General features: G+C 41.2%; 54 protein-coding genes and 1 pseudogene (1 of these 55 running past the window's edge). 46 read left to right on the top strand and 9 right to left on the bottom strand.

Features of this window, described 5'->3' with window-relative positions; all coding sequences use genetic code 11:
- Nucleotides 1-313: the 5' portion of a hypothetical protein gene (locus B4V02_RS21065; RefSeq protein WP_094157059.1), read on the bottom strand. 119 nt of this gene lie to the left of the window's left edge; the window shows 313 of its 432 coding nt (coding positions 1-313); it begins with the start codon at nucleotides 311-313; the stop codon falls past the left edge of the window.
- Nucleotides 314-508: 195 nt separating this feature from the next.
- Here B4V02_RS21065 and B4V02_RS21060 point away from each other — a divergent pair, with 195 nt between their 5' ends.
- The 3 genes from B4V02_RS21060 (at nucleotide 509) to B4V02_RS21050 (ending at nucleotide 2761) form a co-directional block, all read left to right on the top strand.
- Nucleotides 509-808 carry a hypothetical protein gene (locus B4V02_RS21060; RefSeq protein ID WP_007428873.1) on the top strand — a complete coding sequence of 100 codons (300 nt, stop codon included), beginning with the start codon at nucleotides 509-511 and terminating at the stop codon, nucleotides 806-808.
- 251 nt (nucleotides 809-1059) lie between these two features.
- The gene (locus B4V02_RS21055) at nucleotides 1060-1884 is read left to right on the top strand and encodes an alpha/beta hydrolase (protein WP_094157058.1); all 825 of its coding nucleotides are present in this window, start codon (nucleotides 1060-1062) and stop codon (nucleotides 1882-1884) included.
- Nucleotides 1885-1975: 91 nt separating this feature from the next.
- A complete protein-coding gene (locus tag B4V02_RS21050; protein ID WP_094156277.1) occupies nucleotides 1976-2761 on the top strand; it encodes a dioxygenase family protein in 786 nt (261 codons plus the stop codon).
- A 76-nt stretch (nucleotides 2762-2837) separates the two neighbouring features.
- On the opposite strand, the gene B4V02_RS21045 is transcribed toward B4V02_RS21050, so the two are convergent.
- Nucleotides 2838-3764: a hypothetical protein gene (locus B4V02_RS21045; RefSeq protein ID WP_244188377.1), complete on the bottom strand. Its 927-nt coding sequence runs from the start codon at nucleotides 3762-3764 to the stop codon at nucleotides 2838-2840.
- A gap of 247 nt (nucleotides 3765-4011) precedes the next feature.
- Nucleotides 4012-4524: a DoxX family membrane protein gene (locus B4V02_RS21040; protein ID WP_094156275.1), complete on the bottom strand. Its 513-nt coding sequence runs from the start codon at nucleotides 4522-4524 to the stop codon at nucleotides 4012-4014.
- Between the two features lie 248 nt (nucleotides 4525-4772).
- Here B4V02_RS21040 and B4V02_RS21035 point away from each other — a divergent pair, with 248 nt between their 5' ends.
- From B4V02_RS21035 to corA, 6 genes are all read left to right on the top strand, one after another.
- Nucleotides 4773-5864 carry a DUF3048 domain-containing protein gene (locus B4V02_RS21035; RefSeq protein WP_094156274.1) on the top strand — a complete coding sequence of 364 codons (1092 nt, stop codon included), beginning with the start codon at nucleotides 4773-4775 and terminating at the stop codon, nucleotides 5862-5864.
- Between the two features lie 187 nt (nucleotides 5865-6051).
- A complete protein-coding gene (locus tag B4V02_RS21030) occupies nucleotides 6052-6666 on the top strand; it encodes a DUF47 domain-containing protein (RefSeq protein WP_007428879.1) in 615 nt (204 codons plus the stop codon).
- Between the two features lie 14 nt (nucleotides 6667-6680).
- A complete protein-coding gene (locus B4V02_RS21025; RefSeq protein WP_094156273.1) occupies nucleotides 6681-7670 on the top strand; it encodes an inorganic phosphate transporter in 990 nt (329 codons plus the stop codon).
- 241 nt (nucleotides 7671-7911) lie between these two features.
- Nucleotides 7912-9360: an amino acid ABC transporter substrate-binding protein/permease gene (locus B4V02_RS21020; protein ID WP_094156272.1), complete on the top strand. Its 1449-nt coding sequence runs from the start codon at nucleotides 7912-7914 to the stop codon at nucleotides 9358-9360.
- Nucleotides 9353-10081, top strand: coding sequence for an amino acid ABC transporter ATP-binding protein (locus tag B4V02_RS21015; protein ID WP_007428882.1), 729 nt, complete (start codon nucleotides 9353-9355; stop codon nucleotides 10079-10081). Before B4V02_RS21020 ends, B4V02_RS21015 begins: the two co-directional genes overlap by 8 nt.
- Before the next feature lie 586 nt (nucleotides 10082-10667).
- Nucleotides 10668-11627: a magnesium/cobalt transporter CorA gene (corA, locus tag B4V02_RS21010; protein ID WP_007428883.1), complete on the top strand. Its 960-nt coding sequence runs from the start codon at nucleotides 10668-10670 to the stop codon at nucleotides 11625-11627.
- Between the two features lie 6 nt (nucleotides 11628-11633).
- Here corA and B4V02_RS21005 read toward each other — a convergent pair whose 3' ends face one another.
- On the bottom strand, nucleotides 11634-12158 hold the full coding sequence (locus tag B4V02_RS21005; protein ID WP_007428884.1) for a hypothetical protein: 525 nt from the start codon (nucleotides 12156-12158) through the stop codon (nucleotides 11634-11636).
- A 227-nt stretch (nucleotides 12159-12385) separates the two neighbouring features.
- On the opposite strand from B4V02_RS21005, the gene B4V02_RS21000 reads away from it, so the two are divergent.
- The 8 genes and pseudogenes from B4V02_RS21000 to B4V02_RS20970 all read left to right on the top strand — a co-directional run bounded on the left by B4V02_RS21000 (nucleotide 12386) and on the right by B4V02_RS20970 (nucleotide 20255).
- Nucleotides 12386-12676, top strand: a complete 291-nt coding sequence (locus tag B4V02_RS21000; RefSeq protein WP_007428885.1) for a YerC/YecD family TrpR-related protein — start codon at nucleotides 12386-12388, stop codon at nucleotides 12674-12676.
- On the top strand, nucleotides 12676-13443 hold the full coding sequence (locus tag B4V02_RS20995) for a sirohydrochlorin chelatase (RefSeq protein ID WP_094156271.1): 768 nt from the start codon (nucleotides 12676-12678) through the stop codon (nucleotides 13441-13443). Before B4V02_RS21000 ends, B4V02_RS20995 begins: the two co-directional genes overlap by 1 nt.
- Nucleotides 13444-13666: 223 nt before the next feature.
- On the top strand, nucleotides 13667-14548 hold the full coding sequence (locus tag B4V02_RS20990; RefSeq protein WP_007428887.1) for a diacylglycerol kinase: 882 nt from the start codon (nucleotides 13667-13669) through the stop codon (nucleotides 14546-14548).
- A gap of 404 nt (nucleotides 14549-14952) precedes the next feature.
- Nucleotides 14953-16845, top strand: a complete 1893-nt coding sequence (gene rlmD, locus B4V02_RS20985) for a 23S rRNA (uracil(1939)-C(5))-methyltransferase RlmD (RefSeq protein WP_094156270.1) — start codon at nucleotides 14953-14955, stop codon at nucleotides 16843-16845.
- Between the two features lie 177 nt (nucleotides 16846-17022).
- Nucleotides 17023-17315 (top strand): annotated as a pseudogene (locus B4V02_RS25985) (transposase); the annotation flags it as partial.
- Between the two features lie 332 nt (nucleotides 17316-17647).
- Entirely contained in the window at nucleotides 17648-18766 is a 1119-nt protein-coding gene (locus tag B4V02_RS20980) for a hypothetical protein (protein WP_094156269.1), read from the top strand.
- A gap of 23 nt (nucleotides 18767-18789) precedes the next feature.
- Complete coding sequence (locus B4V02_RS20975; protein ID WP_094156268.1) at nucleotides 18790-18969, top strand: hypothetical protein; 180 nt, start codon at nucleotides 18790-18792, stop codon at nucleotides 18967-18969.
- 536 nt (nucleotides 18970-19505) lie between these two features.
- The gene (locus tag B4V02_RS20970; protein WP_244188376.1) at nucleotides 19506-20255 is read left to right on the top strand and encodes a DNA-3-methyladenine glycosylase family protein; all 750 of its coding nucleotides are present in this window, start codon (nucleotides 19506-19508) and stop codon (nucleotides 20253-20255) included.
- A 17-nt stretch (nucleotides 20256-20272) separates the two neighbouring features.
- Here B4V02_RS20970 and B4V02_RS20965 read toward each other — a convergent pair whose 3' ends face one another.
- Entirely contained in the window at nucleotides 20273-21370 is a 1098-nt protein-coding gene (locus tag B4V02_RS20965; protein ID WP_157739762.1) for a restriction endonuclease, SacI family, read from the bottom strand.
- Between the two features lie 119 nt (nucleotides 21371-21489).
- On the opposite strand from B4V02_RS20965, the gene B4V02_RS20960 reads away from it, so the two are divergent.
- The 21 genes from B4V02_RS20960 to B4V02_RS20870 all read left to right on the top strand — a co-directional run bounded on the left by B4V02_RS20960 (nucleotide 21490) and on the right by B4V02_RS20870 (nucleotide 44665).
- The gene (locus B4V02_RS20960; protein ID WP_094156265.1) at nucleotides 21490-22629 is read left to right on the top strand and encodes a DNA cytosine methyltransferase; all 1140 of its coding nucleotides are present in this window, start codon (nucleotides 21490-21492) and stop codon (nucleotides 22627-22629) included.
- A 631-nt stretch (nucleotides 22630-23260) separates the two neighbouring features.
- A complete protein-coding gene (locus tag B4V02_RS20955) occupies nucleotides 23261-26644 on the top strand; it encodes an RNA dependent RNA polymerase (RefSeq protein WP_094156264.1) in 3384 nt (1127 codons plus the stop codon).
- A 104-nt stretch (nucleotides 26645-26748) separates the two neighbouring features.
- Complete coding sequence (locus B4V02_RS20950; protein WP_094156263.1) at nucleotides 26749-27894, top strand: ParB/RepB/Spo0J family partition protein; 1146 nt, start codon at nucleotides 26749-26751, stop codon at nucleotides 27892-27894.
- 96 nt (nucleotides 27895-27990) lie between these two features.
- Entirely contained in the window at nucleotides 27991-28161 is a 171-nt protein-coding gene (locus tag B4V02_RS26190; protein WP_167383774.1) for a hypothetical protein, read from the top strand.
- A gap of 14 nt (nucleotides 28162-28175) precedes the next feature.
- Nucleotides 28176-30230: a hypothetical protein gene (locus B4V02_RS20945; RefSeq protein ID WP_094156262.1), complete on the top strand. Its 2055-nt coding sequence runs from the start codon at nucleotides 28176-28178 to the stop codon at nucleotides 30228-30230.
- A 464-nt stretch (nucleotides 30231-30694) separates the two neighbouring features.
- Complete coding sequence (locus tag B4V02_RS20940) at nucleotides 30695-31960, top strand: DNA modification methylase (RefSeq protein ID WP_094156261.1); 1266 nt, start codon at nucleotides 30695-30697, stop codon at nucleotides 31958-31960.
- An 18-nt stretch (nucleotides 31961-31978) separates the two neighbouring features.
- Nucleotides 31979-32140 carry a hypothetical protein gene (locus B4V02_RS26185; RefSeq protein WP_167383772.1) on the top strand — a complete coding sequence of 54 codons (162 nt, stop codon included), beginning with the start codon at nucleotides 31979-31981 and terminating at the stop codon, nucleotides 32138-32140.
- Nucleotides 32141-32207: 67 nt separating this feature from the next.
- Nucleotides 32208-32945 (top strand): transposase, encoded by a 738-nt coding sequence (locus B4V02_RS20935; protein ID WP_094156260.1) that lies wholly within the window; start codon nucleotides 32208-32210, stop codon nucleotides 32943-32945.
- A 165-nt stretch (nucleotides 32946-33110) separates the two neighbouring features.
- Nucleotides 33111-33956 (top strand): tyrosine-type recombinase/integrase, encoded by an 846-nt coding sequence (locus B4V02_RS20930; protein WP_094156259.1) that lies wholly within the window; start codon nucleotides 33111-33113, stop codon nucleotides 33954-33956.
- Nucleotides 33957-34132: 176 nt separating this feature from the next.
- Entirely contained in the window at nucleotides 34133-35683 is a 1551-nt protein-coding gene (gene terL, locus B4V02_RS20925) for a phage terminase large subunit (protein WP_094156258.1), read from the top strand.
- A gap of 145 nt (nucleotides 35684-35828) precedes the next feature.
- Nucleotides 35829-36677 (top strand): copper amine oxidase N-terminal domain-containing protein, encoded by an 849-nt coding sequence (locus B4V02_RS20920; protein ID WP_094156257.1) that lies wholly within the window; start codon nucleotides 35829-35831, stop codon nucleotides 36675-36677.
- A 45-nt stretch (nucleotides 36678-36722) separates the two neighbouring features.
- Entirely contained in the window at nucleotides 36723-37010 is a 288-nt protein-coding gene (locus B4V02_RS20915) for a hypothetical protein (protein WP_179031572.1), read from the top strand.
- A gap of 135 nt (nucleotides 37011-37145) precedes the next feature.
- Nucleotides 37146-38453 (top strand): phage portal protein, encoded by a 1308-nt coding sequence (locus B4V02_RS20910; RefSeq protein ID WP_094156256.1) that lies wholly within the window; start codon nucleotides 37146-37148, stop codon nucleotides 38451-38453.
- A 777-nt stretch (nucleotides 38454-39230) separates the two neighbouring features.
- Entirely contained in the window at nucleotides 39231-39848 is a 618-nt protein-coding gene (locus B4V02_RS20900; RefSeq protein ID WP_094156254.1) for a DUF4355 domain-containing protein, read from the top strand.
- A 27-nt stretch (nucleotides 39849-39875) separates the two neighbouring features.
- The gene (locus B4V02_RS20895) at nucleotides 39876-40706 is read left to right on the top strand and encodes a phage major capsid protein (protein ID WP_094156253.1); all 831 of its coding nucleotides are present in this window, start codon (nucleotides 39876-39878) and stop codon (nucleotides 40704-40706) included.
- Between the two features lie 97 nt (nucleotides 40707-40803).
- Nucleotides 40804-41022: a hypothetical protein gene (locus B4V02_RS20890; RefSeq protein ID WP_094156252.1), complete on the top strand. Its 219-nt coding sequence runs from the start codon at nucleotides 40804-40806 to the stop codon at nucleotides 41020-41022.
- Nucleotides 41015-41326 carry a phage head-tail connector protein gene (locus B4V02_RS20885; RefSeq protein WP_094156251.1) on the top strand — a complete coding sequence of 104 codons (312 nt, stop codon included), beginning with the start codon at nucleotides 41015-41017 and terminating at the stop codon, nucleotides 41324-41326. The genes B4V02_RS20890 and B4V02_RS20885 overlap by 8 nt, the downstream gene beginning before the upstream one ends.
- Nucleotides 41326-41616: a hypothetical protein gene (locus B4V02_RS20880; RefSeq protein ID WP_094156250.1), complete on the top strand. Its 291-nt coding sequence runs from the start codon at nucleotides 41326-41328 to the stop codon at nucleotides 41614-41616. Before B4V02_RS20885 ends, B4V02_RS20880 begins: the two co-directional genes overlap by 1 nt.
- A 17-nt stretch (nucleotides 41617-41633) precedes the next feature.
- Nucleotides 41634-42764 carry a hypothetical protein gene (locus tag B4V02_RS20875; RefSeq protein ID WP_244188375.1) on the top strand — a complete coding sequence of 377 codons (1131 nt, stop codon included), beginning with the start codon at nucleotides 41634-41636 and terminating at the stop codon, nucleotides 42762-42764.
- A gap of 62 nt (nucleotides 42765-42826) precedes the next feature.
- Nucleotides 42827-42958 carry an SHOCT domain-containing protein gene (locus tag B4V02_RS27125; protein WP_341071083.1) on the top strand — a complete coding sequence of 44 codons (132 nt, stop codon included), beginning with the start codon at nucleotides 42827-42829 and terminating at the stop codon, nucleotides 42956-42958.
- Between the two features lie 84 nt (nucleotides 42959-43042).
- Nucleotides 43043-44665, top strand: coding sequence for a recombinase family protein (locus B4V02_RS20870; protein WP_094156248.1), 1623 nt, complete (start codon nucleotides 43043-43045; stop codon nucleotides 44663-44665).
- Nucleotides 44666-44694: 29 nt separating this feature from the next.
- Here the strand turns inward: B4V02_RS20870 and B4V02_RS26180 are convergent, their stop codons facing one another.
- The 4 genes from B4V02_RS26180 to B4V02_RS20850 all read right to left on the bottom strand — a co-directional run bounded on the left by B4V02_RS26180 (nucleotide 44695) and on the right by B4V02_RS20850 (nucleotide 50974).
- Entirely contained in the window at nucleotides 44695-44982 is a 288-nt protein-coding gene (locus B4V02_RS26180) for a hypothetical protein (protein WP_094156247.1), read from the bottom strand.
- A 434-nt stretch (nucleotides 44983-45416) separates the two neighbouring features.
- A complete protein-coding gene (locus B4V02_RS20860) occupies nucleotides 45417-46046 on the bottom strand; it encodes a hypothetical protein (RefSeq protein WP_094156246.1) in 630 nt (209 codons plus the stop codon).
- The gene (locus B4V02_RS20855) at nucleotides 46047-49064 is read right to left on the bottom strand and encodes a contractile injection system protein, VgrG/Pvc8 family (RefSeq protein ID WP_244188374.1); all 3018 of its coding nucleotides are present in this window, start codon (nucleotides 49062-49064) and stop codon (nucleotides 46047-46049) included.
- A gap of 1124 nt (nucleotides 49065-50188) precedes the next feature.
- A complete protein-coding gene (locus B4V02_RS20850) occupies nucleotides 50189-50974 on the bottom strand; it encodes a hypothetical protein (protein ID WP_094156245.1) in 786 nt (261 codons plus the stop codon).
- A gap of 365 nt (nucleotides 50975-51339) precedes the next feature.
- Between B4V02_RS20850 and B4V02_RS25975 the strand changes: the two genes are divergently transcribed.
- From B4V02_RS25975 to B4V02_RS20805, 8 genes are all read left to right on the top strand, one after another.
- Nucleotides 51340-51501 (top strand): hypothetical protein, encoded by a 162-nt coding sequence (locus B4V02_RS25975; protein ID WP_167383771.1) that lies wholly within the window; start codon nucleotides 51340-51342, stop codon nucleotides 51499-51501.
- 145 nt (nucleotides 51502-51646) lie between these two features.
- Complete coding sequence (locus tag B4V02_RS20845; RefSeq protein WP_094156244.1) at nucleotides 51647-52519, top strand: AraC family transcriptional regulator; 873 nt, start codon at nucleotides 51647-51649, stop codon at nucleotides 52517-52519.
- 4 nt (nucleotides 52520-52523) lie between these two features.
- On the top strand, nucleotides 52524-52832 hold the full coding sequence (locus B4V02_RS20840) for a hypothetical protein (RefSeq protein WP_244188373.1): 309 nt from the start codon (nucleotides 52524-52526) through the stop codon (nucleotides 52830-52832).
- A 381-nt stretch (nucleotides 52833-53213) separates the two neighbouring features.
- The gene (locus tag B4V02_RS20830; protein ID WP_094156243.1) at nucleotides 53214-54332 is read left to right on the top strand and encodes a serine hydrolase; all 1119 of its coding nucleotides are present in this window, start codon (nucleotides 53214-53216) and stop codon (nucleotides 54330-54332) included.
- Between the two features lie 412 nt (nucleotides 54333-54744).
- Nucleotides 54745-55053: a M23 family metallopeptidase gene (locus tag B4V02_RS26780; RefSeq protein WP_244188372.1), complete on the top strand. Its 309-nt coding sequence runs from the start codon at nucleotides 54745-54747 to the stop codon at nucleotides 55051-55053.
- Between the two features lie 780 nt (nucleotides 55054-55833).
- Complete coding sequence (locus B4V02_RS20815) at nucleotides 55834-56367, top strand: cupin domain-containing protein (RefSeq protein ID WP_094156242.1); 534 nt, start codon at nucleotides 55834-55836, stop codon at nucleotides 56365-56367.
- A 235-nt stretch (nucleotides 56368-56602) separates the two neighbouring features.
- Nucleotides 56603-56899: a hypothetical protein gene (locus B4V02_RS20810; RefSeq protein WP_094156241.1), complete on the top strand. Its 297-nt coding sequence runs from the start codon at nucleotides 56603-56605 to the stop codon at nucleotides 56897-56899.
- A gap of 254 nt (nucleotides 56900-57153) precedes the next feature.
- Entirely contained in the window at nucleotides 57154-57522 is a 369-nt protein-coding gene (locus B4V02_RS20805) for a copper amine oxidase N-terminal domain-containing protein (RefSeq protein WP_341865686.1), read from the top strand.
- The last annotated feature ends 149 nt before the right edge of the window (nucleotides 57523-57671 follow it).

Raw genomic sequence — 57671 nt, 5'->3', positions numbered from 1 at the left:
CGGAGACGAGAATCACGACAACCAGCACAATATACATCAAGATGGATTTGAAATTCAACTGGGGCTTCACTGGTACATGGTCTGGCTGTTGCGTCTCCTCGTCTTCTCCAGAACGGTCCATAAAATTCATCAGTGCTTCAACCAGTAGAATCGCTCCTGCAGCGATAATGATGAGGGTCGACAGGTTAACTTTTTCAAAGGGAGTAATATCTCCGCCTGTAAATGCGATAAACCCTCCAATCATCGCCTGTGTCAAAAAAAACATGGACAAGGCAATCCATGCAATAAGCGTATAATATTTTGCTTTATTCATTTCTTCCTCCTGCTTCGCGAGCGTATCCCGCTGATGGAACCGGTATTTTGCAACAAAAACAGTATACGTGAGGAAGCGCCAGATGGCAAAAGGCTTTATCGGCAGAATGTATATTAGCGCTGCATTCTCCTCAAACTGGATAAAGGGTGAGCACATGGAGCAACCTGAATATAAACGTTGAGAGGATGTAGCATCATGAAGCTGGAGAATCAGGCAGATTATTCAGTCCAAAAACGACTGGCAGGCGCTCCGAACGGGAACAGCAGGGTATCCTCGCCTGCTAGCGTGAGTCACCGGAGCATTCAAGGAGCAGCTCCAACATACCGTATACTGGACGATACTGAAGTGGCTCAGGATACAGAATTTGCAGGGGAACTGGGTGAGGAGAGCTACCGCAGCTTATGGCATGAGGATCATAATAGCGGTGCCTCTTATAAACTGGAGTGGGAGGGACGAGTGGAAACCCACCAGATGTTCAGGAACAGCTACGAATAGGAATCTTCCACGTCTAATGATGGGGGATTCACCCTACCTAGCATGTAGTATGGCGTTCTCCGGCATCGTATGGGGAGCGCCATTTGTTTACATTTTTATCGATGTGGATGACAGGTTGACAAGGAAGCAGGGCGATGATAGACTGACTTTACTATAAAACTTATTAAACTTATCGGAATTAAAGTAAATGGGTATTTTGCTGAGTATCCGTGTTACAATATACGTTTAAATTATTCAGGGGGAAAATGATGATGGAACGGCAAATTGGAATTCGCTTTGAAAATGAGGAGCTGGCTGCTACGATTCATTATCCGAATAATCCGGGTGAGGGAGACCGTCAGAGACGGGTGCCGCTCGTCGTGATATGCCACGGATTTGTAGGCAATCGTATCGGGGTAGATCGGTTATTTGTAAAGACTGCACGTGAGCTTGCAGCAGGGGGATATTTTGTCCTGCGCTTTGATTTTGCCGGTTGTGGGGAAAGCACAGGCGATTATGGCAAGCAAGGGCTGGAGTCGATGATTAATCAGACACGTACCGTGCTGGATTATGCTGTGAATTGCGCGGACATCGACCCGACCAAGGTAACGCTGATCGGTCACAGTCTGGGGGGCGCAGTCGCCCTTCTCACAGCTGTACGGGACAAGAGAGTACAAAACCTGGTCCTGTGGTCAGCTGTCGGCTATCCGTTCAACGACATCGTCAAAATTACGGAGCGAAGCGTGTACGACGAGTCTGTTAAAAACGGTCAGGCCGATTATTTGGACTACAAATTCACACCTGCTTATTTTGAGTCGTTAGCCCAGTTCCAGCCGTTTCAGGAGGCTGTCAAATTTAACGGGGATGTGCTCGTTATTCACGGAACCTCGGATGATATTATTCCTGTGGACTATGCCTTTTTATTCCAGAAGGTATTCTGGATGCGTCCAGAGGGACGCTGTGATAAAGAGATTATTTTCCAGGGAGATCACACCTTCTCTTCAGGTAAAGAGCGGCAACAGCTGATTGACCGGACGCTGGAATGGCTGGATGAGCAGGAAAATATTCAACGGGATTGGCAGCACTGGATGATCTGATTTCAGGTCTAACGGATTGCATTGGAAATTGCGCCTCCGCCGGAGTAAAATGGAAGAGTAACACTATACTGGCGTGTGGAGGTTGGCAGCGATGACATTACCCTCAATTTTTGTTGCGCACGGTTCACCGACACTGGCTGTAGAAAATAACGCATACACTAGCTTTCTTGCAGAGCTGGGCGCGAGCCTGCCCCGCCCCCAAGGAATAGTCATTTTTTCCGCGCATTGGGATAGTCCTGATCAATGTATCGGTGCGGATGATCAGCATGCAGCGTTGCACGATTTCTATGGCTTCCCTGAGCAAATGTACACACTTGATTACCCTGCACCAGGCGATCCGAAGCTGTGTGAGGAGATAAAGCATCTGTTCAGTCAGCATAACCTGTTTCACCAGCCGGTTCGAAACCGGGGACTGGATCATGGAGCATGGGTGGTTTTGCGGCATATATATCCTGATGCGGACATTCCTGTCGTCCCGCTTTCCATTGATTCCCGGCGCGCTCCGCAGGAGCAGTATGAGATTGGACGGATGCTGGCACCGCTGCGAGAACAAGGTATTTTGATTATCGGCAGCGGCGGATTGGTACACAATCTGCGTACACTCAAGGAAACGAATGAGCCGGCCGAGTGGGCGGTTCAATATGATGACTGGATTGGACAGCAGCTTCAAGACTGGAATTTGCGTCATCTATTCCAATATGACAAGAAGGCACCTTATGCCAAGCAGGCGGTTCCTTCTTATGGGATTGAGCATTTATCACCTTTGTTTTATGTGATGGGGGCTGCGGATGATCAGCGCTCGGCACGCAAGCTTTTTCAGAGCTATGTCCTTGGCTCGCTAAGCCTTAATTGCTGGGCTTTTGGTCAGGAAAAATGATCAATAAATGTAAAAAGAACTTCCAAATCCACATGGCGTGTGGGAATGGAAGTTCTTTTATATTCCGCTTTCTCGATTAATTGGAAGATACGTTCTTTTTCAGCCAGGCAGATACTTGTGTCGTTTGCTTATCTCCGTTTTGATCCAGCAGGGTCACAAAGGCTTTCAGCTTCTGAATGTAGGCACTCTTCGAATCCGGGTTGCGTTGAATGACGAGTTGATATCCTTTTTTGGCATTAGGTTGAATCTTCTTGGTCTCATAATCGAATAGTGGCGTATTGTTCGTGCCGTAGAAGGTATAGAAATAGTACATCTCATATAAGTTTTTTACCGCTTTTGTACGGTTGGAATGTGGATATTGGTTTAAAAACGCTTCCTGTGCCAGCACTCGTCCCGCTAACTGCTGATAGCCAATACGGAGCGCGGCATCCTTGGTAGCGGCCTGTCCTGATTCCACAGCCATGATCTGAATGTAGCTGCGAATATCTGCCGTGGTGTACTTGCTGAATACTGTGTATTTTTCATAGTTTATGACCGGATAAAACATACCTTCCGCCGTTTCAAGCTTGAATCCGGCATCTCTGGTTTGGACTAGTAATTTTTTCAGGCTTGCGTCTTTTGTACGGCTAATCAGATTGGTGAACGTATCGCCAGGTTTGTATATGCTACTAATCTTATTTTGAACAGACGTCGGGTATAGCGTACGTGAGTATGCATCCAATTGCTTATTCTGGGCATTTTCCAGATGGAGCGTCATCATGGTTGCCCGAGCGACTGGAACGGATTGAATGTGCTTTTGCAAATACGTAAACGCCTGAGGCAGCTTGCCAGGCTGGCTTAGCAATTGCTCAAAGGTCTTGGAAATTTGTTGTGCGCTTACCGTCTGAGATGCTGTAGCAGTTTTTGCTGCTGCGGCTGTTGCCTGATATCCCAGTCCCATAGTCTGTACAGTGAAAGCTACTGTCGCGAGCATGAGATAGGCTTTGGTCATTTTTTTCATCATTTAACCCTCCATATTTCTTCGTGTTTTCTTTGGTGTATCTGTAGTGTATAGGGGAAATGTATCGTGAGCATTCCATGTTGTATCCAACTTGTAAACATTTGATGAAATGTTGAATCCGACAAAAAAAGGAGTTCCCACGTCAGTATGACCATGGGAGACTCCTTCAGTGATGAATAAGTGGAGAGCAGCATAGCTGCATAAAAAAAACAACCATTAGCCCAGAGGGTAACGGTTGTTTGCAGGTTAGTTAAGCTATTTTTCGATCGGCTGGAAAGGTATCTTTATTTTTACCGAACAGTCCACGCAGGAAGGGCAGTACCCAACGGTCAAAGCCGATCCGTCCGGCATTTGCACCAGCGACCACAAGGAAGATTTCAAACAGCAGGTAGATTGCATTGGTGCTTACTGTACCCGAGAACAGGAACGAGAAGTTCATGACCATGGCCATCAAAGCAGCCAGCGTAGTCAGTGTACCAAGCAGCAGGCCAACCCCGACCAAGAACTCACCCAGTGGGATCAGGACGTTGAACAAACCGACATTTGGCAGGGCAAAGGCTTCGAGGAACGATCCCCACCAGCCTTGTACAGCGGGATGATCTCCACCCGTTTTAGCAATGGCCCCCGAGATGAATCCAGCGGCATCAAATCCGCCAGTCAACTTTTCAAGTCCATGGCTCATCCATTCATATCCGAGATAAACCCGTACTACAGTCAGCAGCCACATCGCTACTTTGTTTTCACGCAACCAGTTGTTAAACATTTAAACCACTCCTCTTTCTTATATCAAAATGTTTTGTATTTCATTAGGTTAGGATGATCATCTCTGCTACACCTTTATTGTATTAGGTTCAGTTACACTTATTTGTGATAAAAATCACAAAGTCTGAATATTTTTTTAAATTTTAATGTCTTCAGATAAGTATTCTATCGGGACGTATACCTTCGATCAAGACAAAAACAGGAAAAAAAGCTTATAATGAGAAAAAAATCTAAAGTGGAGGGATAAACTTGTCCAGGTCCATTTCCCAACGAACGCAATGGTTGCGTGTGATGGCCTCAGCTCTGTTATGCATGACGCTGATGTCTTGTTCTGCCTTGTCCAAAACGGGTGAATCTGAACCCGCTCCCCAATTGATTGAACAAAAAACAGAACTGGAGGCTGAGCCGCCCAAAGAGCAGTCCATTCCGGCATTTACAGCTCCACTTACCGGTCTTCCGGTGGAGCAGCCTGTTTTGGAGCGACCGCTCGCGATCATGATTAACAATGCTCCGGCTGCACGTCCACAGGCAGGGCTTAGTCAGGCAGACATGGTATATGAAGTTCTTGCAGAAGGCGGAATTACTCGCTTGGTCGCTTTTTTTCAAAGCTATAGCGGAGATGTGAAAATCGGTCCGGTTCGCAGCATCCGACCGTATCTGATTGAGCTGGGTGAAACCTACGATGCATTGCCGATACATGCAGGGGGAAGCACAGATGCCTATGCGATTTTACAGCAGCAGAAGAAGGAGCATCTGGATGAGATTTCGAATGGAGGGGCTTACTTTTGGCGAAGCAAAGATCGTCGTCCTCCCCATAATCTGTACACAGATGTAAGCAGACTACGCAAAGGAATTGATTATAAAGGGTATGTCAAGCAGGCGGAGGTTCCCGTATATCCTTACCTTAAATCCGGTGAAGCCCCGGTCATGACAGACGAGAGTGCAGCATCTTTGCAAATCCGCTTTTTGCTCAAAAACTATCGTGTATCCTACACCTACGATCCGGCGGATCAGCAATATAAGCGATTTGTGAACGAAAAGTCACATATGGATCAAAATAATAATCAACAGCTTTCTGCGGCCAATGTTATTGTGATGAGCGCAAGCCATCGAACACTGGATGATGTAGGCAGATTGAGTGTTGCGCTGAATGGCAGTGGAGAGGCCATGGTGTTTCAACAAGGACGAGTCATACATGCACAATGGCAGCATACGCCCGGTGATGCGGTTCGTTTTATGAAAAATGGAGTTGAAATTCCGTTGACGCCAGGTACATCCTATATACATGTGGTCCCTGCAGATACTTCTCTAAATGAGCATGTGACTATAAACACAAAATAAAAACGGAACACTCCTTTTTAAGGAAAAAATGTCGGATAATGAACTTCTGTGTCGGGTACTGCATACGAATATCCTGAAATTTGCTTTTGCAAACATTACAAAAACATTGATGAGTGTGATAAGATAGCAAAGGTTGTCTATTGCAGTCGAAACAGGTTGCGGATATTTTCGTAAAGGGGTAATCGTTATGAGATTGAAGAAAAAGGATATATTCTTCGAGACGTTGGAAAATATGGCAGATACGATCGTGCAAGCAGCGGATTATTTTGCCCAACATACTTCAAACCTTCAAGATGTGACTTTGTTTACCAATGAGATGAAGAAGTATGAAAATAAGTGTGATGATTACACACACACGATTATTACTGAGCTGAACAAGACCTTTATCACGCCGCTGGAACGCGACGATATCATGGAACTGACAACAACCATGGATGATGTGCTGGATGGTCTGGAAGCAACAGCCTCACGTTTTTATATGTATAACATTACGGAGCCGGACGAGTATATTGTGCAGTTCGCTGATATTTTGCGTCAATCAGCTTATGAAATTCAGAAGGCTGTACATTTGCTTTCGCAAAAGAAATTGCTGGCTATTCGTGAGTACACCATTCGCCTGAATGATTTGGAAAATCAGGGGGATGAATTGTTGCGTATTTGCATCAAAAACCTGTTTGCAACTGTAACTGATCCTATTGAGCTGATCAAACGCAAAGAACTGTACGAACGCCTTGAAACGACAACGGATTCATGCGAGGATGTTGCAAATATGCTGGAATCCATCATTATGCGTAACTCGTAAGGGAGTCCTTTTACATGGATACAAGTTTACTGGTACTGGGTATTGTTATTTTTCTTGCTCTGGCATTCGATTTTATTAATGGATTTCATGATACGGCGAACGCGATTGCAACTTCGGTGTCGACCCGTGCCTTGACGCCTCGGCGTGCAATTATTATGGCTGCGATTATGAACTTTCTCGGTGCCATCATGTTCACGGGGGTTGCCAAGACGATTGGCGGGAGCGTTGCTAATCCTGCCAAGCTTACGAATGGGATTGATATCGTCATTGCGACGCTGATCGCAGCGATTATCTGGAATCTTCTAACCTGGTGGTTCGGCATTCCTTCATCCTCTTCCCATGCGCTCATTGGTGCGCTGGCCGGAGCGGTGTATGTGGGGGCCGGAGCAGATAAGTTAAATTGGAGCGGCTTTATCGAAATTGTGGAGGGACTTGTGTTCTCCCCACTGATTGCTTTCGTTATCGGTTACATCGTGATGATGATTTTGAAATACATCTTCGCTTATCGCAGTCCGCATACGGTAAACAAGGGATTTCGAACGATGCAGGTCATTACGGCAGCACTTCAATCGTTCACGCATGGTACGAATGATGCTCAGAAAGCGATGGGAATTATCACATTTGCACTTGTCTCAGCAGGCTATCAGGATCATTTGGAAGTACCGATGTGGGTAAAAATTTCAGCCGCTACAGCCATGGCGCTGGGCACGTCCATCGGGGGCTGGAAAATCATCAAGACGATGGGAACCAAGATTTTTAAGATTGATCCCATTAATGGATTCGCAGCAGATCTATCGGGTGCATCTGTTATCTTTACAGCCACGATGCTTCATTTGCCAGTAAGTACCACTCATGCCATTACTTCGGCTATTTTGGGGGTTGGTTCTGCAAAACGATTTAGTGCTGTACGCTGGTCACTAGCTGGTCGTATTGTAATAACCTGGGTAATAACGATCCCTATTTCGGCACTGCTGGCCGGATTGATTTTCAAAATTCTTTTCTAGCTTTCATTATTTTTTCACGAAAGAAAACATACACTATAGGGTACACAATAAGCTTCCGTCCGCTTTTTGCGGCAGGGGCTTATTGGCATTCTGTGACTAAAATCCATCTTCGAAGTTTACACATCCAGATAGTTCCATGAAATATTTTTTCAAAAAAAGCTGACATCAAAGTAGTCAATTTTTGATAACTCCTGTAGAATAAACAGAAAAGTTTGAACCGTTCAACTGACTGGAGGAAATTATGCAAAAATCTAGAAAACTAATAGCTCTCATGATTTGTTTGTTTTTTGTGGTTGCCCTGGCCGGTAATTTCGGTGCAGTGGCACATGCAGAAAACAAGACAAAATATGATATCGGCACGGATACGACGTTCGCGCCTTTTGAGTTTGAAGATGTAGATGGCAAGTTTGTCGGAATCGACATGGATTTGCTGGCTGCTATTGCCAAGGATCAAAATTTTGAATATACGATTAAGCCTCTTGGCTTTAACGCGGCAGTGCAGGCCCTTGAAACAAATCAAGTGGATGGTGTCATTGCCGGGATGAGCATCACCGATGAACGGAAGCAAAAATTTGATTTTTCCGAGCCCTATTTTGATTCAGGGGTTGTCATGGCGGTCCGTAAGGATAATGATACGATCAAACGCTATGAGGATCTGAAGGGCCAGCGTGTAGCTGTAAAAACAGGAACGGAAGGCTACACCTTTGCGGAATCCATTAAGGACAAATACGGCTTTACGATGGTACCGTTCGATGATTCTTCCCAAATGTACGATGAAGTCAAAACAGGGAATTCCGTTGCCTGCTTTGATGATTTTCCGGTATTGGCATACGGTGTGACGCAAAATAATGGTCTCAAGCTGGTGACGGATAAGGAAAAAGGCGGTTCTTACGGTTTTGCGGTCAACAAAGGCAATAATCAGGAACTGCTGGAAAAATTCAATGCCGGGCTTGTTAATCTTCGCAACAGTGGTGAATATGACAAAATCATGTCCAAATACCTGGGCGAATCCGGCAAAGGCGTGGCACCTGTTGAGCGCAGCCGCTGGGAATTAATTTCGGCTTCGCTGCCTGCGTTGATTAAAGGGATGGGAAATACGCTGTTGTATACCCTGGTATCGCTGCTTATCGCCTTTTTGCTGGGGCTGGTGTTTGGCTTTATGAAGGTAAGCCATAACAAGGTGCTCCGTGGCATTGCGACAGTGTTCGTTGATGTATTCCGCGGTATTCCGCTGATCGTACTTGCATTTTTTATTTACTTTGGTATTCCACAGGCACTGGATTTCAAAATGCCGCTTTTTGTTGCGGCTGTATTGACGTTGTCTCTAAACGCGGGGGCGTATGTGACAGAAATTATCCGCGGAGGCATCCAGTCCATTGATCCGGGACAAATGGAAGCGGCCCGTTCGCTTGGTTTGCCGTACCGGATGGCTATGCTCAAAATCATTTTGCCGCAGGCTGTAAAAATCATGATCCCGTCGTTTATCAATCAGTTGGTTATTACGTTGAAGGATACGTCCATTTTGTCTGTTATCGGTTTGGTCGAATTGACCCAATCCGGTAAAATTATTATCGCGCGGACGTTCCAATCCTTTGATATTTGGCTGGTCGTTGCGATAATGTATCTTATCGTTATTACAATCCTGACCAAAATTTCCAACCGTCTTGAAGGGAGAGTTCGCCGTGGGTAAAATTATCGTCAAAGATCTGAAAAAAAGTTATGGCAGCAACCAAGTGCTAAAGGGCATTGACATGCAAGTACGGGAAGGCGAGGTTGTATGCGTCATCGGCCCTTCGGGTTCAGGGAAAAGTACGTTTTTGCGTTGTATGAATATGCTTGAGGAAATTACTGCTGGTGAGGTCATCGTCGACGACTACAAGCTGGGCGATAAAAACGTGGACATTAACAAAGTCCGTGAAAATATAGGAATGGTGTTTCAGCATTTCAATCTGTTCCCGCATATGACGGTGCTCAAGAACATTATGTTCGCACCGACAGAGCTAGGCAAGCAGACGAAGGCAGAGGCCCGGGAAACGGCGATGAAGCTGCTGGACCGTGTAGGCTTGGCTGATAAGGCTGATGCACTTCCAGGACAGCTTTCCGGCGGTCAGAAGCAGCGTGTGGCGATTGCGCGTGCGTTGGCGATGAACCCGGACATTATGCTGTTTGACGAGCCTACCTCGGCGCTCGATCCAGAAATGGTGGGCGAAGTGCTCGGCGTAATGAAAGATCTGGCGCGTGAAGGCATGACGATGATGATCGTGACCCATGAGATGGGTTTTGCTCGCGAAGTAAGCGACCGTGTTGTGTTTATGGACGGTGGCTACATCGTGGAAGAAGGAACACCACAAGAGGTATTTGGTAATCCGAAAAATGAGCGGACGATTAGTTTCTTGGAGAAAGTTTTATAAAAGTGAGGCAGGGTTTGTGAATGTGTGTGTGGGTGCTCGTTGTGAGACGCTCCGCGGTCCATTTGATCTTACGATCGCTGTTGCCCCTGAATTTTTTTGGATTATATAAGACCTCTTATAGGTTAAAATTCAGAGGCAAAGGCGAACGCTGCCGCTTCTACAGATTCAAATGGCCCGCTGCGCTACTACTCGCTGAACCTGCTCTTTTCTTCGCAAAAGCCTCCCCCACTTTTAAATGAGTGGGTATAGGCAGAGGAAATTGGCGCAGCGCTTTGCTTGCTGCACCGAGGGAAATAGCGAGGTTAGCATCATTTGATTGAATGGTGGAACTCGGTTATCTCACATCTGTATCGGTTATCCCACATCTGTATCGGTTATCCCACATCTGTAGAAAAAATGAAAAAAGATTTAAGCGATACCGAATGAATTATTTTAAGGATATGTTAGGGGTGGATTGAACCTGACATATCTTTTTTCTTATTTTGGTGTGTGGAATATAGCGCTTGAAATTTGTATAATCCGGAATGGCTTATATACAATATAAACAGTATTAAAAGACAGGTAGTGTAGACGAGGGGGACGTACGGTGATACGTACATTGACTATAGGTCATGATCATCAGGTGACGGTGGGACAGCCACTGGAGCAAATAGACATGGAGGATTACATATGGGTATGGGTGGATTTTAGCGAGCCTACAGATCGTGAATCGGAGCTGCTGACAAGTTATTTTCATTTTCATCCGTTGGCTGTGGAGGATTGTATGCATGTCCTCCAACGCCCTAAATTGGATTATTACGAGGATGTGCAGTTTCTGGTCGTACACGCGCTTGATGTAGATACACTGGATGCGGAAGAAGTGGACTTGTTCATTAGCAGCCGCTATTTGGTGACCTATCACCATCATGAACTGGATGAGATAGATCAGGCCTGGGAACGGATTGCCCAGCATGCGAATGAACGCAAAATATGGTCGCGCGGACCGCTAGCTGCGGCCTACACTGTGATAGATAAGCTGGTGGATAACTATTTTCCGAGTCTGTTCATGATTGAGGATGAATTGGCCGAGCTGGAGGGCTTGGGCAGGCACGAATCGGTGGAGGAATTGATGAAGCAGGTATTTGCCCTGCGGGCCAGGCTGCTCAAGCTGCGCCGTACGATTGTACCGATGCGTGATCTGATGTACCGGGTCCTGAATTCGCAGCATGTGCAGGGCAAAGGGGAGCATACGGCCTATTTTACGGATATTTATGACCATCTGTTGAAGCTGACGGACATGCTGGAGGCCGACCGCGAAATGACAGCCGACCTGAGAGACAGTTATATTTCGCTCAATTCCAACCGCATGAATTCGATCATGAAGACGTTGACCGTAATTACGACGGTGTTTATGCCCTTGACGCTAATTGTCGGCATTTATGGTATGAATTTTTCGTATATGCCCGAGTTAACCTGGAAATATGGCTATTTTTACATCCTCATCTTCATGTTTCTGCTCAGTGTTGCAATGGTGGTCTGGTTTATGCGTCGAGGCTGGTTCAAATAAAATGGACTACCGACGTTTACGCTTGACCGGACGTCTGCGCGGAGTAGTGGCCTTTTTGCGTTGTGTTTTTTTTCGGCGGCGACGTGAAGGTGGCTTGTATTCGTCCAATTCCTCGGAAGCAGGCGCAGAATTTTTGCTGCCGGATTTGCCGAATACGGGGAGCGCACCCATTATGAGCTTCGCCATTGGGGCAAATTGCTGTACGCTGCTCATGACTTTTTGTACCTTGCCAAGCGTGGCCACAATTCCGTCAATCCCGCCCATACGGTCAATAAAACCTTTAATTTCATTGAGATTTTTGATATTGCCGAGACTGCCGAGACTTCCGAGCAGTCCCCCTTTGGCTGGAGCAGGGTCTGGTGTAACGACAGCGGCATCCGTAATACTCGCTGGCGCTTCATAAGGCACCACCGCGGAGGAATCGGCTTGAGGAACCTCGTTGTACGGATCGAGTCCGGGATAAGGAGTTGAACTATACGGATCGGAAAGGGATCGCTGTAGCGGCCTCCGATGATAGTAGTGTCCAGGCATGAGATCACATTCCTTTGCAGGTTGATACTCTACTGTATGTTACAAACGCACAGTGGGTTTAGGCGTGTGTCCCGAAATCAGGTATAAATGCGGATTTGGGCATTCGTACAGTATGGTGCCATGTCATGTAATGTTGTTCTGTAATGCGTGAAACCGTTAATGCTTGAAAAACCTACTATTTCTCAGGTACAATGAGGAGAGATTGTAACCTTGGGAGATGATAATCCATGCAGCTCAAAAAGCTTAATGATAAAAGTATTGATCAATTGTTTGAGGCGATCTTAACTCTTAAAAATTTGGAAGAATGCTATGTATTTTTCGATGATCTGTGCACGATAAATGAAATTCAGTCCCTCTCCCAACGCCTGGAGGTTGCCCGTATGCTGGGCAAAGGCAGCACGTATAACCAGATTGAAGCGGAGACCGGCGCAAGTACAGCCACGATTTCACGTGTTAAACGTTGTCTGAACTATGGCAATGACGGGTACAAAATGACGTTGGAACGTCTGGGACGCTAATGCGGAGCCCTGGGATACTAGTCATCAGCCATGGCTCCAGAGAGCCGTATTGGGTGGAACAGGTGGATCAGGCAGTCGCAAAGCTTCATATACCGAAGGATATACCAGTAGAGGTTTCATTTTTGGAAACGGTTAAAGGAAGATTGATTCAGGATGGTATTGACCATCTGGAAGCCTTGGATGTAACGGATTTACTGGTGATCCCTTTGTTTATGTCATCAGGCAGTACACATATAGATGAGATTAGCTATGCGCTGGGAGTCAAGGATGCGCCGGACAAAGAAACGGATTTAAAGCCTTTTCGAAGAAAAGCGCGAGTGCATTTCGGCAGCCCGTTGGATGACGGAGAAGATGTTGCACGCATGGTGTGGGACAAGGTTCGCTCATTGTCTGTTGCTCCTGCGAAAGAGGTCATTTTACTCATTGGACACGGTAGTGTACATAACGGCTTTCTTCAGCGCTGGGAGCAGGGAATTTCTTCGTTGGCCCGTACAGTGCAAGTCGTGAGCGGTATACGAACAGACTATGCTTTGCTAAATCCCGAAAGTGTATACGACAAGGCAGCTTACTGGTGTCAGGAGCGGGGTCATGATGTTATGGTGGCACCGCTTTTTTTGAGCTCAGGATATTTTACAAGCCGCGTTATTCCCAAGCGGTTAGAGGGGCTTGAGTACCGTTATTCAGGTGAGCCTTTGCTGCCACATCCGCTACTCACAACCTGGATGGACAGGCAAATTTGCGAATTAATGCAAGGCATGCAGAAGTGAGCAGGCGCAAGGCTACTGGTAGTTGAGCTTAAGTAGTTTGGTTCAGGTAGATTGGTCCAGCTACAGTGTTATTTTGTCCTTTTATTCCCATATTTGGGGTAGTGATGGCTTCTTTTATTGTAAAAGAGGTCTTTTTCCAGTATGATGATATTTTGTATAGACTGAATGTGATGAACTGGTATGTGAATATAAATATCATTAAATATACGGGTGGCGTAACGGAATGAAAAGAGCTAGATTAATTTATAATCCGACCTCAGGGCGTGAGGAAATGAAACGTCGTCTTGCGGATGTTTTGCAGCGTCTGGATGAAGGCGGCATTGAAACCTCTTGCCATGCAACTACGGGTGAAGGGGACGCGACACGTGCTGCAACAGAGGCTATAGAGCGTGGGTATGATATGATTATCGCCGCTGGTGGCGATGGCACTTTGTATGAGGTCATTAATGGAATGGCTGAAAGGGAAAACCGCCCGCCCCTGGGCGTGTTCCCTGTAGGAACGACGAATGATTTTGCCAGAGCACTGGGGATTCCCAGGCAATGGGAGGATTACTGCGACCTGGTTATTCGCCAAAATCCGAAGCCGCTGGATATTGGAAAAGCCAATGACCGCTACTTTATCAACATTGCGGGTGGAGGGACTTTAACCGAGCTCACGTATGAAGTTCCCAGCAAGCTAAAAACGATGATTGGCCAGCTGGCTTACTATTTTAAAGGCATGGAGAAAATGGTCAGTCTGGCTCCGCAAGAGCTGATTATTAAAGCATCAGGTCAGGAAGTGATACATGACGAGTTCATGCTCTTCCTGATTGCGAATACGAATTCAGTAGGCGGGTTTGAAAAGCTTGCTCCCGGGGCGACAATAGATGATGGGCTGCTCGACGTCATCGGTGTCCGCAAATGTAATCTTGCGGAAATGATCCGGTTAGTGACGCTTGCGCTGCGTGGTGAGCATTTGCAGGACAAGAAGATCATTCATTTTAAAACAGATTACATGGAAGTAACCTCACCCGGCTATGTCCAGCTTAATCTGGATGGAGAACTGGGGGGAACCTTGCCCGCAACTTTCCGAAATTTGCCGCATCACTTGAATGTATTTCGGTAAGGATTTTGCAAAATCCACAAAGCGCGACTTGTGATTAGCGATAGATAGAACGAAATGATTGTATTCATCTATATATTGTACCTTGGCGCGACTGGCATCGAATTTTGCGAAATCCTACCGTGAGGAATGATGATGTCGAAGGGTTTTTGTTTCTGAACAATAATGTTTTCGATGAAGCAATATTTACTTGAAACAGGTTGACGTTTCCAATGATAGCGAGACAAGCACACACTGCAGAGGCTGTTATTTCGTTTCGACTTATTGGTTATGAGTCCTTGCCGTTCTCCGTGGGGGAGTAACGGCATTTTCGGGTTGATGTTTATATTGCATGTAGGCCGTTTGTATTGTATGAATTGAAGAAAAAGATGGTATAAAAAGATGATCAGAAAGAAGTGACATGAATCATGACGAGTAACCGCAGCGGACGTGGAAAAAGCCGCCGGAATGCAGCAGCTCCTGTTCAAGGAAAGCCGCAGAAAAAGACTGTGCAGTCGAAGAAGGAGCAAGGACAGTCTCAAGGTGGAGCTGGAAAGGGACAGCTTCGAATTGGAATTGGGAATGGAAATGGAAATTTTGATGGAAATATAAAGGATACGGACCGGAATAAGATGGAAAAAGGGTGGGGGGCTCGTCGTTCTTCCGGTGATGGACAGGGAAAAGAGCGAGGGGCACAACGTTCTTCCGGTGATGTACGGGAACAGCACGCTTTAAACCGCAACCGAGTCCGTGCAGAGCGTACCGATCTGCCTGTGCAAAAAAACGATGAAGCCGTAATAGACATTATCGGCATGAACCACGATGGCGAGGGAGTAGGGCGTGTCGAAGGTTTTACGCTGTTTGTTCCAGGCGCATTGCCGGGGGAAAAGGTACGAGTCAAGGTTCTGAAAACGAAAAAACAGTATGGCTATGCCAAGCTGCTGGAGATCGTACAGGCCAGCCCTGACCGGATTGCGGCGCCTTGCGCCATCTATGATCAGTGCGGTGGCTGCCAAATCCAGCATATGAGCTACGAAGCACAGCTGAGCTGGAAGCGCCAGCACGTCGTGGACGTACTGGAACGTATCGGCAAGCTAAGCGTGGCTGATAGCACCAGTGCCGGAACGGAGTCGGGTGCGAATGAAAACACGACTACCGAATCCGGTAACCAGGCAGCACAGGTATTGGCTACGGGTGTAGAGGCCGATACAGCCTCAGCTTCGTCCTCGGCAGTAAGTACGGACCCGAATACCGATAGCATGTCCGTAAATTTGGCGCGTGAGCAAGGCGTAGTGGTACATCCTACGCTCGGTATGAGCGAGCCCTGGCGATATCGCAACAAAGCCCAGGTACCGATTGGTGTCACCGAGGGCGGACTTGTCGGCGGCTTCTACGCGCGTGGCAGCCATCGCATCGTGGATATGGACACCTGTCTCATTCAGGATGAGCGCAACGACGAGGTTGTCGCACGTGTCAAAGAGATTGGCCGAATGTTGGGTATCAGTGCATATAATGAGGAAACCGGACGCGGATTGCTGCGCCATGTCGTCGTGAAGACCGCTTTTCGCACGGGTGAAATGATGCTGGTCCTCGTCACCAATGGACGAGATATTCCGCATGCTGATGCCTGGGTCGGCAGCATCCGTGAGCATATTCCGCACGTGGCAAGCATTTGCCAGAACGTGAATACCAAGCGAACGAACGTTATTTTTGGCGACGAAACGCGCGTCCTGTGGGGCCGTGACGTGATCTACGACTATATTGGAAACGTCCAGTTTGCGATTTCCGCCAGATCCTTTTATCAAGTGAATCCCGTTCAAACGGAAGTGCTGTACAGCAAAACCGTCGAATATGCCGGGCTTACGGGCAAAGAAACGGTGATTGACGCGTATTGCGGTATTGGCACGATCTCTTTGTTCCTCGCTCAGCATGCGGATCAGGTGTATGGGGTGGAGATCGTCAAAGAAGCCATCGAGGATGCGCGGAGTAATGCGCTGTTGAACAACATGCGTAATGTGAAGTTTGAGGTAGGCGCGTCCGAGGACGTCATTCCCGCCTGGAAGCAGCAGGGCATCACCCCCGACGTCATCGTCGTCGATCCGCCCCGTAAGGGCTGCGATCCACGCCTGCTCGACACCATTCTGGAGATGCAGCCAGAGCGCGTGGTGTATGTATCCTGCAATCCAAGCACGCTGGCACGGGATTTAAGGATATTGGAGGATGGCGGGTATAGGACGGTGGAAGTGCAGCCCGTGGATATGTTTCCGCATACGGTGCATGTGGAGTGCGTGGTAGTAATATATCGAGATAAGAAGTATTGATGCACACAGGGTAATGTTTTTCATTGTTAGTGAGGAATAGTACTTCTGAGTTTTTACTTGAAAATTCTATCATACTGAAGCTCAGGCCGGAACAATACCTGAGCTTTGTTTCATTAACGATAGATCCAATTTTTTATTTTTAAACCTTATCTTAAAGGACAGCCCCACAAGCCGGATTCATCGGTCATTCAAGATATCACTTGCCAGTTGGGAACACCGCAGTGTCGTTCCGGGCAACGTCATCGTGTGGTGATGTTTCAAGAGTTTAAAGGTCGGGCAATTCGAGTGGTTACCGATTTTATGCAGCTGACCAAAGAACAAATCGCGCAGATGTATAAAGATCAGTGGCAGATTGAAGTCTTCTTCCGTTGGGTCACGCAACATTTGAATATTCCAACCCTGTTTGGCACGCGGAAAATGCGGTCTATGGACAACTATTCTGTGCTCTCATGGCCTATATCCTGCTCAAATAGCTATTTGTCGTTTCTCAAACAACGTTTCCCAAACATGATATTCTTTCCTTTGCCCGATTTTCTCGTCTATTTCTCCTGCAATAACTACCTGTGGAATGGCTGATCCAGATCCAGCATATTCTTCTCAAAAGTGTCTCTGATTTTATGGGTTAAATTTCCTATTTTGGTTAATCAACAGTCGTGATTGCAAATAAATATCAACCTCTCGTCCCAAGAGGTATTAATCTGGTTTTGTCGAAATATAAGATAATAGATTAGCTTGTTGATGAGGAAAAAGCTTTTATAGAGCAGATATCCTTATTTGAGGCAAACAAAGGGGACTTGTTGTAATGAAACGAAATAAAAAAGAGGAGAGATTTAATGAAGTCACCCAATTACTTCGTGGGATTGTTAATAAAGCGAGAAATGACCAACTAGCATTTGATTCAGTGTTCTCTAGTGATCTTGACTTGCTTTTTACGACTTCCAATTGGGGATTTAGAGAGATAACACTTGTTATAGCAGTTGCTCGATTACTCAATAGAGATTATAAGGCATCGGAAGCATTCTATAATTGTAATCCACGACCTTTATTTGAACAACCGATTCGCCATATTTTATCTGAGAATAATATTCCTCATAGAAAATCGGGACCTTTGAACGTGGCAAAAGCTACGGTGGGTATAAATGATGAATGGGCTGGTCAAAGAAGGCCAGCAAACGTTGCAGCGGCGGTAGTTCGGTTAGTTAAATGGATAGAAAATGCACAGCATGAGGAGCTAGAAAACTTTACTGTTTGTCTTTTGGCAAGACTTCTTAACGAATCTAAAAAAGCTGAAGCATTGAATGTTAATATTGAACCTCAAACAGATCCAAATTTTTTATACATGATTTGTAATAGGCTTATTAAAGAAGTGCCCGACGCGGGAAACACGCCTCAACGTATATTTGGTCTATTGCTTCATTCTTATCACGAGATTTTGAATACGGGTATAAAAGTTACTGGATATAAAGATAGAGCATCAACTACGAGTACTACAAGCAAAAAGCCGGGGGATGTGAATGAAGAAACAAGGGAAGGACTGATCCTTAAAGTATATGAAGTAACAGTTAAGCCTTTTGACCAGCAACGTATTATTGAATCTTCCGAAGCTTTAAAAGCTTATGATGAAATGCATAACACATATACAAACGAAGTTATCGTTATCTGTAGAAAATGTGATATACCTAGTGAGTTATCAATAACAGCGCTGAATGGGGTGCTTGGTAAGTATATTTATCAAGATATAATTTATTATTTTGTTGATATTTTTGAATGGATGCATCTTCATTTAGTTACAATGCCAAATGAGAGTAAGCTCTTTTTCTATAAAGAAATAAATGATTATATAAGTGATGTCAATACCTCTATGAAAGTGAAGAGTCTTTGGAAGGAATTGAATTCTGATATTCACCACGAAAAGGTTTGAGATGAAGTTAAGAGTAGACTCAATTGATCCAGTATAAAAAAATGGAAGAAATATTAAATAAGATTGGCTATGATTTTAAAGGGAAAATTAATGATCTTGGTCAAGTTAAAAGATCTGAGCGAAGAAAACTAGGAGAAGTATTTGCTTTAGATGAACATGTAAAAGGTATGATTCTTGTCATGTTGAGCAATCAAAGGCTATAGGGATATATAGTTAAAAATATTAAAAAAATAACCGATATCTTTTTCGGTTTTGAAAAAGATAAAATAAAACTGGTATTTAAAAAGCTTTTAGCACAGCAGCTTAAAGATAGTAAGTGTGGAAATAGAGCAATAGATAAACAGATGGATTGTTTAGACTATAATCAATTCTTGAGAGAATTGAAGTTGTATATGGCAGTTTAGATAATTTTGTTCTGAGCGATGAGCCTAATTTTTTAGCGAGGGAATTAGGACAAGGTAGAAATTATAAGCTTAAACAAATGGGATTTGCTCCTATCCTTGAGTATTTAAGAATGTTAGTATTCAGACCTTCTAGTCTAATCTGTATATTCGTCGTATCATAAGCAACGAGCGACTAATTTTATGGTGGATATCCCTCAGAAAAAGATACTGTTGAATTGCTTAACAAAATTGTTAAAGAATCTAAGGTAAGGTGGCTCTTACTTACTTAAACTTGATGTGGTTATATTGTGCTTTTATTGCGATAACGTATGTGGAAGTAGTCCGAAGTGCCATATGTGAATTACAAAACCACTGTATTGGAAGTGAAAAGTATTTATAAAAATAAATTAGTGAAAAATGATTTTGTGAATCAAGTTATATACAATGAGAATGTTTTACTACTTTCTTCGTCTGATTCGAGGCTTGAAAAATTAATTTATTTGATTGGAAATTTGGAACTGAACTCAGATAAAGATTATTTCACAGCACTAGCAACCTCCATTATAGGACAGCAGCTTTCTGCTAAAGCGGCTACTACTATCCGTAAACGGGTAAGCCTATTATGTAATGGTCTAATTACACCAGAATCTATAATATCAATACCATACGGCGATTTAAGAGCCGCGGGTTTATCTAAAGCCAAAACCGAATATATCAAGGATTTAGCTGAGAAAGTTTATACAAAAAAAATAGATTTCAATGAGATATGTCTAAAAGAGGACAATGAAATAATAAGTAGTTTAACTGAAGTAAAAGGTATAGGGAAATGGACGGCGGAGATGTTTTTAATATTTGCTTTAAATCGCGTAAATGTTATGTCCTACGCTGATGCAGGACTGCAAAGAGCAGCCAGATGGCTTTATAATTCACCTGAGATACCAAAGTATAACTATCTACAAAAAGTTGAATCTTCATGGGAGCCATTTAAAAGTATTGCATCTCTGTATTTATGGGAATCAATTGATAGAGGTTATGTAGATTCGGGTAATAGCTTGGATGAGTTATTTCTTAAAAAGATACAAACTAAAGAACCCCCGATTAATTAACCGGGGGTCTTGTATTTCTATTCAATAAAGCCATGTTTTCGTGCTGTATTTTGTAAGTAAGTGATGGTGTCGTCTTTCATTCTTGCTTCACGTGTTAGTTCCATTAATGTGGAGAAGAAAAGTTCTATACTTGTTGGTGGAATTTGTGAGAGATAGAATTTGATAAACTTTTTATGAGACATGAAGGTTAAGTAAACCCCTTTAAGCGCGGCAGCGTCTATTAGTTCTTGCTTAGACGCTTCTTGAAGCATGGCTCTTGGACCAGAAACAAAAATTAATCGATTGAAGCCAGAGTCAATGACTTTTCTAACTGCATGGGCAACATCTTCTTGTTTATATAGTTTATCTTTTGCTTCGAAAGCATACAACATTTTATTATTTAGGTAAACATCAATATCACTAACTTCTTTAGATGAGGCGCCAGATTGGTTAACTACATGAACTTCAACCTTAGTTTTTCCTGCTAAAGCCATGGTATGAAGTTTCACTAAAACACCTACAGTTAGTACCAGGGTCTCTCCACCACATGCTTGTTCAAGAAGGTCATTGAGAAAAAGGTCCATTTCAGTCAAGGTTGGAATTTTTGCTGCCTGTACTGTACTTGACTTTCTAATTTCCAAAAATTTAATGAAACAACATGCGATAGCATCAGTAAGAGCATCAAATGCTTCTTGTTGAGTTTGGATTTGCGGTAAGAATGTGCAGAGTAAATCAAGTAGCATTTGATCGTTTCCTCTACGAACTGGGTTAGAGGGATTAAGCTCTGGTGCCCGAGCAGGTTTATTGAGAAATGGCTCATTAGAGCTTCCCAAACCACCATTAAAATATTTGCGTTCAAAAGGTACTAACAGATTATGACACAGACTTCTTGCATCATATGCTCCATCTAGCTGTGAACCTGCTTGTAAGCAAAGAGCATTTACTTTCGGATTAGTTGCTTTTGCTAAAAGTGCTGTGACAAGGATATAACGGAAAGTCAAATGAGTGCCAAATAATACAGTTTGGATATTTTTTGAAAATGGTGATTGCCAGCTGTAGCCTTTGGTTGTTGCTCGTTCTATTGCTTTTACTAAAACTTCAGTCGCTTGATTCTTATCTACACGAACTTCACTCAATTGTATAACCCCCAGAGTATATATTTTTCCACTTTAAAACAGAACGTATGTTTGCTATACTGACTTATACCTTTGCTTATAGTACAATAAAAAAATGAATAAAGTTGGAGTTGATTAATTTGAGCACATATACTGGTTTATCTTTGTTCTCTGGTGCAGGCGGAATGGATGTTGGTTTCAAAAAAGCAGGAGTAAATATCGTCTGGTCAAATGAACTAGATAAAGATGCCTGCAACACTTATGAAGCCAATCATCCTGAGTCTACTCTATTCAGAGGTGATGTCCGTAACGCTTTTAATGAATTAGAGGTATATAAAGGAACGGATATTATTTTTGGAGGACCTCCATGTCAGGGCTTTTCTGTCGCAGGCAAGATGGACCCGAATGATGAACGAAGTACTCTAATTTGGACTTATCTTGATGCAGTCCGGATTATTAAACCTAAAGCTTTTGTACTTGAGAATGTGAGTGCATTAGCTAAGCTAGAAAAATGGAAAGATGTAAGGACGAAAATGTTTCAAATTGCAAATGAAATGGGCTACAGCTGTTATCCGTTTCTGCTTAATTCTTCAAATTACGGTGTTCCCCAAAAAAGAGAGCGTGTTTTTTTCATCGGTTTATTGAATAAGGATATTGACGTAGAAAAGATGCTGAAAAGGATTAATGTTCAAGAGAAGCCCACTAAGACAATTAGAGAAACCATATCACATCTAGGACCAGCAGGGTCACCAAATAACCCACATACTTGTGAAGCACGTATTACCCTTGCTTCAAACCCAGTTTTGAGAAAGTCTCCATACGCAGGTATGATTTTCAATGGAATGGGAAGACCATTAGACATAGAAGGTATCGCTAATACACTTCCTGCTTCGATGGGAGGAAATAAAACCCCCATCATTGATGAAGCGCTTTTGTATCATTCTGCTAGTGATAACTGGATTGTAGACTATCACAGCAAATTAATGGAAGGCATAATGCCAGAGTTCACGGATGCGCCTTCTAGATTAAGAAGAATTACGCTTAAGGAAGCAGCGTTGATACAAACATTTCCAGAAGATTATATCTTTAAAGGAAGTAAATCCGCTGTATATCGTCAGATTGGAAATGCAGTACCTTGTCTTTTAGCTCAAGCAGTTGCGTCTGCAGTTATTGATGAACTTGATAGCAAACCCATAGATTTTAACTTATCTGGACAAATATCAATTGATTCATACCTTCAAAAGCCCCAGAAAAATTTAGAAGAATATATTTCCATATAGTCTATTATACCTGATTTCGTTACTTAAACAAGAGTCATCAAAGAAGCTCCATTCAGTAGTTATGCTTAATACGCATTATATCTTGAGCTGGTCGAAAGCGATGAGAACCGATTTGATATTTTTAAATTGGTCCTCATCGCCCTTTTTTATAATTCTTTACCTCTGTCAATAGACTAGATACATAAAACCGAGGAATCACGAAGTGGATCAGTGTATGTTCGTATTGTTGCGTGGAAACCAACGATTCTGCGCGTGTACAGGCCTATTAGGCTTGCTAGGTCAAGCCAGACTCGATCCGTTGGGATATACGTAATATCGGTTATATAGACTTAGTTTACCGTTCGTGGCAAAGGTTTGATTCAAAACATTCTCGGCCACAGGCAGATCATGTTTGGAGTTTGTCGTTGTCTTGTATTTGCAGACACCTCAATTTTGAATGCATTTATTATCGCATTATCGATATCCTGTGTCCAGTATTGAGTCTAACTCCAAACTTAACTCTTGTAATGCGGACATGTATTCCATATAATTATATACGAACATTTGTTTCCGCTTATGGCGTAGATACTAAATCCATTAGGAAGGAATGTTCACAACCATATCATTCAAACTACTAACAGGAGGCTAAAATTTGTCCAGTAATCCAACTAGAAATCAATATCAAATCAAACTTTTCCACTTTAACGAGATCACTCATGTAGGCGATCAGCTTAGCGCACCGTCACCCAGTAATCGTCTCATCACCGTATCGAACAGCATCTACCTCGACCAACTCAAACGAGTCGTAGCAGAACGTGATCCTTCCACCAATGTTACCGAAGTCACCTTTATGCTCAAAGCTGATCAAATCGATGAAGATGATCCATCGCAACTTGCTTTGTTTGAACGAATGCTACGAGAGGGAATCTACTATAATGGAGAGAAATATGTTCGTTCAATCAAATCACCTGCCATGGGACGTACACAGCGAACAGAATTCATCCAAGAAAAATATGTTGCTGATCTGTATCGACACATTACACTCGGCAAAATGCCACCACTCACCAATATCCATAAGTGGGAAGCAGCTCTAGGTGTGAGTCGTTCAGCAGCTCAGCCAGTCCCGTATATCCCTCGTATTGTCGTAATTCCAGATTATGAAAAGGAAACGATCATTGAGGATGTATGGAAAGTGGAAAAGTGTGCTGAAGATTTGGAGCAACAGAAGTTGATATTCGATGAAAAGACGAAGCAACGTGAATATTTCAAAGCGAAGAAAGAATTGAAGCCTTCCAAGGAACAATTACATAAGTTAGAACGTATACCGAATAAAACAATCCCGTGGAATGGTCGAACAAAGTCTGTTCCTGATCAAAATGAATATAAAACTTTTAACGGATGGAATAAACAGAATCGTCGTGTGAAGCTAGAAGCAATTTCTTTTCCTGCTCGTTCAGTTATGTATAGTGACAAACTATACCCTTGCTATTCCATCGGGCAAACAGAAGAAATCCCTATCATAGCAATCAATGAAGAGTCCATCGGATTTAAGCGAGTCGAGTATCTACAGTATGAGAATAAGAATGTCCAGTTTTTCGATGGTCAAGGTTTAATGAGCTTCCAGTTTGCAGAGCGTATTGGACAGCATCTGAACCTATCCTATTCACCCAATGCAGTTCAGGGAAGACTTCCATATATTAAAGGCAACTTTATCCGATTCGATCTGATGAAATGGTTCAATGAAAACAACGTGACAGAAATAAAAGATGTTTTCGGTGAATCACAACCCATCATCGACAAACAGGGTCGGCCTATTGATCTCATCCTCACTAAATCTTGCTTCAAAGCATGGCATCAATACATTGATGGAGAAGATAAGCCAAAGTGTCTGTTTGAAAATATAACGGAATATGAAGAATTACTGAAACTACATAATCATAATCACTTTTGGGTCGCTAATTATGCGAAACCAGCGTACCAGATGAACGCCTACACACCACTGACATACCAATATATTCATGCGCTTAATCTCACATTGAACGATTTATTTCAATTAGCTACGCCTCAAATGGATGTCATCAAACGAGTATTACATGGACAAAAGGATGACGTCCATGGAAAGTGGCTTCGAGATATCGCGTACACGAAAGCTTTCCTACATATGCTAGTCCAAGAAGACGATGAACCCAAAGATGAAAATGAGGAACCCGACGAACAGGAAGATGAAATAGAACGGGGCCAGAAGAAACAATTTATAAATGAAATCATCCAAGCCATTGATCTGAATGAACTAATGCTGTATGACGGAAACGTTCGCAAATTTATCGTGAAGCAAGCCATGCTGAAAGTACAGGATATGTTGAAAGGTCGCATCCCAATTCGTGGCAGTTACTTTTATTTGACCAACGATCCAATAGCTTTCATGGACTATACCGCTGGAAAACCAGTAACAGGTGTGTTGAAGAAGAACCAGGCTTTTATGAATCGGAAACGTGGAATGCATGCGCTATTCCGGTCACCGCTAACCATATTTAATGAAGTTGGCAAGCTAGATTTTGTACAAGTACATAACCGATATATACGTCATTTAGATAATGTGATTGTTCTGAACTGTTGTGATTTAACACTGGCAAGACTCGGACTAGGAGATGTCGATGGGGACACGGCTCTCTGTACGAATGATCCGACCATACTCTCCGCAGTGATCGACGCGCCTACGATCATCAATGAAGATGATAAAAAAGTAGCTGCTCCTGTACCGAATAATATGGACAGTATCATCAAGATGGAGCTGAAAAGCCTACATAACTTGACGGGTAGATGTACGAATGTGAATACATATTTCCAGAATATGGCTTTGGAGGAAGGTAGCCTTCAAGCACGCGTTTTGGAAAACTCTGTCCTTAAATTTCTCCAAGGTCAAATTATAGATGCAACCAAAAATGGACTGGAAGTTGAAATTCCATATGTGCTGGATCGTCTGGCTATCCAGATGCCATATTTCTTTCGTTTTGTGAATGGTGGCAAAGCCAAGGATTATCAGCACTCGATGAAATCGCCGTTTAATCAATTTTGTGTCAAGGCAGAAAAGTACATAGATGACAAGTTCCAGATGAAAGATGGGAAACTGGATCAGTCTATTTTGGGCATCGAAAGCACGAGACAATTGTTACAGGATATGAGCAAGGTAAGCCAGCCGAAGTTTCTGAACTATCTAGCTCGTATTGAATCGCTGTATACAGAATACAACGAGCAGAAAAAAACAATTGATCATCGCTTGATGCAATTTAACGAACTGAAGAAATGGGAACGGGATAATGATACCCGGAAAGCAATTAGCGCGGAATACGCTAGGTTACGAGAGGAATACAAAACCTGTCCTTATCCTTCGATACTTGCTAGTGTTGCTGTCGAGATCTCATATCAAACCTACAGAACGTACTCCTTTGCATGGCTGTTTGTAGATGGACTACTGGAAAATCTAAAGCAGCATGAAAATGTGATGAAGAGGGAAGTACGAAAGGTGAACCGACTCACGAATCGTAATGTAGAAGGCAATGAGCTTACCGTTCAAGCTGGCATGGCTACAATAGATAATGTGGAGTTTCCATTCCATGTACCGGATGGTGTGTATTCATTATTTGAAATTATGGGGCAGTATTTTATCGGGTATGAAGCTGAACGGGAAAGCGTAGTACAAACCAGTCATACGCCTTCTTTGCTGGATGGAAAAAGTACAAGACGAACATTGAGGAATTATTCGCTTGGCTTCAGCACATTGAAAAAGTCTCAGGAAGAATCGCAGTTGATAGCTGACCAGATATTAGGCAAGAAATTACAGATTCAAATAGTCGAGTACCGATATGTTCATATTGTAGATGAGCTGGGGAAAGTGAAGTGTATCATTCCGAGGGATCAGGTCATTCACCAAGATGAGGGGTTATCCTTCTTTGATTTTGATGGTGCGACAATTGAATTTATAACTATCGAGAAAGTCACGAAATCGAGCTTTAAGGCGATAGTCCATATCGAATAAATTAAATCATAGTGTGTCATAATCTGGCGCCTGTTAACACGGGCGCTTGGGTGACAGCTAGAACGTTATATATACGAATCCAAACATAAGGGAGATATCATCATTTGAACATCACATTAAAATTAAGCCAGATCGTTACCAACCCGAATCAGCCACGCAAGCATTTTAACGAGGAGTCTTTGCAGGAACTGGCAGCATCTATTCTAAGCGATGGATTACAGGAAGCTATATTGGTCAGACCCCAAGGAAGTCAGTATGAAATTGTTCAGGGGGAGCGCAGATATCGAGCGAGTCAAATGGCTGGTCTGGATACGATTGCAGTGAAAGTAAAGGAATTGAGCGATGAAGAAGCTTTTCATTTATCTGTCATTGAAAATATCCAAAGGGAACAAATGACTCCTATTGAAGAAGCTCATGCATTTTATGAGTATGTACAAAGAGGGTACACGCATGACCAAATTGCCAAAAAAGTGAGTAAAAACAGAGCCTTTGTTACAAGCCGTTTAAGATTACTGAAACTATTACCTTTTATTCACGATTGGATTGCAGAAGGATATATTTCGGACGGTCATGCCAAGCAACTACTGAGAATGGAATCGTTTTTGAACCGATTACTAAAAAACAAACCGACATCAAAATTCATTTATGAAGACGGTTCACAGAAAGAGGAAAGTCATTTTGAGAATTATCAATTGAAATTTCATAGTTCGTTTTGGGAGAAACATGACATAAAAAAAGAAAAACTAACCGTAAACGAAGTCAAGAGATGGGGGGATGATTGGCATTATGGTTTAATCATCTCACCTATTTTGAATTATAAGGGACTTGGTTCTATGGTTGTTTCTACCAATCGAGGATTCGCTTTAACCGCTCAAATGGATTGTATTATCAATCATCTTCATATCTCCAACATAACAGAAGAAGATATTGATTTTGCAGTTGTTTATGATTTGGGAAAAAATAAAGATGATTTTGATTCCGAATTCAGACCGTGGATGGTTGAAAAATTTTGGGATGAGATGCGAAATGAACTCTTTCACTCTGATATCAACATCGAAGAAAAATGGAATTTACATAGTTTTCAAGATGAATTGAAAAAATGTGAAAATTATAGCGATTCTTTAGAGGACAAGTCATTGGAAACGTTAACGGAAGAAATCAAATTTTATAAGCAACAATTAGATCATATTGCCAAAGAGAATCATGTTTCAACGGATGACATACTGGATGAATTGCTGGCCATGGAGTAAATGGTGTCACGTGACACATATAGCGCCTGTTAACACGGGCGCTTGGGTGACATCTAGTATATGGATGCGATCCGCAAATGAGAGGAGTGAATCTGAGTGAGCTATTTTTATTGTTACAATGGTCAGATGATGAGGAAATTACAGGAGAAAAATATCCGGTACATTACTCGTGCTTTGACGATTGATAAGCATCAAAAGTTTTGGCTGTATGCTATTAATGAACAATTTCAACAGGCTTTAGAGGAAATTAAGAAACCGAAAATATAAGGAGTGAATCTGATTTGGCAGTGAATCGGGATTGTGAAATTGAGCAAATGTATAATTATTTAACTGAAGAACATAAACAAAATGTACATAAGGAAGCATTTCAGGATATTGCAAACGTATTTCTAGATTTATATGACGAGCATACCAAACAGTACCATCAATATGTAGAATTCAAAAATAATAAACGGATAGAAAAGCCTGATTCAGCTGTAAAATGGCTCTGCAACGCGAGTATGGGGCATGGTAAAACAACCGTACTAATTTGTTTCTTGAAGTGGCTTGTATCTGAAACTTATTTGAAGAAGAAGGTTCCAATCTTATTAGTCATACGGGAGAATGGGATGGCTGAAGAAGTATTCAATGAGTTGAAGAAATTTGATGAGCATTGTATTGTCAGTGTAAGAGCTGCTAATAAAGAAGATATTGAACCCTATGTTTGTTATCATCAAATTGTCATTATTACTCATAGTAGACTCGATAATCTGGCTCTTGGATATGGAAATGCTCAAATGTATAAGAGTTGGAAGCAGTATCGCATGAATGGATTCAGTAGCTACGATGCTCTTGATACTCACAATTATGTATGCACCCGACAACGATTATTGATCGTTGATGAGAAACCTTCCTTTGTCAACGCATCGATTTTTGGAATTGACAGTTGGGATAATGCATTAGATTGGTTTAATACGTTGTCGTTTGTTTTAAAAATGCAGCCTTTTCAAGCTCAAGTTTTAAAAACGTATATTCTTCATTTAATTGCAAACCAACTCGTCGAAAACACTTCAGATGTAACAACGGCTCTTATGACGAAAACCAAAGATGACAAAATGAATAGTATTCTAAATGCCATTCAATCCATAAAGGCTAATGCTGAATCCAAAAGTAAAATTGAAGCGTACAAGAAAATGATTCACTTTGAAAAGTTATGTAAGAGATCCAGACTTGGAAGAATTGACGACTATGAGCAAAATGGTTTGACAGGTAGAAAAATTATCGTTTCAGAACGTATCCACTATGGCAAACTGAAGTTAAATATGCTTGTCCTAGATGGAACTGCTAAAATGAACAGTAGGCAATACATAGGTTTCACAGCAAAGATCGTTCAGAATTACAATCAATACGCTCGGCTAAACATGTGCCAAGATGTAATTAATACTTCAAAAAATAGTCGTTTGAAGAAGGGCCATACTACTCAAAAAGCAATTACGGAACGGATACTTGAGTTAAAGCAGAAGCATTTAGATTTATTCATATTGCCAACGAAATTTGACATCCCAATCTACAAAAAATTAGGAGCCATTGGAACAGAGCAGCAGGATTCCTTTGAAGAAAAAGTAAGTGATCATACTCGGCCTATTAACTTAATGAACACAACAGGGAAAAATCAGCTTAAAGATAAGACAGCGATGTATTTGACCAGTCTGCCTCGAATGAATCCCGACTACTATAAAATCATTGCAATATCGCTTTATGGAGACAAGGTTTCACTAAAATTGAGCGATGAAGATGACTTGAATTGGTTTGAAGATGAAAAGTTAGAGATGGTGTATCGAGGAGAACTGTATGCTGAGTTTTTGCAAATTGTGCATCGGACAGCGTTAAGAAAAATTAATGAAGATACGCCCATTCACATATATGTTGCATTTAACCAAAATGAGAAAGACATAGCTACAGTTCAACCGATGTTCTGGGAGATTAATAATTGGTATATGCATGGAAAAATGAATTATACCTATAACGGCATCAATGATGAATCATTATACAGTCGTGGAGATACCATTCGTAACTTTGCACAGGAAATACATCAATGGATTTGGGAGAATTCTACCTATTTCAATCAGTTGCCGCTACCTGTCAGTAGTATTCAGAAGGGAACAGACAGTATTGGGGAAAAGTTTAGAAAATGGCTATCCAAAAATAATAATTGGGTTAACAAGAAAGAGATGATCAATAAAGTTTTTGCACAATACGGATATATCATTTATGAAAAACAAGATCGGTATAGCTCAAATACCAAGTATATTTCAACGATTAACAAGCATTACGAATATCAGATATTTGGTTCGTAATAGACGTGACCCCACTTCTCTATATATAGGGGAAACTGGGGTCAGTTCATTAAATTTAGCTTAGTTTTGGGAAAAGGGTTATGTAGTTCTTTAAAAGGAAGGTTTCCAGTTGAGTACCTCCATATCCAAGATGGTTTACCTTGGATTGGGGGGACAAGCAAGCAACAGGCCCATCGTTGCGCGGTAGGCACTTGAACTCAGAATTTTAGATAGGGCTTACAGAGTGTTTGAAGTGTGTCACGTGACACAATGAGCAGATTTACAAGTATAGAGTCATAACACGGGAACTCTGGCTATGAGCTAGGCTTCCTTTTTCATTTAGAGAGGAGCAACAAGATTGCTATTAATTTTACAAGCAATAATCATAGAAATATTACGATTTATTACTGTAGTTGGTGTGGTTTACACCTGGATGTGGATAGCAGCCTTTTTAAAAATGAAGGTAGAAAGGGGGATCAAGTGGATTGGAAATCAAATACGTAAACGTAGAAACGTTAATTCCGTACATAAAAAACGCCAGAAATAATGAGAAAGCTGTAGATTATGTAGCAACGAGTATTCAGAGTTATGGATTTAAGAATCCCATTCTAATAGACAGTAATCATGAAATCATAGCAGGTCATACTCGTTTGTTAGCAGCTAAGAAGCTTGGGTTAAAGCAAGTTCCAACGATACTGGTGGATGACTTAACACCAGAACAGGTCAAAGCTTTCAGAATAGCTGATAACAAAACGGCTGAGTATGCAGATTGGAATTTTGAATTGTTGGCGCAGGAAATGGAAGAATTAAAACTGGCTGATTATGATCTTTCTCTAACTGGATTTGATATGAGCGAGTGTGAGAAATTGCTGGATACATTACATGAAGATACAGCCGATGATGAGGATGATTTTAATCTGGAAGAAGCATTACCTGTACATCCGATCACTCGTAAAGGTGACATTTGGCTACTTGGGAAGCATAGGCTCATATGCGGTGACTCGACTAATCCGCAGGATATCGCAACATTGATGGATGGTAAGAAGGCTCGGCTTATTGTAACTGATCCACCTTATAATGTGGATTATACAGGTAAAACCAAGGCTGCATTGAAAATAGAGAACGATAAGATGGACAATCACCAGTTTTATGATTTCCTATTGGCTGCCTATACTCAAATGTTTGAAGTAGCTGATGACGGAGCAAGTATTTATGTGTTCCACGCAGATAGTGAGGGTTTGAATTTTAGAAAGGCATTTATCGAAGCCGGATTCAAACTGGCACAATGCTGCATATGGGCAAAGCAAGCAATGGTAATGGGACATGCTGATTATCACTGGATGCACGAACCTGTATTGTACGGTTGGAAGCCAACAAGTGGACACTACTGGAACAGTGATCGGAAGCAGACAACCTTATGGCAATTTGATCGCCCCTTCCGGAATGAATATCATCCCACGATGAAGCCGATTCCTTTGATTAGCTATCCAATTAAAAATTCCAGTAAGCTTGGTGATATCGTGTTTGATCCATTTGGTGGTTCAGGTTCAACGTTGATTGCTTGTGAGGAAACGGCTCGGCTTTGCTATACCAGCGAGCTTGACCCCAAATATGTAGATGTGATTGTGAAGCGATATATTGCCCATGCTGGCGACAATAGCAGTGTGTATTTGATTCGAGATGGTAAGCAGTATGACTATCATGAAGTTGTTGCTGGTTCGGCAAGGTCAGAGGTATCATGTGCTGACTAAACCGAAAGGGTGATTGAATTGGGTAAGGCAAAAGTGAATATGGTGATTCGGTTCCTAAAGGGTATGCAAGCCGAAAAGGTAAATGTGCTAGGTGCTGAGGAAGCTCAGGAGGATAACGTGTTGATTCAGAAGGTGATTGAGGATATCGAGTTGTTTTACGAGGCTGAGTTAGAAGGGTAAGCAAGAATACATATGGGGAATGGGCTATTATGGTCTGTTCCCTTTTTTTCGTGCTGGAGGTGACAGAATGAGCAAGAACAGTAACAATCCAAAAAGGAATAAGCCAAAGATACTGACCAAGTATGATCAATTTGTTGTGCCAAGGCTCAGGGATATTCCCGTTTGGGTACGTGAAGGAGCAACAGATGAAGAGATTGCTAAGCGACTGAACATTCATATTTGGACATTAGGCGATTATCGCAGGAAGCATCCCAAATTTGCTGAAGCATTAGAACGACCGACCAAGTGGGAAACACATGTATACCCTAGACTTGCGGAGATTCAGCAATGGTTCGAAGAAGGCGTGAACGCAGAGGACATTATTAGGAAACTCGATATAGGTAAAACGACTTGGTACGAGTATATTGATAAACATCCGATGCTGGCTGAACTAGTCAAATGGAGCAGATCTGTGCCTATATCCCACGTGGAAAATTCACTTTTGAAAGCTGCTACAGGGTATGAATATGAAGAAATAAAAACGATCATTGAAGAGGACAAAAATGGAAAAAAGAAGACGCGCATCGAAAAGGTAAAACGATATCAGCCTCCCAATCCGACAGCGATGATCTTCTACTTAAAGAACCGTGCACCTAACGAGTGGAATGATCGACGTGAGCTGGTGGTCAATACGAAGGCACTGGAACAGGAGCGCAAGCAGCTATTTCTGGATATGATTGAAGCGGATGTAGTGGATGCCGACTATGAAGCTGTTGAGGAATCGGTTGAGATTGAGGAAGGATATATGGAGCCGGATAATTCGTAGCCATAACGTTATGTCGTCAGTATTTGTATAGATAAACGCCAGTTTCAGCCCTGAATTAGCCAGTAAATTGCCCAGACTAAGTGCATAAGATAAGTTATGTAATGAGTGGACTTTCCCCCACATCAACGGTATGATGTGACACACAAGTGAAGGGTGGGGTCGAATATGGGCTATATACAAGGATTTGAAGCATATTTACGGAGCAAGGATCGAAGCAAGAACACCATTTCCTGTTACATTAGGGACGTGTTGCAGTTCACAGCTTGGTATCAAAGGAAAACGGAATATGGACTGGACAAGTGGATTGAGTTGGATGGTGTAGAATACAAAAAATATCTGCAAAGCACTAACCAAGCGATACTGACCATCAACCGCAAAATCGCCAGTATCAACGTATTTTCCCAGTGGATGCACCAACAAGGATATATTAAGGAAGAAGTACATACCGAAGCAGTCAGGAACAAGGTCGTTCGGCAATACAAAGGGTTAGCGGAAAAGGACTTGTGGAAGTTGCGAAATGAAATTCACCGTATGGGCAATCGGATGCATATCTGCATGATCGAATTGCTGCTGGGAACAGGAATACGGGTTAGCGAATTGGTTGGTATCAAGCTAAAAGATATTGAAATCAGTGAACGTAAAGGTTTATTGAAGGTACGCGGTAAGGGAAACTCATTCCGCACCATACCACTGAATAAGGATGTGCGAAAAGCCATTACCCGATATCTAGAAGTCAGGCCACAAGTGGAATCAGAATATCTATGTATTGGGCAGCGTGGAGCATTGGAACGAAATGCGGTCAACCTGATCCTGAACAAATATGGGGATCGGGTCAATGTAAAGGTAACACCCCATATGCTCAGACATACGCTTGGCTATAAGCTGGTGAAAACGACTCCTTTGACGACCATCCAGCAAATCCTTGGACATGATCACGTAGCAACAACCAATTTCTATACCTTAACAACACAGCAGGATATGGCTGAAGCCTTGGGAAATATCGAGTGGTGATGAGCCACTCTTTTTGTCGTGGATGGGAGGGGGTCTTCTATATGTAGAAACAGAGTCGCCAGCAAAGGGTGCAGAAATTTTTGTGATGATTTTATAGTGAACATGAGAAAGGAGCTATACCGATTGAAACAATAAAGCAAGAAGAACAGCGACAGGCTGAGCTGCTTAAGCAGTATATGGAGAAGCACTTTAAACCACCGAAAATGAAACAACTGATCGAAACGTTCTCCTTCTCTGAACTAAGAAAGCTAATCGGTGAGATGGACATTGAATTTTTTGCTTTGGCCTATTTCCCTAAATACTTTGATCGAGCGTTTGGACAGTTTCACAAAGAGTTATTTTCGGAATTAAGACATATGCTTGCGAATACAGGACTGATTACGGCTTTCGGACTCCCAAGGGAACACGGAAAGTCAACGATCAGTTCCTTTTTATTTCCGCTGTATGCAACTTTATATGATAAATCACAGTTTACATTAATCATATCAGCCACAGAACAGATTGCATTGCCGTTCCTCGATATGATCAAAGACGAACTGGAAACAAATCAGATGCTGATTGAGGATTTTGGGATTCGTAAAGGGAGCCGCTGGAACAACAATGAGATTTGGCTGAAGAGTAAAGGTGGACTGGATTCCTGCATTATGATTCGTGGGATAGACGGTAGTTTGAGAGGCATCCACTATAAGCATTACCGTCCTACACTGGTTCTGATGGATGATTTGCTCAAGGAAGATACCGCACGATCCGAAGCAAAACGAGAACAGGTTAAAAATACATTTACGGATGTCATTCTACCTATAGGAACAAGAGATACGAATATTCTGATCTGTGGAACTATTTTGAATGAAGAAGATATTATGGCCGATCTGCTCAAAGGGAAGATACCAGGTGTAAGAAGTGTTCGTAAAGCAGCCGTGCTTCAATTTTCAGAGCGTGATGATCTTTGGTCAGAGTGGGAGCGACAATATAATAATTTGCAGGATGAAGACAGGATCAATACGGCCTTGTCTTTTTTTATGGCGAATGAGGAGGAAATGCTGGAGGGTACGAAAATCCTATGGAGCGAGTATTTGGACTATTATTATTTGATGTGCAAGAAGCAAGCGATGGGTGAGAAAAGTTTCTATAAAGAATTACAAAACGATCCGCGTTCAACCGATGAATACATATTTCAGAATCTCATGTATTGGGACAGGTTGCCTGAATTTGAGGACATGGAACTTGCTATGTACATTGATCCAGCGATTAAGGCCGGGAAGAAAAACGACTATTCGGCTATTTCGATTATTGGGCAGCACAGGAAGACGAAGCAGATGTACGTGCTGGACGGCAATATTTATAAACTGCTGCCAGATGATTTATTCCAAGTAGCTATGGAGAAGTTGAAGCTTTATCCCGTAGATAAGCTTGGTTTTGAAGTCAATCAGGCACAGAGTTATATGAAGCAAAAGTTTGAAGAAGAGTTATGGAAGGCGAAGATACATACACCCGTAGAAAGTGTGCATTCCAAGGGACAGAAGCATGAGCGCATTATTAGCTTGGAGCCAGAAGTGAAGAAGGGGCATATTCTGTTCAATACAGATAATCTTAGATACAACCATCAGGTGAGGGATTACAATCGAAATTGTACATACGACGATGCGCCAGACAGTTTATATGGAGCTGTTCAATTGATTCAGTCTGTGAAAAGTCTGAAATTTTATGATCGCAGTTTGTTGTTTTGAGGCTTCTGCTAGATATTCATTCATTATTTTGATCCAATCTCGGTAAGCTAACGAGCAGGAAAGCGCAACAAATTTTATCCAGTTGCGTCTTAATATGGAGTGAGTTACTGCGCAACAAATTTAACCAAAAAGGGAGCTGTCATTTATGAAAAAAGCATTCTTTGGGGTTTTTCTTGCAATTTTTTTATTTATTTCATCGTCAACTACTTATGCAGCAGAGAGTCAAATCAAAGTTGACGGTGTTGCTATTGCATCCGATGTGAAGCCCGAAATTAAGAACAAACGTACAATGATACCTCTACGTGTCATTAGTGAAAATTTGGGGGCTAGGGTCGAATGGTCCAATTCAAAGGTTATTCTCACTAAAAGCGATATGAAAGTAATATTAACACTGAACAGTAGTACAGCGGAGAAAAACGGTAAAAAGATGCTGCTTGATGTTAAACCGTACATGAAAAATAATCGCATATTTGTTCCACTTCGTTTTATTGCAGAGACGTTTGGATGTAATGTTAATTTCAGCAAATTTGCAGTGAATGTTGATACTGAACCATTGTTTATAGATGGTGTACAAGTAAAAGCATTACAACATGAATACCATATGACTTTGGGTGGCGTAGTTCAGCAGATTAATGGAAATGCATATAACAAAACAATTTATAATATTTTTGTGAAAAACAAAGGTGAAAAGGTCGAAGCACCTGCAGACTACTCTTGGAGCTTCACTATTGACACACTTGGGTCCTATTATAAAAATGCACAATATGATTTTCTAGACCCAAAAGGGAACAGCTTAGTTCGTTTTGATGTTTATTCTTTAATTCGTTCTTTTCCATCTGAACCTTTAACAGGATACCCAGAGATTTTGATTCATGACGTATCTAAAGATGAGTGGTACTTGTTTAGCGATACCGCAAATCAATCCATTGAACAGTTAATTTATACCGCTAAAAAGAACGGTTTTCTGAAGGTTATAAGTAATACAGTTGTATAAAGTGATTTTTCTTTAATCACGGGTATGTGAGGAGGTTAATATCCTATGGACGGCTGGAATGAGGAGAAGGCTCTGGAACTGAGTGATATTCATCAACTGACTGGCGAGATCTATCAGATCTTAAACGAAAGGATTGACAAGCTAGGTGTAGCCTATGGCATTGTTACTGAATTTAGTTATAACCCTGAGGAACCACCGTTCTGGACTATTACTATCGAGGATTCTGAAACCGTGCTTACCTCGACCATCTTGTTCCAATATATGAAACAGTATAGAAATTTGAAGGATGCGTTAACTCATTTTATGCGTGATCACTTCCCATACTTCACTTAAGTAAGGTATCAATGGTGAAAGGAGATTCAACTAACGGGGACGCGTTAATTCAACAAGGAACTATCTTATTAAAGGTGGTTCTTTTATTTATTTAAGCAACAATTACATAGCCCATTTTTGAAAGGATTCGATGAGATGCAAATTACGGAACAAATCATTATAGAATGTCTAAATGAACTCCAATCGGCTGCATTAGCCAAACAGAAATATGCAGATTACTATAATGGTCAGCATGCCATTTTCAAGAACTATGCGATGCAAGAAAGCCGCAGCAACCAAAAACTCATTTTCAATTTCCCACGTAAGTTCGTAGATAATGAAGTTGGCTACCTGCTCGGTAAGCCAGTAAACTATGTGTCCAAGTCGGATCAGGATGAGGCCATACATAACATAGACGTACATATGAGTCATTGGGACAAGGAGCATAATCTACAGCTTCGGAAACAATCCGAAATATTCGGTGAGAGCTACGAATTGAACTATATCGACTCGGATGGACAGTTTTCAGCCACCGTATTATCTCCTTTGAATGCGTATGTGCTGGAAGACGGAACAGCAGAACGAAATGTATTACTTGGCTTACATAAATTTACTCGTCGATTCGATAAGCAAGTGTACCTTGACGTGTATTCCGACCATGAAATTCTACACTATACAATCGGCAACAATGATAAACACAATCCAATAAAGCAAAACCAAGCACCTGAATTAAAATTTATCGGCAAACATAATCACATCTTCGGAAGAGTCCCACTCATCTCCTGTCCAGCCAATACGGAGAGGAAAAGTGGCTTCCATGATGTGGTTTCTTTATTTGATGCCTATAACGCATTGAATTCCGATTTGGTCAATGAAATTGCAGATCACCGCAACGCCTATCTCGTGATTGAGAATGCGAAGCTGGAAGCTGAAGATTTATTGAATATGAAGAAGATGGGCATTATTCAAGTTCCGGCTGGAGGAAAGGTAAGTTGGCTTACGAAGGAGATTAACGATTCTTTTGTGAAAAATGAGTTGGATAACATTGAACGCAAAATCTTCGACATGATGGATCAGGTTAACTTTAATGAAAACTGGGCCAGCAATACGTCTTCCTTAGCGCTGAGAAACAAGCTGCTGAATTTGGAGAATAGAGTGGCGATGCGTGAGGCGTTGATGGAAAAGGCGATCAAGCAACGTCTGCGTAACTTCTTCACCTTTCTGCACATTAAAGAAGGCGTTCAATACGATTACCGGGATATCGCGGTGAAGTTTACTCGTAACTTGCCGACAGATTTGGTTGGGATGGCTGATGTGATCGTTAAACTGCAGCAAGTCGTATCTCAGGAAACGCTACTGGCACTATTACCGTTTGTGGAGAATCCGAAGCTGGAATTCAATAAATTTCATGCGGAGCAGCAACGACTAGTAGGTACGGCTGAGGAGAAATCGGATGCAGAATAAAAATAGGATCAAGCGGCTGGTGAAGAATAATTGTGCTTGTTATTTCGGAGCGAAGTATGGTATCCCAAACTATTGCTGTTTACAGGATGGCCCATGTGTATTTTTCGCTCAAGATGATGATCTGCCCCATTGTATATATTTTGAAAAAGGAGTTTTACCCATAGACGAGAAGCTGGAACGAGAATATACATCTGAGCGGAATGTAGAATCTGAATTTAAAACAGCGCAACCGAGGGTGAACTGTCCGAAATGTAGGGCTACATTTTCAGCAAATTCGAATCGGCAGAAATATTGTGAGAAATGCAGAGATAAGAATGCGAACGAAAAGTCGAAGTTACGGATGCGCCAGATGAGAAAAAGCAGGCTCGATGTTACGCTTTAGGCTATCCAAAAGCCATATAAACTAAGGTTGAAAAACAACCGTAAATGGTGAGGGAGTATGTTTGTACCTATTTCTCATTTTTGCGGCTTCTAATGCGTAACATCATTGTATCGGATATGACGTTAAACGAATTCAACATACATATGCGTGTTCGAAAGCTCGAACCTATACAGACTTACGGTGTTACGCTTTAGGCTATCCAAAATCCGCATAAACAAAGGTTGAAAAACAGGCAAAAGTGGGGAGTTGGTATGTTTGTACCTTTTCCTCGTTTTTGTGATTCCTAAAGCGTAACATCCCTGTCCTGAGCATGACATTAAACGGCTTAATTCAATACATACATAAGCGTGTTCGGTTCTGCGTAGTCGAATGGGCAATAAAGGAGATTAACGAAAATGAAATTGGAACAAGTGAAGCAGTTGATTGAAGAAAACCAAACGAATGAGGAATGGCAGACGTATCTTCAGGGTTTGAATCCGTATAGCGTAGAAGGGATAGAGCAATACATTCAATCCAATCAGCAAGCAAAAAGTTGGTTCGATAGCACCGTGGACAAACGATTCGCTAAATCGTTGGAAACGTGGAAAGCTAATCATCTGGAAAGTGCAGTGGATGCTGAGATCAAGAAGCGATTCCCGGCTAAGGATGAGAAAGAAATCGAAGTTGAGAAGCTACGTGCCGAAGTCGAAAATATGAAGCTGGAGAAGCAGCGTGAACGATTAACTAGCCAAGCGGTAAAAATAGCATCCGAGAAGAAACTTCCACTTCCGTTAGTGGATTTTTTTGTTGGTGCAGATGAAGAAGCGACGACAGCGAATTTGGTTATGTTGGAACAATCGCTACAGCAGGCTATACAACATCAAGTTGAGCAACGGCTCAAAGGGGATGGATATACCCCTCCGGCTGGTTCAACGAGTAGCACATTTACATTGGATTCGATTAAAGGAATGTCCCCCAACGAGATTAATCAGCATTGGGATCAAGTCAAGCAAGCATTACAAAACAAACAATAATAAACGAAAAGGACAGGGTGATTAAATATGACAGTACAGCATTTTATTCCTACGATTTGGAGCGCACGTTTAAATGAAAGCCTGAAGAAGAATCTGGTGTATGGAAATGTGGTCAACACCGATTATGAAGGTGAGATTCAAGGCCAAGGCTCCACCGTGAAAATCAATTCCGTTGGGGCAGTAACGATTGGCAATTATGATAAAGCGGCAGGAATCGGTAATCCACAGGAACTGAATGCTACGCAAAAGACGCTGGTGATTGATCAAGCTAAATATTTCAATTTTCAGGTGGATGATGTCGATGCTGCACAAGCGAATGTGAATCTACTGGATGGTGGAATCGTGGAAGCTTCGTATGGACTCGCCAATGTAGTCGATCAGTATCTTGCTGGATTTTACACAGAGGTAAAAGCTGAGAATACGATGGGTAACGATGCAACGCCGATAATTCCTACAAAAGATATAGCCTATGATTTGCTGATTGATTTGGGTGTATTACTGGACGAAAATAATGTACCGGAAAGCGAACGATTTGTAGTAGTTCCTGCATGGTACTATGGCTTGCTTTTGAAGGATGCTCGTTTCACCAAAGATCCAAATATCATCCGCACAGGCTATGTGGGAGATATTGATGGCATGACGGTTTATAAATCAAACAATGTGCCGAATACCGCAGGAGCCAAGTATAAAATTATTGCGGGTCATAAGAGTGCCAGTTCGTTTGCCGGGCAAGTGGATTCGGTGGAAGCATTCAGACCAGAGAAACAATTTTCAGATGCAGTGAAAGGTTTACAGGTGTTTGGAGCCAAATGTATCAAGCCTGAAGCTCTCGCCGTGCTTACAGTGAATAAGTCTTAATTGAAAGTGGATGATATGAAAACACATTATAATAGAAGAAACACGTTCGGGGTGTCCGTTTTGGATGCCCTTATTTTCATTTTTGGAGGGTGATAAGATGTGGTTTTTGAATCAGGAAACAGGCTGCACATGGGAAGTCACAGATCAGGAGTTAGTGTTGAGGTTACAGGCCAGTGGGCATTATGAGCAAGTAGAGGAACCGCAACCAGATGAGACTAAGCAAGAAGCAGCTCTAACGAAAGCTCAAACTGTCAAGAATATGAAGCGTACCGAGAAGACACAGGTAAAGGAAGAACAGGAGCCAGTACATGAGTGAACCAATGAATTTGCTGAAACGATTATTAAACTTGGAACCAACAGACATATCTAAGGATGATATCCTGATCCACTATTTGAATAAAGCGAGGAGTAATATTTATGGATATTGCAATGTGGTAACACTGCCAATGGAATACGATCATGTTATGGTCGATTATGCCGTATATCTCTATAAAAATAGGGATTCGGTTGGACTTATAAATAAGCAGGAAGGTGAACGCTCAGCCACCTATGAAACAGGAATTCCGACAAGTATCCGGCTTGCTCTTCCTCTACCTAAAATCAAGGTCGGAACAGATTAATGTTCTATGATACGAAGCTGGAAATTTTAGATGCTGAATTCATACCTATTCGGTCAATGATGGCAGATGTACAACCCTATCGTAAAAGCTTTTCATTTGAAGATGGTTATATACTGGAGACGACATATCGAGCTTTCTGTCCACTAGTGGAATCCTTATTGCAGTCGAATCGCTATGTCCGAATTGGTAAGGATGTCTTTACTATTTTAGATATAAGGGAATGGAGTGATTACGTGGAGTTGTACCTGTATCGCTGCAAGCCGGATTTTGCATTGGAGGTGGAGGAGTGACAAGGAGCCTAGAGTCGATGCTGGATTTCTTTCTACGAGAGAAGGGAGAGCTTGTGCAAATTAATAGTGTAAAGCAGCTTGTTCTAATTCAGGATGCGACAAATACCATTCAAATGACTGATGAAAAAATTATTCGTGTAGCAACACCATTACATACAGGTGATATTGTGGACTATCGTTATGAACGTTATTTAATTACCAGTCAGGTGGATCAAAATGAAAAGTTATGTCGAGGCAGGATGAAAAAATGTAATCAACGGCTAGCTTTAAACTGGAGTGGACAGGTGAAATGGTTTGATGCTGTGGTGGAGGCCAGAACGTTTTCAACGGAAACAGGTAAGGTTATCTCCATGCCAGAGGGTAACATTCTGGTTAGTCTACAGGACAATACAGATACGAAGGGTATTACATTAAGTCAACGATTTTATATGACTCATCAGCCGTTTAAAATAGTTGGAATTGACCGTACGATGAATGGCATTATCCTGTTAAGCTGCACATTAGATAGTATAAATACAGCTTATGATGACGTGGAAAATAACATTGCAGACCGATGGAAGTATGAGACTGCTCACACATACGCATTACATATCAATCAGGGAACAATAGCCCATGTGCTGCTCAACGAAACAATACAGTTAAATGTGAGCGCTACGGATAATGGAAATGAGATAGCCAATCCAGCCATAACTTTCATTTCAAGCGATCCGAACGTGGTCAGTGTAGATCATCAAGGTCAGGTTATGGGTATCGCTTTGGGACAAGCAAGTATTACTGCGAAACTAACGTATCACCCAACAGTACTAAGTACCATTGAAATGAGAGTTGTCGAAACAGGAACACATTTCTATGCGATAGCCATTACCGGCAATCCCATGCTCAAAACAGGCCAAAGTGCCTCATACGTCAGCCATATCTATGATCATGGAGTGGAAGTGTTTGACCAGTCGGTAGAGTGGAGCCTACAGAATCAAGATGATTCAACTCCGATCATGGGAAGCATAACAGCTAGCATAGGAAATAGTGTAACCGTAAAAGCAGGAAGCAGTAGTGGAGCGAACAATAAAGCCCTTGTACTGACTGCCACATTAATAAGCGATCCTAGCATTACTATAGAAAAGACCATTATCCTTAAGAATTTATTCTAAGCTTTATATCTATCGGCTTGCCTTTGTGGTGAGCCATTTTTATTTCAAAGGAGCACATACATATGCAACGAAAATCTATTGATTATTTACTGAGTCTAAGCCTATTGAAGCAATTGAGATCACAACATGTCATTACAGAAGAAGAGTTTATCGCGATTGATGAGCTTAATAAAAAGTCTTTCAAGTGCCTATAACATGGACAGAAATGGACTTGATGATGTACCGCACGCATTATACCATGTGACCGTATAAAGAAGATATCGAAGGGAGAAACACCTATGGCACAAGCCGCAACCGCAAAAAAAGTCGTGATCGTTCCCATTAAAACGATGGACATCGTAGAGGGAATCCAACCGATTCTAAAGAAGAAAGTCGCTGCCTATTGCCGGGTCAGTACCGATTCTGAGGAGCAAAAGGAGAGCTATACCAATCAGGTAAACTACTATACACAATATATTCAAAACAACTTGGAATGGGAAATGGCTGATATTTATGCCGATGAAGGGATCACCGGAACCAGCACTAAAAATAGAACGCACTTTAATCGGATGATACAGGATGCTCGAAACGGTAAACTGGATCTGATTCTGGTTAAGTCGATTTCGAGATTTGCTAGGAATACACTGGATTTATTGAAATATGTACGGGAACTTAAAAGTCTTGGAGTGGCTGTATTCTTTGAACGAGAAAATATTAATACACTGGATACCACAGGTGAGGTATTGCTAACCATCCTGAGTTCCCTTGCCCAAGATGAGAGTCGAAATATTTCTGAAAACAGTCGATGGGGCATACTACGCGGCTTCCAAAACGGCAAAGTCTTCTGTAACACGAACCGCTTCCTCGGCTATGATAAGGATGAACATGGTGAACTGGTCATTAATGAGAAGGAAGCCGAGATTGTGCGGCGTATATACGAGGAGTATTTGGATGGCAAAAGCTATCAGGCGATTGCTAGAGGATTGATGCGAGACCACATCAAAACGGCTGCGGGAGGCAGTAGATGGTGGGATTCCTCGATTACATTAATATTGACGAATGAGAAATATTACGGAGCCTTGCTTCAGCAAAAGACGGTAACCGTTGACTTTCTAACCCATAAACGGATCAAGAATAAGGGACAAGAGCAGCAATATTTTATAGAGGATAACCACGAACCGATTGTATCCAAGGAAATATTTGAAGCGGTGCAAAAGGAGAAGAAACGGAGAGCCAAGCTGAAAGGGAGTGTGATGGGGGAGAGCAAAAGATACTCCAATAAATACGCACTGAGCAGTAAAGTATATTGTGGATGCTGTGGAGTCATTTTTAAACGCCGAACCTGGAACAGCAATAACCCATCCAAGAAGGTCGTATGGCAATGTCGAACCAATGTCAATGAAGGTAAAGCAGCATGTGCTGCTAAAGCAGTCGATGAACAAGTTGTACATTCCGCGTTTGTACGATTGTTCAACCGGATGTATGAGAACAAGGAAAGATTCATGAAGACGCTGAAAGCCAATATTGTATCGGTACTTTCCAGCAAACCAGGGCAAGAACAGCTATTGGACATTGAAGGACAGATGCAACAATTGAAATCCGACTTGAAGGAATTAGTGAATCTCAAGCTGCGAAATCAGATGGATGAGACGGTTTACGATGAAGAGACGAACAGACTTTCCAGTGAACTCAACGAGCTACGGCAACAGATGCTGAAATTAGAGGAGGAAGAGGATCAGAAGGAAAAAATCAAGGAACGAATCGATGAAATTATTCAACTTTTAAGCTCGCGACAAGATATACTGAAACAATTTGATGATAACCTATTTAATGCGTTGGTGGAGAAGATCACGATTCTCTCACCAGCGCATTTTGTTTTTACCTTGAAAAGTGGAATGAGCATAGATGAAATATTGGACTAAAAAAATCATAGGCTGAAACGATCAATGAGCTAACGAATATTTGTGGAGTGTATGACGGGAAGAATCAATCGAATCCCGTCTTTTACTCCTTCCATGTAGATGGATTGTTTATCCTGGCTTAGCTGATAGCCTATAGCTTCTTCCCATTCAGATAGCAGGTGTTGAGCATCCTCGTTTTGGTTGGTTTTGAACTGATTCATTTGAGTGAATAGATTTTTGTCCTCTGATGAACATGAAGCCTGTTGTTCATTAGCGAGTTCTAATTGATAAAATCGATGGCGTAATGCTTCGAGAAACCAATCTGGCCAATTTGACATAGCGTATTTTCCCTCCCGTTGTTTGAGTGTGTGTATGTTAACTCTGATGGGGAGGGATGGCAAGTCATTGTTTTTATAGTGTGGAGGGTAGTTGAATTATCTTTAAAAATACATTTTTCATTAAGAAAATTTTGGTTTTGTATATAAATTTAAATATTGAAAAAATAAGTGATAAGTATAACGAAAAACAAGTCAATTATGGTAGTATCTGATCATAATCACCCTGTTCAATGTAACTGAAAAGCGTTATTTAGGTTATGAAATTAAAGCATTTGATGTGCGTACAATCAAAATGTCGAAATCTTTATACGGATATTACATGGGTTAGATGTGTTCATGGATGATGATGGGTTCATTCGGCACTGGGTAGCCCCACAATAATGATTGGCACGAATACAGGAAGCGAGACCTAATTATCATTAGAATCAGTACTTTCAACTAAAATATTCATTTACTACTTCAGTTAATCGGTCGTTTCCTAACTCAATGTTCGTCAAATAATAAAGGAAATAATCTTCTACTTCACTTTGTTTGAAAAGGCTCAGATATCGAAATGCAAGTAGTGTAGTATTATCTTCTCCATTACTTTCTTCCAATTTTGATTTTACATATTGAATTACTAGATTAATAAATCTAATATCTTTTGTCTTAATGAGAACATTAAGAATGAACGTAATCTCATCCTCATTCTCTATTTCAAAAATCTCACGCACCTCATTTTCTTCTAATTCTTCTTGGAATAGCTGTTCCTTAATTAAATTAAATATTTTTAGAGCCTCTAATTCATCATTATAATAATCCTCCCAAAAACTTAGATACGCAAATTGCTTTGGTAATAACGCTGAACTATTATTGGGCTTGTTCCACAATATCCAATCAGAGTTGACTTTATCGGATACAATTTCAAATAAAGAGGTTGGATAAGGTACAACTTGATTGGCATCATTTTGTACTCTGTAAAATTCCTCGCCATTTTTGCTGGTTTCCAAAGAATAAACTATATACTTTTTATTCATTGATAGATTCTCTTTTTTCTCTAAACCCTCTTTAAGACTTACTCTCATTTATCTTACTCCTTTAATATTAAAATCGATATCCAATTCAATTATCCAGAATAGGTCATTTTCATTTGTTCTGAGCTTTTTAGGTTTGGATACCTTCTGTTTTATATCAAATGGACTAATTTCTCCAGTTTTTTGATTTTGATAGAAATGGACTTCTCCCTTTCCGTACGGCGTTTCATATTGTTGCTTTGATGTCATTTTAGCCCAATCTTCTATTTTGCTACCATCACTTGTTAGTATACTTCGAGCCTTTTCATCCCATAAATCCTCTCCTTTAATGATAACATCGGAGTTAGACAAAACATCTTCTTTAAGAAGTGATTGCTTATACTGTTGATGTTTATAAATGTCACTAGCTTCACCGGTCCCCTCTAACGCCTGTCGTTTCTTAATAGCATCAAGAGTAAGCTTTTCTTTTTTTACATATTCCCCAAACTTGGATGCTTCCCTTGCAGCCTTGCTCTGAGCGATATTTTGTAATACTCGCTGTTTTATTTGCTCAGATGGATCTACTTTACTTATTCCTGTCCCTTCCGTTTTAAGCGGCATACCGGGTTTGGAAGACGTAGCTTTTGTTATTCCTGTCCCCGGAGTTTTAACGGTAGACTTTGGAACTTTAATTGATTTAGAAGGTATCTTTATATTCCTGCCAAATTTAGCACCGTATAAACTTCCAACCATCTGAAATTCAGAAAATACACTACTAATAATAATCGCATTTGCCTGCCATTTTGGTATTTCTTCTCCTGTCCAATAGTTCTTTCCTTCTCTTGCTGCTTTAATCTGTTCTACGAAAATATCCACATTTTCTGGTTCGTGATGTAATTTGATTTCTCCATTTTTGATCGCTTCGTTATAGGCAAGAGAAGCTTGGGCTGCTTTCTGATCGGTAACTCCATTTTTACTGAGCACCCACATAGTACCCATAAATTTTTTATCATACTCATCAAAATTATAGGATACTTTTGCTTTTTCAGCTGCCATGTAGCTATCGTGCTTGGCCTTCCAACGTTGTCTCAGATCTACAGGAATCTGCTGATACGCATGTACCATAGCATTTGACTCTTTCAGCAGGTTTTGAACCAGTTCCAGTGGGCCACCGGAATGCGCTATATGACGCGCACTTGTATATGCTTTTCCTAAAATCCACTTGCTATAGTAGGCTTGTCTCGCTTGCTCATGCTCGTATTGACTAATCAACCCTTGCATGGCTAAACCAGCTAAGTGTTTCAACGGATGAACTCCGTTATCCTTACCACTGTCTCCAATCGTAGGCGTTCCCTTACTACGAATAGGGATGGCTGCGGTTGCTTGCAAAACTGTTGCTGCTACTTTACCTGCTGGCCCACCAACCGTATTCAGCATCACACTGGCTACGTTCCCCACTACGGGAATGGAGCCTAATAGCTTGGATATCGTCCCCATCACAGCATTAGCCTTCTGAAGCTCAGCTGGAGTCGTAATTTTTGCTTTAGGGGTAGAGGCTTGGCTACTAGATGAATCTTTGGCTGCTGATTGAGCTGCTTCATAGGCTTTGATGCTCATCAATGGCGGCTCAGGCACAGGAGGGAGGTCGGCTACGAAAACAGGAGCTTTCACTGTACCTTCCTGATATATCACTGGAGCATGGGTATCCGTCTCCCCATCCAGCACCATGCTGCTGGCTCCACCTTTTAAGTATAGTGCCGTACCAGCTTCAAGTGATAGTTCCTCACCTGCATCAAGCTTCACATGACCACCCTGAATCTGCACATTCCCTGGACTGTTAACGGTAATGCCACCATCTTCATTCAGTGTAATTGAAAATCCATCCGAGGTGGACAGGGTCAGTTCTTGCTCAGACATTTCTATGCCGCTACCTTGCACATGTTGCCATACCTTCACATTCGGCTGTCCATTCGCGTGGCGTTGTTGTCGCAGTGAATCCGTTACATAGGCATCCTGTTCGCGGTGTGTAGGCAAATATAACTCGACCTGTTCCCCGATCTCAGGCATATCGTACCAGCCACTGTGTTCTTCTGCGACATAACGGGTGGCTACTGGAAACCAGCAGGCTTTGGCAGGATCTTGCTTCGGATCGATGTCCAATTGAAGCTGTACGAAATCCTGTTGTACCTTCAGCACCGTTCCTATCAGTGAAATCCCGGTCACCTGATCGTTTTCATACCGGGCATAGCGGATATCCTGTTCAGTTTGAAGATCATAACGAGTACGCAGTAAGCCATCTGCTAACGTTGTTACTGCCCGAACGACGACCAACTCTTTGCCTTGTCCAATGGGCAACGTGATAAGGTCGCCTAGAGCGTAGTATTGCAGACTTTCAATTGTATAGGTGACATACGATCCAGCACGTTGTTCTCCCGGCTTTTCCGCATCCAGTTCATGGAACGTTTTCCGTACTCGATAAAATACATCCCGTTCCACCTTATACTGTTTGCCTTCTGGCATCCCGAAGAAGACCTTGGGCGAAGCTGCGGTCACCTCTGGTATAAGTACGGAACCAAAGCGAGAAGCGAGGCGTTTTAAAAAAGCCCAATCGGTCTCATCATATTGTAAAACAAAAGTATCCAATTTGGCATAGTTGGTTACCGTATCAATGGCATCTCCGTACTGATATTTTCGAACCAGTGCAGTGACCAGATCATCATAAGTGCGGTGAATATCTTGATAGGAACGCCTTTTACTCTTAATATCCATCTGGTACGAATGGGAAGCTGCCTTCAGTTCAAAGGTATATACTCCACGTGTGCAATTCACAGACATTTGCGTAACGATCCCGTGGAACAGCCGTCTTAGCGATTGTCCCTGATCATCCAACTGACGAATCACAATCGGCTCCTGCTCCATATCCTGTCCGATACAGGCTGCTCCCTGTTCTTCGGAGAGCATACCGCTAATATGCAAATAGGCATGATCATTGATCGCACGTGTTATTTGAAGCTGTTCAATATGATGTGGCTGAAAGGGACCATAAAAGCGAAGGCTTTCATATCCGATTCCATCTGATAGTAGGCTCAAGTGAGTTCATGTCTCCTTTCTAGGTGGGATGGCTGTTTCCTCAATTAAAACAAGTTATTTTGAATTCGGTTCTATTCAATACGGACGGGTGCATTAGCCCAAGATCGATATGTATTACAGGGTTTGTTTGGTACAAAAACATTCTTAAATCTTATACAGGTGTCCCAAGTAAGCATTCATTCAAGATACAAAAAGGTAAGAGAGGATATTTAATAAACAATCCAGCATATCTATTTATCGGTTAAAAGAGAAATTTAGTTTACAGAATGACCCATTGAAAGCGGTATTTACAATGTGTATATTTGGAAGTTGGAGATATGGGAGGAGTCTACTTGTAACTGTGAATCTCTGAAAAGGTCAGGTCATGATGCCGTTTTAATTTCAGTTGGTGGTACATAGAAATCAATAGTTCAAATGTAGCTCATGAGATCGATAGACTTAAGAGGAAAAGAGGTTTTTTCTGAAACTAAGGTTGTTGCGAGGAGAAGTGGCTTTTGATATAATAGGTAAAAAATATAATAAAAAGGAATATACCCCTTTCGCTGTCTCGGCACATGTGGAGTGCGTGGTAGTAATATATCGAGATGAGAAACAGTGATGTACGGGGGGTTAAGAGTAATTTGAATATGTTCCTGCATTCAAAAAATAGCATTAGGGTTGAGTGTGGGAACGTATATTATTTACATTCACATGGCACATGTGAAGTCCGACCAAGTGCACCGTATTTAAAAACTTGACGTGAAATGCCCTAATGACAACAGATGTGTATCTCTGTCCTGTAGATATGAAGCATTTAACGATTTGCATCCTCCCTGATAAGGAAATACCCATGAAGGAAGATATAGAGATGATCCTTCCATATCACCGTACACCCGGAGAAGAAGGCAGATATTTAAGCTTCAAGCTTACATAGAAGAAGAAAACACTATGAAAAGCAGCGCTAAAAGGTCAGAGCATTAGTCGAACTTCCTATCGCACCTAACGATCGTTGTATAGTCAATAATATAATTTATTTTGTTTATATAGTTTCCTTTAAATAATACAAAAAAAGCCTCCCCATTATAGGAAGACTCTTGTCTTTGGATGTACAATAAATGGATAGGCTAAGCAAAGCTAAAATATCTTTAAGAATTCCTTCTCTTTTTTAAGATTATAAAAATAGGGAATAATGAAATAATGCCGAGAAATAATAAGATTATTGGAACATTACTCGAAGCCTTCGAAGGCTCATTAAAATCGAATTGACCTGTTCCCATTATAACAGCTCCATCTTTGGTAGCTGGCCCAGATCTTTCCGCCTTCATTTCTTTTATCTTTTGGTCAAATAAAGATTTTGTAATTGTTTTATTTGAGCTAGGTTCAAGACTGTTAACGTTTTTTCCATTACCACTTAGATCTACTACACGCTCTTTTTCCCCTCCTTCAATAAGTAGAGCATTGAGTCCATACCTTTCATCATCAATAAGTTTTACCTTTTCATTTTCTGAAAGAGTGGCTTCCGCTGTTAATAAGGAATTTTCAGAATTAACTCGATTACTAATACTGGATATCTTCCATGATCCAGTGTTAGAAGTTGCATAAATGGTTGCAACTTCTCGATCATTGATCTTTAACGTAAAGATATATCCTGCAAAATCTATAGCGCTACTATATACATCATCAGTAACTTTATAAAAGGCAGTACCTGAACTTAACTGTACATTTTCAAAATTTTCTTCTGCTTTAAGTTTATAATCTGTTTTTACAGCATTTAAAGAATCAACACATTTTAGTTTGAACTCACTTTCTATGCTTGCTCTGATTTGAGCATCTGGAGTTGATTCATCAGATTGAGCAAATATTAAATTATTGAAGCTAAATAAAAGTATATTAAACATCATTAAAAACGATAAGATCAGCTTTTTTTTCATTGAATAGAGCCTCCCTGAATATAATTGGATTACTTTATTAACATACTTTTGAATAAGATCGCATCTCAGACCAAGGCGAATCCTGAAGCTTACAATTTAGTAATATACTACTTGTAAATTAATTCACATATACAGCACTCAAAGTATTACGCCAATCCCAAGAACTGTTGCTTACAAACTCGTTATAGTCTCTAATTGTAGCAGAACCATCACCTGGATAACTGGATTCACGAACCCGTATTGTACGGTTGGAAGCTGACAGGTGGACACTACTGGAACAGTGATCGTAAGCAAACTCAGAAGTTGTTGCTGAGTCGGTAAAGTCAGAGGTATCATGTGCTGACTAAACCGAAAGGGTGATTGAATTGGGTAAGGTAAAAGTGAATATGGTGATTCGGTTCCTAAAGGGTATGCAAGCCGAAAAGGTAAATGTGCTGGGGACTGAGGAAGCTATGGAGGACAATGAGCTGATTCAGAAGGTAATTGAGGATATCGAGTTGTTTTACGAGGCTGAGTTGGAAGGTTAAGCTAGAATACATATAGATAATTAGCTCTGTTATATATGTTTTCGTACTAAATTTATGAATAAGAATAGCCCCTACATAATTGTGCAGGAATTGTCGGATGGATACATTCAACTACTGTTATTCTATTGATGAAGGAGGTCATATAGTGGATTTGCTTAAGAGCATGAATGAAGCAATAAAGTATATTGAAGAAAACCTGACTAACGATATTGACTTTAAAGAGGTAGCAAGGCTGGCTTGCTGCTCTGAATTTCATTTTAAAAGGATGTTTTCTTTTCTTGCAGGTGCTACGTTATCAGAATACATCCGCCGCAGACGACTCACTCTTGCAGCATTTGAGCTTAAAGATAGCAATGTAAAAGTCATTGATATCGCGATTAAATACGGGTACAATTCACCAGATTCTTTTGCGAGAGCTTTTCAAAATTTACATGGCTTAACGCCGTCTGAAGCCAGAATTAATGGCCGTTCACTTAAAGCATATCCACGAATGACCTTCCAGTTATCAATTAAAGGGGGAAGTGAAATGAACTATCGAATTGAAGAAAAAGGGGCATTTCGTATCGTTGGTATCCAAAAAAGAGTTCCTATTATTTTCAACGGGGTCAATCCAGAGATTGCCGCGATGTGGGAAAGTTTAGATGGTGAAACGATCAATAATCTTAAAAGACTTTCTAATGTCGAGCCTATGGGAATGCTTAGTGCATCCACGAACTTTTCTGAAGGTAGAATGAAGGAAAAAGGGGAGCTTGACCACTATATTGGCGTTGCAACAACAAAGGAGTGTCCGGATAGCCTAACACAGCTTGAAGTTGCTGCCTCAACATGGGCAGTATTCGAAGCAATCGGATCATTTCCTGATGCGCTACAAGATGTGTGGGGACGTATTTATTCCGAATGGTTCCCATCCTCAAACTATGAACAAATAGAAGGCCCGGAAATCTTGTGGAATGAGAATAAAGATATAACCTCACCGAATTTCAAAAGTGAAATATGGATACCCATTTTGAAAAAGTAACATAATGCGTGTGATTATTAAGTATCCGTTGAGCTGTTTCGGCAGCTCTTTTTTCGTAGAAATAAATGCTTCTTTAGAAAAGGATTCGGATCAAGTTAAACAAATCATATACCGCTATGCCTCTGCGTTTGCGAAAAGGAAGTTTTTGGAGCATGAAATAACCGATGTCCAGTTTATGACCTCAATATCGAATGCGATTCCATATTCAAAGCGAGATGATCTTCATTTTAAAGTGAAAGAAGATAATGGCGTATATGGTTGGAAAGGAGTTGTGAAGGATGTTGTTGAACTACGTGACATTTTCATTAATTAATGATTGTTATGGAATTATTGTTGTTTAGGGATCGAGAATATAAAAAGTTATACCATTTTATAAAGACCAGTTTCCGGAAAATATCAATTACAATTCGAAGAAAAACAAGAAGATTAGGATATGCAAGCTTTCAACACAAACAAATTCTGGTTTTCTATGATGGTTGGTGTCCTGTCTGTACAAATATAAAGGACAATTTGTACAAGCTGGATTATTTTAAAATGCTAAGGTTTGCGGTTCCTTTTATAATTATTTTCAAAAAGATGGGTATAGGCGGTTATTTGTATGATTATATAGCTTCTAAAAGAAAAGTGGTTCCCGTGGGGAACTGTGACGACTTATGTGAACTTCATCCGAAGCGTGTCCATTAAGGAGCAAAGTATGAAAATAATTTTATTGATAGTAGCTATGATTTTAATATTTGCGTTCATATGTATCCTGTTTTTGTTCATTGCGAAGGGGCAAAATAATAGGAAAACAGAAATGGATGTTCTAAGCTTTTTGAAAGAAAATCCGAGTAAAGCATCTTTGTATATGATCAAAAATGGTATGGAGAAAATCAGCTATAACTCAGAAGTTAAAATGCCGCTTGCCAGCACGGCCAAAGTGATCATTGCTATCGAATTTGCTCGCCAAGTAGCGGCGAAAATATTAGATGAGCAGGAACTTGTCCCTTTAGCGGAATTAAATAAATTTTATATCCCTGGTTCGGATGGTAACGCTCATAATAACTGGATCAGTTCCATTCGCTCCAACCATAAAGAAGTTCGAGGAAAAATCACGTTATTGGATATTGCTCACGGAATGTTAGCATATAGTTCCAATGCCAATACAGAATTTCTGATGGCGAAAATGGGTTTGGATAAGATCAATGAGAATATTATGAAACTCTCGCTTTCCTCCCATGATAAAATCTTTCCTTTTTCATCTGCGGGATTCATGTCTCCTTATATCCAAGAGACCGAAAACATAGGATTTACAGAGACGATACAAAGAATAAGTGAGATGAGCTATGAGGAATACATGAAGAAATCTATTGAAATTCATCAGATTTTAAATCGTGATCAGAGGATAGAATGTATTCAGAAATGGAACACCAGGAAAAATTATGCACGAAAGCTTCAAGTGCTGGAATCGTGCAAGCTTCCTCGTTCAACGACTAAAGAATATGCTTATCTCATGAAGCTCATACACAAGGAGGAGCTGGTTCCTCCTACAGCAAATTCATATCTGAAACAGCTAATTCAGCGGCAAGTAGATGATTCCAAGCTAATAGAGTTTGGAAACAAAGGAGGATCTACCATTTCTGTTCTAACCGAGGCTTTATATTGTACGGATCTGGAAGGAAACGATATTCAATTAGCTCTGTTTATTCAAGATGATTCTGGGATGGATCATATCTGGCTTAAACAGAAGTTAGATTTGTTTTTTTATAAAATATTAACGGATATTGAATTTCAAGAAGAGGTAAGTCGCAAATTATCAGATAATAAGGAATGAATTTGAATGTTCTATTATATCGTAAAAATGCTGCTGATTCCGATTATGCTCTATTGGATAATGGCTTGCTTCCCATTTAGAAATCGTTCCTTGTGGGTCATACACACTTTGTTTACAAGTGGATATACGTTCATGATTTTATTCATAAATGATTGGACAGAAATCAGCTATTATTTACGTCTTGTTTAGATCGTCTTGTTTGGATGCGCTTTATTTCGCAAAATGACCTCTTTACACTCTTTTGAATCTAAAGGTACAAATAAAAAAACAAAAATATTCACGATCCTTTACGGCTTAATAGCGATTTATCAGGTTTCTATATGTATTTTATTTAGCATGTCATACATTATATCCACTCCTAAACACGAAGAGGCAGTCGATTATCGAAGTTGTGGATGGAGTAGATGATAATGTGCCAAATACCCTGGGTGGTAGTGCTACAAATATGATTATCATCAAGTATAAAGAATATAATGTTTTGTTGTTACACTTGAAAAAAAATAGTCTGCTAGTTAAGAAAAATGATTTTGTCAAGATTGGACAAGAAATAGCGAAAGTAGGGAACTCAGGTTACAGCAGTGAGCCGCATCTTCATGTACATGCTATAAAACATGATAATAAGAGAGATTATTTCAAAGGAACTTCGGTTCCTATTACTTTTAATGGTAATTACTTAAAGAGAAATGATTTACTATTTAATCAAACACTTATTTTTCGATAAAAATGAATATCCACTTAGAAAGTCGGTTTGAGAATTTGTTTACCAGGTTTTCAGTATCGGGAGGACACAGCACGATTGTCGAGGATTGGATTAATAACACCAAATTGGACAATAATTATGAGGTATATCTTTTCCTTTTATTTTGATTATCTATTAAATTAAGCGAGAGGGAGTATATCCCTTCCATCGTTTCTGCTCAAAGGTAAAATCCCAGGTGGAAGCGTTCGTAAAGCAGCAGTGCTTTAGTTTTCAGAACGAGATGATCTATGGTCAGAGTGGGAGCGACAATATAATAATTTGCAGGATGAAGACAGGATCAATACGGCCTTGTCTTTTTTTATAGCTCATGAGGAGGAAATGCTTAAGGGTACGTAAATCCTGTGGAACGAATATTTGGATTATTATTATTTGATGTGCAAGAAGCAAGCCATGGGTGAAAAGAGCTTCTATAAAGAATTACAAAACGATCCCCGTTCAACAGACGAATACATATTTCAAAATCTCATGTATTGGGACAGGTTGCCTGAGTCGGTCAAGAGTCTGAAATTTTATAATCGCAGTTTGTTATTTTGAGGCTTCTGCTAAAAAATATGTATTGAATCACTCGTTAAGCAAATGGACAGGTTACCTTCAATAACCATAAAAGATTGAATGTTAATTGTTTAGCATTTAGTGGAGCCATTCGTTTATGGCCTCAGGCACTTGCCCTTTTTAAAACCTTTATATAGGCAAGTGCATAGAATGAAAATAAACAATGAAATGCTGAGAGGAGAATGAATATTGTACCGTAATTCATGCTATCCATATCAATGGCATACTCCAATGCACGACTATTGGAATAACACCCGTTGGAGTAATAATTGGAATGGTTATTATTATAATGGGGGCAACACGAACGGGTATCCTTATCAATCAACAGATTATGGGCAAAGACCATTTGTAGTAAATATTGACCAAGCTGCTAAGCAAAATAATACTTACCGCACCGCTTTGTGGACAGGGAAACACCTTCAAGTAACCCTGATGAGTATTCATGTTGGAGATGATATTGGTTTAGAAGTTCATCCTACAACAGATCAATTCATACGTATTGAAGAAGGTCAGGGACTTGTTCAGATGGGTGCAAGTAAAGATAATTTGAATTTTCAAGCAATGGCCTGTGGTGGGTATGCAATTATGATACCTGCTGGAACATGGCACAATGTTACCAATACGGGAAATACCCCGCTTAAAATATATGTCATCTATGCGCCGCCTGAGCATCCATATGGTACGGTTCATGTAACAAAAGCGGATGCCATGTCTGCTGAATAAAGCCAATATTATTAATGGATCAAGTAAATGAGGTTGGAGTGGAGTATTAATGGTTAACGTTAACTCAACAAGGAACTACCTTAGTGAAGGTGGTTCTTTTATTTATTTAAGCAAAAATTACATAGCCCGTTTTGAAAGGATTCGATGAGATGCAAATTACCGAACAAATCATATTAGATTGTCTAAATGAACTCCATTCGACTGCATTAAAATGTGAAGAGTGAGTTTATCATTTATGTTAAAGAAAACTAAGATTACTCTTTCTACTCTACTTATGGCTGTTTGCATTCCAAGTTTGGCTGCAAATGCTCAAGATCAAGAACCTTCGTCGAATGAATTTAGCCAGTATATTAAAGACGCTATTGAGCAAGAAATCCAATTGTCGGCTCCAGCGGCTGCAAAAGGAATATCAACATTAAGCAATAAAGATTTTGACCATTCTGTTGATAGCCTTTTGGAAAAAGGAGTACTTAAACAGGATACAATTCAAAAAAAATCGAAAAGTTGCAGGATGCAGAAGTGGTTATATTGAATATTGACGAAGCTGGCGATCTAGTTGATGCTACTTCTTCAAAACAAGGAGATATTGAAAACCAATTTGAAAAGAAAAGGACTTCAGTTCTTTGGGCAGATGATCCAAAAGAATAACGAGGGGGTTCTAGTTTATAAATAGAGAGAGGTGGTACACCATTTTAAAATGTATAATTTTGCCCTTGTTTTTTATCTTTGTGTTCGTTTCTTTAGTTTCAGTTGAGAGCGCTTATGCGGTATTAGCCAAACGTAGTTATGATGTTGAAAATTTCTGTAAATAATAGCGCTTTGACAACAGACTCCTATCCATATACAGAGACTTCCACAAACACAACATATGTCCCTATTAAATTCATATCTGAGCGCTTGGGAGAGTCTGTCTCGTGGAACAGACCTAAACAAGAAGTTACAATTAAATCGAAGAATAGTACAATTGTACGATTAACCGTTGGTAGCAAAGTTGCATATGTGAACGATGAAGAAAAGATGATGCCGAATACTCCCGTTATGCCGGAATTTCCAAATCAGGTTATGGTTCCTCTTAGATTTGTTTCGGAGGTTCTGGGAGCTACAATAAATACAACTACGATCAATGGAACATTACATGTTAACATTAAGAAATAATGCTTGAGTGGTTGGGAATGAGTGACAAACCAATTGCTCTTCAAGTCTGGTACATAAGGCTTGAGGAGCAATTATAATAACAATTAATGCATAGCAGAAAAGGTTTGGAACAGGGGTTCGACTCCCGACTGAAAACTCGCCCATTGGGC

Origin of the sequence: Paenibacillus kribbensis, assembly GCF_002240415.1 — a bacterium.
GTDB lineage: Bacteria > Bacillota > Bacilli > Paenibacillales > Paenibacillaceae > Paenibacillus > Paenibacillus kribbensis.
The sequence above is the reverse complement of the archived record's forward strand: the minus strand, read 5'-3'. Positions and strand labels throughout refer to the sequence as shown.

Coding starts and splice junctions, on each gene's coding strand:
- rlmD (WP_094156270.1), top strand. CDS start 14,953: ATGACGAGTAACCGCAGCGGACGTGGAAAAAGCCGCCGGAATGCAGCA.
- B4V02_RS21030 (WP_007428879.1), top strand. CDS start 6,052: ATGAGATTGAAGAAAAAGGATATATTCTTCGAGACGTTGGAAAATATG.
- B4V02_RS20915 (WP_179031572.1), top strand. CDS start 36,723: ATGGACGGCTGGAATGAGGAGAAGGCTCTGGAACTGAGTGATATTCAT.
- B4V02_RS20895 (WP_094156253.1), top strand. CDS start 39,876: ATGACAGTACAGCATTTTATTCCTACGATTTGGAGCGCACGTTTAAAT.
- B4V02_RS21050 (WP_094156277.1), top strand. CDS start 1,976: ATGACATTACCCTCAATTTTTGTTGCGCACGGTTCACCGACACTGGCT.
- B4V02_RS21025 (WP_094156273.1), top strand. CDS start 6,681: ATGGATACAAGTTTACTGGTACTGGGTATTGTTATTTTTCTTGCTCTG.
- B4V02_RS20890 (WP_094156252.1), top strand. CDS start 40,804: ATGTGGTTTTTGAATCAGGAAACAGGCTGCACATGGGAAGTCACAGAT.
- B4V02_RS21045 (WP_244188377.1), bottom strand. CDS start 3,764: ATGATGAAAAAAATGACCAAAGCCTATCTCATGCTCGCGACAGTAGCT.
- B4V02_RS21000 (WP_007428885.1), top strand. CDS start 12,386: ATGCAGCTCAAAAAGCTTAATGATAAAAGTATTGATCAATTGTTTGAG.
- B4V02_RS20850 (WP_094156245.1), bottom strand. CDS start 50,974: ATGAAAAAAAAGCTGATCTTATCGTTTTTAATGATGTTTAATATACTT.
- B4V02_RS20920 (WP_094156257.1), top strand. CDS start 35,829: ATGAAAAAAGCATTCTTTGGGGTTTTTCTTGCAATTTTTTTATTTATT.
- B4V02_RS21005 (WP_007428884.1), bottom strand. CDS start 12,158: ATGCCTGGACACTACTATCATCGGAGGCCGCTACAGCGATCCCTTTCC.
- B4V02_RS20830 (WP_094156243.1), top strand. CDS start 53,214: ATGAAAATAATTTTATTGATAGTAGCTATGATTTTAATATTTGCGTTC.
- B4V02_RS20990 (WP_007428887.1), top strand. CDS start 13,667: ATGAAAAGAGCTAGATTAATTTATAATCCGACCTCAGGGCGTGAGGAA.
- B4V02_RS20870 (WP_094156248.1), top strand. CDS start 43,043: ATGGCACAAGCCGCAACCGCAAAAAAAGTCGTGATCGTTCCCATTAAA.
- B4V02_RS20840 (WP_244188373.1), top strand. CDS start 52,524: ATGCGTGTGATTATTAAGTATCCGTTGAGCTGTTTCGGCAGCTCTTTT.
- B4V02_RS26180 (WP_094156247.1), bottom strand. CDS start 44,982: ATGTCAAATTGGCCAGATTGGTTTCTCGAAGCATTACGCCATCGATTT.
- B4V02_RS21040 (WP_094156275.1), bottom strand. CDS start 4,524: ATGTTTAACAACTGGTTGCGTGAAAACAAAGTAGCGATGTGGCTGCTG.
- B4V02_RS20875 (WP_244188375.1), top strand. CDS start 41,634: ATGCTGGATTTCTTTCTACGAGAGAAGGGAGAGCTTGTGCAAATTAAT.
- terL (WP_094156258.1), top strand. CDS start 34,133: ATGGAGAAGCACTTTAAACCACCGAAAATGAAACAACTGATCGAAACG.
- B4V02_RS21055 (WP_094157058.1), top strand. CDS start 1,060: ATGGAACGGCAAATTGGAATTCGCTTTGAAAATGAGGAGCTGGCTGCT.
- B4V02_RS20885 (WP_094156251.1), top strand. CDS start 41,015: ATGAGTGAACCAATGAATTTGCTGAAACGATTATTAAACTTGGAACCA.
- B4V02_RS20995 (WP_094156271.1), top strand. CDS start 12,676: ATGCGGAGCCCTGGGATACTAGTCATCAGCCATGGCTCCAGAGAGCCG.
- B4V02_RS20805 (WP_341865686.1), top strand. CDS start 57,154: ATGATGTTGAAAATTTCTGTAAATAATAGCGCTTTGACAACAGACTCC.
- B4V02_RS20900 (WP_094156254.1), top strand. CDS start 39,231: ATGAAATTGGAACAAGTGAAGCAGTTGATTGAAGAAAACCAAACGAAT.
- B4V02_RS20810 (WP_094156241.1), top strand. CDS start 56,603: ATGTTAAAGAAAACTAAGATTACTCTTTCTACTCTACTTATGGCTGTT.
- B4V02_RS20860 (WP_094156246.1), bottom strand. CDS start 46,046: ATGAGAGTAAGTCTTAAAGAGGGTTTAGAGAAAAAAGAGAATCTATCA.
- B4V02_RS20930 (WP_094156259.1), top strand. CDS start 33,111: ATGGGCTATATACAAGGATTTGAAGCATATTTACGGAGCAAGGATCGA.
- B4V02_RS27125 (WP_341071083.1), top strand. CDS start 42,827: ATGCAACGAAAATCTATTGATTATTTACTGAGTCTAAGCCTATTGAAG.
- B4V02_RS20935 (WP_094156260.1), top strand. CDS start 32,208: ATGAGCAAGAACAGTAACAATCCAAAAAGGAATAAGCCAAAGATACTG.
- B4V02_RS20980 (WP_094156269.1), top strand. CDS start 17,648: ATGAAACGAAATAAAAAAGAGGAGAGATTTAATGAAGTCACCCAATTA.
- B4V02_RS20910 (WP_094156256.1), top strand. CDS start 37,146: ATGCAAATTACGGAACAAATCATTATAGAATGTCTAAATGAACTCCAA.
- B4V02_RS21020 (WP_094156272.1), top strand. CDS start 7,912: ATGCAAAAATCTAGAAAACTAATAGCTCTCATGATTTGTTTGTTTTTT.
- B4V02_RS20880 (WP_094156250.1), top strand. CDS start 41,326: ATGTTCTATGATACGAAGCTGGAAATTTTAGATGCTGAATTCATACCT.
- B4V02_RS21060 (WP_007428873.1), top strand. CDS start 509: ATGAAGCTGGAGAATCAGGCAGATTATTCAGTCCAAAAACGACTGGCA.